This is a genomic window from Bacteroides sp. AR29, assembly GCF_900217715.1.
GTDB lineage: Bacteria > Bacteroidota > Bacteroidia > Bacteroidales > Bacteroidaceae > Bacteroides > Bacteroides uniformis.
Genome location: NZ_OBMS01000029.1, coordinates 1 through 45,417, shown reverse-complemented (window position 1 = coordinate 45,417; position 45,417 = coordinate 1). Strand labels below are relative to the sequence as shown.

Below are 45,417 nucleotides of genomic sequence, written 5' to 3'. Positions count from 1 at the left end.
CCACTTGCGGAAATAGTAGTAAACAGTTTGCCAAGGGGCGAAGTCGGAAGGCAACATTCGCCATTGACAGCCACTTTTGCTGATATAGAATATGGCGTTCAGAATTTCTCTGAGACACTTTTTTCTAGTTCTTTCTTGTGGTTCTACAATATTTTTGATAACTTGCCACTGTTTTTCAGTTAGGTTAGTTGAATAATTGCTCATAACTATTTGTTTTGCAACCATAAAGTTACGAAAATTATTTCAATTAACCAACTGATTAACAGATAAATATAAATAATTTAATCATTTCAAAACAGCTTCTAATTCTTTTTATCAACAAACACTTAGCACGATGCAACTGCGAGGTAGACGAATGCTCTTTGATGTGGAGGATTTCGGCTATTTCCTTGTGCGATTTCTCCTCAAAGACGTATAAGTTGAATACAGTACGGCATCCATCGGGAAGTTCCGCCACGAACGCCATCAGCATTTCTTCGGAAATACGGCCTCCGGTTTCGGCAATGCCTGCTTCATCCGGAATGTCGGGCAATTGTTCCTCATTCACCACCAGTTGGCTGAAACGTTGCTGTTTCCGCAGGTAGTCTATCGCCTGCGTCACCATTACCCTTGTCACCCAGGTACTCAATGCACATTCGCCACGGAAGGTGAAGTGGGTGAAAATTTTGATGAAGCCATCGTGCAATACGTCATGGGCCGCATCGACATCGCCCGTATAGCGGTAACATACCGCCAGCATCTGCTTGGAGTAGAGGGTGTATAATTCCTTTCGGGCGGAATCCTTTCCTGCCCGGCAGCCCTCAATCAGTTCTATCTCATTTTCCAATGTCAGTGCTCGTTTTACGGACGCCTCTTCGCGTCGTTTGTTAGTTAGACGCAGCATTTTTGAAAATGCTGCTGAATTAAACATAAAAAGATGTTAAAGAACGGAGATTACTTATATTTGGCTTTCAATACTTGAATCTGCTTGGCCAGCCTTTCATCCAATTCATCAAATTCATGCCAATACAGAAAACCGGGAACCATGTTGACGTAATTGATAAATTTCTTATACTGCACAAGAAACAAGGCCTGGTCCCGAAGACTGTCGTCACCATCAAAAACATGCGCCAACTCCCTGGACATGGCAGCACTCATAAGAGCATCTGTTTTCGTTGCATAGTAATCACCGACATCCCTCTGTTTCCTGCCCAACTCAAAATAAGTCTGCAATACATCCTGCAACATACGTTTGTCCGGTATATACTGCATCAATGAAGAACCTTTCAGCACATCCAGCGCATCTGTCCTATAAGAGAATTCATCCATATTATTGAAAAGCTCGCCATACTTCCACAGAGTATCTGTCGGTATCTTGGATACATCCATATCATGTTCCCTCAACAACAGACTCATGTGTATGTCAATATCCAACAAGTGCTTTATATTACGGAGCTCCTGCCTATTATATTCCAACTCTTCCGTTACCAACTGCATCGTAGCACGCACTTCCTTTTGGCGGGCATTCTCGGTAATCCGGTCATTTCCCCAGAAAGTGACAATGATGCCCGCAGCCACAATACTGAACTGACGGAAATAATCACCTATGCGCCAGCTTTTTATCTTATGGTTCAACCTGTTAAAGCTTGTCTTTCCCATATCTTTTCATTCTAAATGATACTTTTTCTCAAGCGCTTGTATTGCCTCGTCTATACGTTTTCCCACACGTTCTACATAGTCCGGCGTAAAATAGTTCCGCGCTACCCTGACAAAGTTCCGTACCGACCTGTCCGACAAGTAAATATCCCACGCCTCATATCCTCCACGATTTATCTGGTCCGTCTGTTCGTCAGTCAATGCCAAATGGAAAGGAACCATAATTTCGTCCTTCATATCGTAATAGCCATTCATAGTCGCCCTAAATCCATCCAATACCTCATAGATTCCGGTCAACTGCAACAGTAGCTCTTTATCTGAAATCTTCTGCATCAACATGGAGTTTTTAAGTATATCCAATGCATTCTGACTATAATAAAAACTGCGGATATGCCCCATAAGAAAGCGGAACTGTATCAATGAATCTTCCGGTATCGTCCGATGCTTTAAGTCATGCTCCACCAATAAGCTGGAAAGACGTTCATCCTCTCTAAACTCTGAAACGATACTCTTATAATTTTCCCGGTTACTTTTCAGTTCATCCCTAATCAGCGACATGGTGGCTTGAATATCCTTTTTCTCGGAGTTTTGAGTAACCAACTCACTACCGACAAAAGTAATCAGTACGCCAATCACCACAATGGAAGTCTGCCGGATGTAGTCTCCCACTTGCCAATCTTTGACAGTTGTTTTTACTTTATTCCATGTTATGTTTTTCATATCTTCCTACGCTATTATCCATTACTCTGAAACACATCATCCGTTATAGCCAAACGCATCATCTATCCGTCCCCAACAGACCATCTGTTTCACCCCAATACACCATCTGTTTTTTCAGGAGTCATTACTCTGCTGGTTATCAAGAGAAAGCCTCTCATAAGTCTGCCGTAATGCAGCATTCTTTATGAGAGGCTTTCCTTATTATTCTGCAATAATGCTTTCCGCCTTTGTCAACATGCTTTAAAGCTCATGTCCAATCCTTTCACAGAGTGCGTCAAAGCTCCTACGGAAATAAAATCCACACCGCATTCGGCATAGTCGCGGAGCGTATCAAACGTGATGCCGCCGGAAGATTCCGTTTCATAGCGGCCGCCTACCATCTCTACGGCCTTCTTTGTCATTGCCGGCGTAAAGTTGTCGAACATGATACGGTCTACACCGCCCAGGTCGAGCACCTGCTGCAATTCGTCGAAGTTGCGCACTTCTATTTCTATCTTGAGGTCCTTGCCTTTTTCCTTGCAATATTCCTTCGCACGGTTGATAGCCTTGTCGATTCCTCCGGCAAAGTCCACATGGTTGTCTTTCAGCAAAATCATATCGAACAAGCCGATACGGTGGTTTACACCGCCACCGATTTTCACTGCCATTTTCTCGAGGATACGCATGCCCGGAGTAGTCTTGCGGGTATCGAGTACACGGGTATTCGTACCTTTCAGTTGCTCGGCATACCTATGTGTCATGGTGGCAATGCCACTCATGCGCTGCATGATGTTCAGCATCAGACGCTCCGTTTGCAACAAAGACTGTATCTTGCCTTCCACAATCATGGCCACATCACCCGGCTTTACGGCTGTACCGTCATTAATGAACACTTCCACCTTCATGGTAGGATCGAAACGGCGGAACACCTCCTTTGCTATCTCGATACCGGCCAGGATGCCCGGTTCTTTTATCAACAGTTTGGATTTGCCCATTGCCGTAGCAGGAATGCACGAAAGGGTTGTATGGTCTCCATCGCCTATATCTTCGGCGAAAGCCAGGTCTATCAGCCTGTCAATCAATTCTTCTTCCTTATTCATCTGTTTTATCTATCCTTATTTGATGTATGACATATTTGTTCTGTACTTTTCTGAAGAAACAATTCACCCGAAAGTTTCCATTTGCGGTCATCAAGGTACCGATGACGAAACCGGACTCATCGCGCTTCCCCTGATGGTTCACATTAAAACTGCCGACCTTGTGGTTGGAGAAGAAAGCAGCCATTGTGCCCTCTGCCGTCCGCTTATCGGCGTGGGTCGACTTATTCTGAATGATTAAATCGACCTTGTCACCCAGATACTTGTTGAGCTCCTGAGAATTTCCTTCCTTGAAGGCTCCAATCACTCCCTCGGGAACATTCTGGGCCAGCAGCACAGACGTCCAAATGAAGAGACCGGTCAACAAAAAGATTACCCGTTTTTTCATTTTCACAAGTATTTATGATAGGCAAAGGTAAGCATTTGTCTCAAAATACAATAAAAAAATGCTAAATTTGTGCGCTAATCAAAACAGAACCAGTATGAAAACTACTCTGCTCGTTGTAGGACGAACTGTAGAACAACACTTTATAACAGCCATCAACGACTATGTGCAACGTACCAAGCGTTATCTCTCATTCGAGATGGAAGTCATCCCCGAACTGAAAAACACCAAGAGTCTCTCCATGGAAGTGCAGAAGGAAAAGGAAGGGGAACTGATATTGAAAGCTCTCCAGCCGGGAGATGTGGTCGTACTGCTGGACGAAGGTGGAAAAGAAATGCGCTCCATAGAGTTTGCAGACTATATGAAGCGCAAGATGAATACCGTGAACAAACGGCTGGTATTTATTATCGGAGGCCCTTACGGATTCTCCCCCAAAGTGTACGAAGCGGCACACGAGAAGATGTCCCTCTCACGCATGACCTTTTCCCATCAGATGGTGCGCCTCATCTTTGTGGAGCAACTCTACCGGGCGATGACCATACTGAACGGGGGGCCGTATCATCATGAATGATGAATTTCAGCTCCGCGACACCTGGAATCCCTTATCCGAGAGTGACATTTCTACGAACCTGGCTCTCGGATTCGGTACATTCAGCGTCAAGGTCTCACGGATGCGCAGGGCTGCCTGCGCATCCTTAGCCACCATATACAGATAACCTCCCCCACCGGCTCCCGGCAGTTTATATCCTAAGGTATAGTCTTTTATCTGACAGATGATGTCCTCTACGGCAGGAGGATTTGTTCCACTGTCCAGTGCCTTCTTCTGCATCCATGTCTTGCCTACCAGTGTTCCGAAACTCTTGAAGTCATTCCGTTGAATGGCTTCGGCCATATCCAAGGCATGTGCTTTCATCTCTTCTAATAACCCCAGGTGCAGGGAAGAGTTGAGGAACATGGAGCGTACTATTTCTGCAAGGATGCCCTTGGCTGTACGCGTAATGCCCGTATAATACAGCAGATGGCAATCGCGGTATTCCGGATGGGTAAACAAATGCTCGGGCAACCAGCGTACCAATGGCTGCTGGGCAAATCCAGCCTCCGTCTGCAACAGTTTGATACCTTGCAATACCCCACCGTATTGGTCTTGCCAACCGCCACCGGTCGTCAGCAACTGTTCCAGGGCAAGCGTACGGCGGCATATTTCGTTCTTATCCCACATCAGTCCGCAAAAGTCACTCAATGAACCCAAGACAGTAGAAGCCAAAATGGAGCTTGTGCCCAGACCGGAACCTGCAGGTATGGCAGAAAGCAATGTAATCTCTATACCTGTGCCGAAGGCTTCCAGTTGTTTTTCCAGCGAAGGATAAGCCGTTTCTGAAAAAGCCGGAACAAACCCGGCCAGCGCCAATGCTGCTTTGGGAATGGAAAAGGGGGAACCTATCATGCAATAGGATTGCAATTCCTCAAAAGTATTCACCACCTCCATGGCTCCCATATCAATGGAGCGCAACACGATGCGATGCTCCGCGCAAGGTTTGATGTACACTTGTAAAGGCGGCTGCCCGTTCAGTTCAATGGCAATATTCACCACACTCCCACCGGCAAACAAGGAGTAAGGCGGAGTGTCCGTCCATCCTCCCGCCATATCTATGCGTACGGGGCTACGCCCCCATACAATCTGGTCACTATACACATTTAGGCGAGGACTGCTCTTGCGTTCATACAAATCAGTCAGCAATCCTTCGCGCAACAAGTTGAATGCGGCCTGCTCATCTGCCTTGAAGTCCCTTCCGTCCAGCTTCTCAATCTGTGCACGCAGCATCCGGTTATGGATACGCTGCATCAGCGAGGCATCTGTCGGCAACACTCCCGGCTTGTCAATGCCGAATTTATGGAATTCACCGGCCACATCCATCAAGTCGAGTTGATAGAATACACTCTTTGCATGGTTGCGTGCCAGCACTTCCCAGTTTCCTTTGCAGAAGCTCTCCCGCTGTGCATACAGCAGACGCAAGTCGGCTTGTGCTGAAATTTCGTCGGCGGACAACCGACGACTTTCCAGCCAGACAGCCTTTCCTTCCGTCAAGCCCGGTTCGGAAACCATCCATCGAAGCACTGTCCCCATCTGCTCTTTATCTTCCACAACCGGGAAGATGGCAGCAGCCTGCAGGTCCTCTTTTCTGCCGGTGATGTCTTCCACCGACAATTCCCGTTCGACCAGCCATTCCAAAAACGACATTCCAAGGAACAGTGTCTTTTCATCCCGAATATCCCCCTTAAAAGTATCGTCAAAACCATAGGGGCGTACTGCCCAGCGCTGGTCGGCAAGCGGAACTATATCAATGCAGATACCGTCTGGAATGGTCAGCCTCCAGTCATTCTTGGGAACACCCGTGATAATCTGCCGTGCCCCCAGCCGCCAAGAAGCCCCAACAAAGCTATTTTCAATCCAAAGACTGTCGTTCTTCGGAGTAAGGGGGAGATGCACTTCTGCATTCTGCACAAAGATGGCCGGATTGGGCTTCAACTTCCGGTGCATAATCTGGCGCTGGTCGTAGACCTTATTCTGTAAGGTGACGGTTGAAGACAACAGTTCGCGGCTTGTTCCATAATGGTAGAATTCGCCTCCGGGCAAAGGCAATATGGCGACGGAGAGGCTATTCAGCTCTTCATCCTCAATACGGGGATGATTTCCTAAGGACAAGCCAAAGTCAGCATACAAGTCATAGTATTTCAAGTCGGAATATGGCGTATCCACGTCCAAAGCCCCATCTGCCTTCTGCGAACGTTTCATCAGCAAGTCAACGGCCCGGTCGCTCAATAGCCAGATGCCGATATCCATTAAAAAGAGATGTGTCTTGGAGAGGTTTTCCAATTCTTCCAGAGAGGGTTTCTGAAGCATGAAATCCAAGGATTCCGGTTGATTCCGGTCCGAGATAAACACACCATGATGTGTGGCGAGCAACGGGTCTACCCACAGTCCATAGCACACCACATCTGCATCGGGAATCTCTTGAAGCGGCTTTTCCGCACGGATATATACGTCACCACTGGCAATCAGCGTACGCAGTCTTTCGGGAGCCCGCTCCATTATCTTTTCGTAAAGTGGGAGTTGAAGGGATAATAAATTCTGTCCCAGTTTTTGTCCACGCGCCCAGCGAAACACCGGAATCGGGGTCAATATCTTGCCCGACGGTGCATATCCCGGTAAACGACGGCTTTGTCCTCCGGCATGCAGCAGAATACGCTTCTCTGCTGGAAGGCTTTTCTCTGTTGGAATGCACTTTTCTGTTGGAATACGCTCCTCCGCCAAATACTTCCTATCCCGTTCCTTCTGCCATTCTCTCAAGAGCCAGGTAGTTCCCCCACCCGAGCCAAGTTTCATTCCCACCGGGTCGGAAGTACAAAACCATTCCGTACGGTCCACATTTTCCAGTTCATAGAATGCCGACACCAGATTAGGCGGCAAAGACAATAATTTCTGCATATCAATCGCTGTATTGCTTACTATTTGACAGCAAAGTAAAATAATATTAGGCAATTGACATAGAAAGTTTCAATTTATTTCTTTGGTATCAAGCTTGTGTTCCTTTACGGAAATACGACTGAGTATATAGGCGATTCATAAAGAATGGCTTTTCCAATCAAGTTCATTTTTAAAACAGAGAAAAGAATTGATTAAGAGTTAAGAAATTGTCGAAAGAGACATTATTAAAGATTCTTAGTAAATTTCTCAGTAATAAAAGATAGAAATACACACGAACAGATACAAACAATTTATAGCATGCAATACACGATACTAACAACATGTCGTGCAAGAAGTTAATAACGTGTCCTACAAAAAACAAATATCGTGTCCGCAGGATATTAACTTCCTGCAAACACGATATTAATTCGCTTTTACACAAAACTATACGAGGCTAACTACCTGCTGCAACAACTCCGACAATTCGAAAGTAGCATTCTTAATATCCGAAATCCGGTTCTTGCCTTCTGTCGTAAGAGAAAAACGCATCTGACGTTTATCTTCCTTACCTATCAGACGGGTAATGAGCTTCTTTCCCTCGACAGAGCGAATGACCTTTGAAGTGTTGGAGGCAGACAAACCCAGTGCCTCGGCTATCTCACTGGAGGTAAGCTTAGGAGTATTGAGCAGCGTGCACAACAGCATTCCTTCATTCAGCGATAAATCATACATCTGCGTAAACTGCACCTCGAACTCGGCAATAGCCCGATAAACATCACGGATTTTACATAAAGTCTCCATATCTTGTCCTCCTATATAAATAAGTTCACATTTGCCTTGTCCGCACGTTCCATATAGGTAGCCACGCCGCCGATGGTTACTTCATCCAGAAGTTCTTCGTGCTGGATGCCCATCATATCCATAGACATCTGGCAAGCAATGAATTCCACTCCCTGCGCCAATGCCTGCGAGCGCAACGACTCCAAAGAATCCACTCCCTTGCGCTTCATCAAGAAGCGCATCATGCGGCTGCCCATGCCAAACATATTCATCTGCGACAACTTCAGTTTCAAAGAGCTGGACGGCAGCATCATGCCGAACATCTTGCCGAAGAAGTCCTTCTGCACACTGGGTTTCTGCACTTTCTTCAAGACGTTCAGTCCCCAGAAGGTGAAGAAAATGGTTACTTTCTGTCCCGTTGCCGCTGCTCCGTTTGCCAATACGAAGGTTGCCAGCGCTTTGTCCAGGTCGTCACTGAACAGAATCAGCGTCTTTCCCCTACCCCTGGCTGCGGAAACATTGGAAGCAGATGTACAAGCCGGAGCACCTTTCTCGATGACTACCGTATAGCGTCCTTTCTCGTCATGCTTCTCTATCAATTTATTTCCCGTCGTATCACACCAGGCAGAAGCATCGCGTGCAAAACCGGCATCGGTTGCCACAATCTCCACACGCTCGCCCACAGCAATGCTATCCATCGCCTTTTTCACCTGCATGATAGGTCCCGGACATTGCAAACCGCAAGCATTTATCTTCAACGTTTCCTTCTTGGACACTGATGCATCCGCAGGAACATCATCAGTAGCAGCCTCTACCGAAGAAGAAGAGCCGCCGCCTGCCGGAGCAGATGGAAACGGCAGAGGTGCTGTTGCCGTGGAGTAGGTCTTATAACCACCTATCAGATTGCGCACATTGCGATAGCCGCGCCCCATCAAGATGCGCAGGGACAGATAACCGCGCAGACCCACAGCACAGAAAAGCACTACCGGCTTGTCTGTAGGTATCTCTGCCAAATGTTCGCGCATTTCGTCCAACGGAATATTGACGGCTCCCGGAATGGTGCCGAAAGAGAATTCCTCGGGCGTACGGGTATCTATCAGCATCACTTTATCCTTCTCTTCTACCAGCTCGCGCCAAGAGATGACAGGCATAGCACCGCTGATAATGTTCGATGCTACATAGCCGCCAATAGCGATGGGGTCTTTGGCCGAGGAGAAAGGAGGCGCATACGTGTGCTCCGTCTCCATCAAATCGTAGACTGTGCCACCCCGCTTGATGAGTCCGGCTATCTGGTCGATTCGCTTGTCCACTCCCTCGTAACCGATACATTGCGCACCATAGAGTTTACCGGTTTTGGGATGGAAAGTCAGTTTCAAGGTCAAAGGCAGGGCATCCGGATAGTAACCGGCATGAGATGCCGAGTGAGTCACCGAGCTTTGATATTCCATGCCCCACTGCTTCAAGCGTTTGGCTGCAAGGCCCGTAGAGGCTACCGTCATGTCGAATACTTTGGCAATGGAGGTGCCGATAGCTCCTTCGTAGGAAACAGTATTGCCAAACACCATATTATCAGCAACGATACGTCCCTGGCGGTTGGCAGGATTTGCCAGATAATTGAGCCAGGGCTTTCCGGTCAGCGGATGAGGATATTCGATGGCATCGCCCACGGCATAGATGTCTTTTTCGGAAGTCTCCAAGTGTTCGTCTACCCAGATACCGCCCATCTCGCCCAGTTTCAAGCCGGCTTGTTGCGCCAATGCAGTGGCAGGACGCACACCGATGGAGAGTAACACCATATCGGCAGGAATGGCCTTTCCGCTTTTCAGGAATACGGTGATTCCGTTGTCCGTACGCTTGAAGTGGGTTACGCCTTCTTCCAGATAGAGGGAGACACCTTTCTGCAACAGATGCTGATGAATAGGTGCCGCCATAGAGAAGTCGATAGGCGCCATCACCTGATTACCCATTTCGACTACAGACACATGAACACCGGCATGATGCAGGTTCTCCGCCATTTCCAATCCGATGAAACCGGCACCTACCACCACGGCGCGTTTCACCTGCTTGTCCGAGATATAAGCCTTGATATGGTCGGTATCTTCTACATTGCGCAACGTGAAGATGCCTTCGGAATTAATGCCTTCCAAGGGGGGCTTCACGGGGTTAGCACCGGGAGAAAGCAAAAGTTTGTCATAGCTTTCATCGTACTCCTTGCCTTCCGCATTGCGTATGGTAACGGTCTTGTTTTTGGGATGGATGGCGATTACTTCATTCTGCACACGCACATCAATGCGGAAGCGCTTGCCGAAAGATTCGGGTGTCTGTACCAACAGCTTCTCGCGCTCTGCTATCACTCCACCTATATAATAAGGTAAACCACAATTAGCATACGAGATGTAAGGGCCTTTCTCCAATAAAAGGATTTCAGCCATTTCGTCCACTCTTCTCAGTCGGGCGGCTGCCGTGGCTCCACCTGCTACACCGCCAATGATTACATATTTCATAATTCTTCGTTTTTTAAGTTTGACGATGCAAAGAAAATAATTATTTTCAATAAAACATAATTTCCAAAGGAAAATATTATTAAAAGACTCATTTTTAATAAGAATAGGCATAAAAAAACGGATTATTACAAGTTTTTACACCTATAATAATCCGTTCAGTATGCAAGTTTTTATAAGCTTACCAACCAAGCCGAGCAAGACCGACAGCACTATACCATGAAGTAGAACGATAAGCGGCATTAGCAGCTTGAGCAGCAGCAGAAGTGGCAGTGGAAGGTATATAATGGCTAACCCCATTTGCCCGCTTCATGGAGAACATACCAACAGACATCGAATAAATCATCGGTGTTTTTTTCCAACAGACAGAAGCTGCATCATATGCTTGCTTCCATTCATCCAAGGCAACTTCATCCACAACGAGTTTTTCCATCATTTCTACGAAATCATAATAGCCTACATAATAAGACGATCCTACTTTACGCTGATCATAATCAAAGACCGATGACCGAAGAACTTCTCTATCTGCTGTCACTCCCGACAAAGCATTTGCTGTAGCAGCAGCTAAGTTCTCAAGCTCAGAAGATTTCAGCACATCTATAGCAGTGCCCATTGTCCAATTGCTATTACTTCCTATTTTTCCAGTATAAATTTCATCATAAGCAGCAAAAGTCCCAATAGCCATTTCTACCGCTGCACCTTTCTGAAATATAAATGGAAACATTCTATCATAGGCAGCACCAGGACCTGGATTCTCAGCAGGGAAACCAATATAGTAATCGCAACAATCACGCAACTCATACGCGACTTCCACCGACTGCATAAAGCAAGCATCAAACATAATAAAATCAAAATGAGGAGCGTTCTGTAATACTAACTTCAAGTCCTCAATATTCATATAATGCCCTCCTCCAGTCTTATCATTTCCTATCCAGCGAGTAGAAGGCAATGGAGTAGGTATCCATCCTTCCCCATGCGACCAATAAATCAAACCATAACTTTCCGCTTTATATAAAGAATTCCCAAACACATCATTGAATACCTCTTGCGTCTCAGCGACTCCGCACGAATTTCTATCTTCGTATTCTTTGACTATTGTTTCAACAACAGTACCACCTTTATTTTCAATTTCAATCAAACGAGGAAATCCCGTATCTATATACACCAATAAATGCATATCAGATGTATTATCAATTGAAGCCATCCCAGCTTTCAATTCCTCCAAATCCCCATCCGTAAAGCTAGCCAATGGATTTATACTATTATCCGCTGCCATATATACCAGCACAGTACGTTTCCCATCAACCGGAGGATCAGGTATCGGGTCATCACCACGACACGCCGACATGAACAAGGGGAAAACGAAGAAAAAAAGAAGATATAGTTTTGTTTTCATACTTGAAATCTTATTCCTGCGGTTTTGCAAATGTGAAAGCCTCAGGCTTCACCACCTGCAAAACCATATTCTTACTCTTCTTATACTTACCTTTTACCTTTACAGCCTCTTTTTCCAACTTTTTCCTGTTTTCAGAGAAATAAATCATGCAAGTATAGTCCGGCTTCTTCAGATTATACTCCAGATAATTCTTGAGCTGGTAAGTGTATAAATCACGCTTGGGCAAGAATCCATTCTTATCCAGCTCTACGCTGTCCAATACCTGGATGTCTGTATAATATACGATGGAGTCATTGAAAGAAGCCGCCACACCAAAAGCATATACAGCCTTTTCCTTATCTTTCATTGTAAAAGCTGAGCACAACGCAAAAACCAAAGCTACGGCACAAAGTATACGAACGTATTTCATTGAGTTATGAGTTATAAGTTATGAATTATCAATGGGGGCAAAGATATAAAAAAAACCGCACGCCTACTAAAGACGTACGGTTTTTTAATTCCTTCTATTTGTCGGAAACTGATATTTCTTATTTATCCCAAATAAGATTTGAGCAATTTACTACGATTACTTTGTCTTAATCTTCTGATTGCTTTTTCCTTAATCTGACGCACACGCTCACGGGTCAAGCCGAATTTGTCGCCGATTTCCTCTAATGTCATTTCCTGCTGTCCGATACCGAAAAACATCTGTATGATTTCTTTTTCCCTATCGGTTAACGTAGAAAGAGCTCTATCAATTTCCCTCGCAAGAGACTCGTTCACCAAAGAGCGGTCGGCCATAGGGGAGTCGTCGTTGACCAGCACATCGAGCAAGCTGTTGTCCTCTCCTTCTACAAAAGGTGCGTCCACCGAAATGTGACGGCCGGACACCTTCAGCGTATCAGAGATTTTGTCAACAGGGATTTCCAGTTCATCGGCAAGCTCTTCAGGAGACGGACGACGTTCGTTTTCCTGCTCGAACTTGGAGAAGGCCTTGCTGATTTTATTCAGCGAGCCTACCTGGTTCAACGGAAGACGTACAATACGCGACTGCTCTGCCAAAGCCTGCAGAATGGACTGACGTATCCACCATACTGCATAACTGATGAACTTGAAACCACGTGTTTCATCGAACTTTTCGGCAGCCTTGATCAGTCCTAAATTACCCTCGTTAATCAAGTCGGGCAAACTCAAACCTTGGTTTTGGTACTGCTTGGCCACAGATACAACGAAACGCAGATTGGCACGTGTCAATTTCTCCAGTGCAACACGGTCACCCTTGCGGATGCGCTGAGCGAGCTCCACTTCCTCTTCAACAGTAATGAGGTCTTCGCGACCGATTTCCTGCAAATACTTGTCAAGAGAAGCGCTCTCTCTGTTAGTGATACTTTTTGTAATTTTAAGTTGTCTCATTCTTATAATACAGATTTGGGTTGCAAAGGTACGACAAATTATTTTGTTACAATAATTTCATCCCAACTTTTTCACCTTATTTATATCTTATCCTATATAACAAAAAGGATGCCGGTATGTATTGTACCGACACCCCCTTTTTCGCTATTGTTAGCTAATATTACAATCTTCTTACCTAACTATCCCTATTTTTTATTCTTGAGTCAAATCAACGGCATACATTGCACGTTTTCCTGACGGGAACATACCGGTGATGAACAAACCTTGCTCAGGAGACTTTCTTGCCTCTTTCATCGCCTTTTCCAAATCGTCCACCGTCTTCATCGGCACTCCGTTGGCTTTCAGAATGATGAAGCCCTTGCGGATACCTGCATCGGCCATCTTGCCATTGGTAACCCCGGTAACTTCCAGACCGTAACCCAGGTTCAACTGCTTCTTCAGCTCGGAAGATACGGGCTTGAAGGCTGCACCCAAGATTTCCATTCCGGCATCCTTCACTACCTTCGTAGTGCCTTGCTCATTCTTCAGCGTGATTTCGAATTCCTTTTCCTTCTTGTCACGAACCACTGTTACCTTCACTTTGTCGCCCGGACGGTGTTTTGCCAGCATTTCCTGCAAATCCGAGAACTTGTGAATCTTCTTGCCGTTCAATGCTATGATTACATCATTTTCCTTCAAGATGCCGGCAGCGGAACCACCTTCAACAACTTCGGCCACATAGATACCCTCTTTCACACCAAGTTCGTCGGCCTTCTTCTTCAGTTCTTCGGTCCAACGTTCGTCCATCTGCAGGTCTGTGCTCAAATCACTACCCTTGATGCCAAGGAGCGCGCGCTGCACGGTACCAAACTGTTTCAAGTCGGCTACCACCTTTGTCATAATGCTGGTAGGGATGGCAAAACCATAGCCGGAATAAGCACCCGTGGGTGAGTAAAGCATGGCATTGATACCAACTAGCTCGCCTTTGGCATTCACCAACGCACCACCACTGTTACCTTGGTTGATGGCAGCATCCGTCTGAATGAAAGACTGGATGTTTGCAGCTTGTCCGTTGGAGGCAGAAGAGCCAATGGAACGGGCTTTTGCACTGACGATACCAGCTGTTACGGTAGAGTTCAGGTTGAACGGATTACCTACTGCCAATACCCATTCTCCCACCTTCAACTGGTCGGAGTCACCAACCGGAATTGTCGGGAAGTCATCCCCTTCAATCTTAATCAATGCCAAGTCCGTGCTGGGGTCAGTACCGATGATGCGTCCTTTCAGCTCACGGTCGTCATTCAGTTTCACAGTGATTTCATCAGCACCTTCCACCACGTGATTGTTCGTCACAATATATCCGTCTTTGGAGATGATGACCCCCGAACCGAAACCTACACGCGGCTGGGTCTGTATCTGGCGCTGGCGTCCACGACCGTCTCCAAAGAAGAAGTCAAAAATATCCGGCTGTTCTTGCACCGTCTGAGTCTTGCTCAACTGAGTGGCACGTATATGCACTACAGCATGGAGCGAGCTCTCCGCTGCTTGTGTCAAATCCACAGGCTGGGCATCCGTTGCATGGAAAGCTGCCGGCAGCAGATTATTCGGGTTCTGTTGGAACAACTCGCTGAATGCGGCAGGCTTTTCCTTATTCAGCATCTTATAAGTGGTCAATCCAGCCACTCCAGAGCTCAGGAGCACGATAGCCGCAACTCCAAGGATGTTTTTTGTTGTCTGTTTCATACTATTCTTCCTATTCTTTAAATTGTTAATATTCAAGTTTCGTTTAACATTACGACGTTAAAATAACGACAAAAAACGTTCAGTTATTCCGCTTGTCACTCTTTTTTGTTCTCTTTTAACAGAGGATATTTAGGGCTTAACAGCGGTTAACGGCAAAGACTGACAAATTAGCATTTATGTACGATTGCTGACTGTTAAAGAACTGACAGATAGGGCATAAAAAGACGCATCACCCGTTGCGGCCGAAACGGATGATGCATTTGGGGTAAACAGATGATGCGTTTATACCAAACAGATGATGTGTTCGGGCTGAACGCATCATCTGTTTTTAGAGGGCAGATAGTACCTTAATAATTCAAGTAATCAATGTCCATGTGGTAGTCCCACTGCGGGAAGTAGAGGTTACCTCCCTCCCACTCCACCTCGCCACGCTGGAAGTCGACGGTCTCGCTGCGGGGATACTGCTTTTCGGGCTGTAGCGGCATGCCGTAATCAGTGTTCACAATCATGCGCCAAGAGTCTATACCACCCAGGAAGAAATATTCTTCGTCGGCATTGCGAGCAAAGGCAGGAATGCCGAATGACTGGTCGGCAGGCACCCAACCCACACCCTCAAAATAGACTTCTGCCCAATCGTGCAGATTCCATGCACGGGGATGCATCATGAAGCCGCTCTGGAAATGTGCGGGAATTCCACTGATGCGGCAAAGCGTAATGAACAGCAGGCTGACTTGGCCACAGTCTCCGTGACGGTTGTCCAACACATATTCCGGGATATTCTCAATGGTGGAATATTCGCGTGCAGAAGCCCACGGGAAGTTGTCATTCACCCAACGGAAGATACGTTTGGCTTTCAAGTAGGGGTTGGTTTCACCGGCTGTCAATTTGGCAGCAAGTTCGCGCAAGCGTGGGGAAAAGACGATATGCTTCTCACGCTCGGCAGTATATTCCTTATAAAGGGCGGTCGTCGTATCATAGGGCTGCACGTCTTCCGGCTTCAGATTATGCCATTCGCCGTTGGCGGTAAACTCAAAGGTTTCGGAGAATACGGTCGGTTCGCCTTCGACAGCACGTTTCTCCATGTACAATGTACTGTGACGGCACTCGGGCGACGAAAAGGTGTATTGCGGTTCACTGGCCGAAATGAACTCGACATCCTGCTGCCGAGCCTGGTCCTGACGGGGATAGGGCAACCAGCAACGGATGATTTTCCCGGCAGGCACGGCATTGGTATCCACGGTCAACGTGTAGGTGACGCGCATGCGCTTCGGCGCAACAATGGCCTTGCCCTCCTTCTTCACAGCAGAAATGATTTCGGGCAGGTTCTCCATATTCACTTTCTCGCTGCCACTCGGCGAAGAACCTTCCTTGGCTATCTTGATGTCATAGCAAGTGGAGTCCACACGAAACAGATTAGGTCCGGCATTACGGAAATAGCGTTTCTCTCCATCCAGCATCATGCACTCCAAAGCTTTGGAAGCTTCCCACTGGCGCATCTGCTCATCGGTCACGTCGGGAATATACTTGCGGATATAGTCCTTCACCTGGGATTCCGTCATACAGAAATCCGTAAGCAGACGTTGGTGCAGGTCGTCCTCCCAATTATAGGGCTTGCTCTCGGACTTCGTGCTGCATGCAGAAGCTATCACAAACAGAGCGACGGTATACAATAGCTTTCTCATAACTTCACCACTCCAATACCCGGCAAATCGGGCAACGTTATCTTACCTTTCACAACCTCCATACCCTTGAAACGGTCGTTCGCAATCAGCAGACTACCGTCTAAGTCGGCAAAGTCCACTGCCGGAGAGAATTGAGAGGCAGCGGTAATGGCACAAGAGGTCTCGGTCATACAGCCTACCATCACTTTCATGTCCAATGCACGTGCCAAAGTCACCATCTTCCAGGCTTCGCGCATACCGGTACACTTCATCAGCTTGATGTTGATGCCCGTAAAGGCGCCCTTCAAGCCTGCCACATCCTTCAGACGCTGAATGGACTCATCGGCAAATATGGGTAACGGGCTTTGCTGGGCGACCCATGCGATATCGTCCAATTGTTCCTTGGGCATCGGTTGCTCTATCATGACAATTCCTTTTTCGTGCAGCCAATGTATCATATCGAGCGCATGATGTTTGTCTTTCCAGCCCTGGTTGGCATCAATGGCAATCGGAAGGTCTGTCACCGAACGGATGGTCTCTATCATTTCTTTGTCGTTCTCCCGCCCCAGCTTCACTTTAAGGATATTGAACCGGTCGGCACACTCTTTCGTCTTTTCACGCACCACGTCGGCCGTATCAATGCCGATGGTGAAAGTTGTAGAGGGAGTCTTTTCCTTGTCCAAACCCCATATCTTATACCAAGGGGCTTGCAACAGTTTGCCCACAAGGTCGTGCAAGGCGATGTCCACAGCAGTTTTAGCAGCGGAATCCCCTGCCGAGAGGCTGTCTATATAAGCCAGTATATCTTCCAGCTGAAAGGGGTCTGAGAATTGGCCGATGACATCCTGCACCTTCTTCAGAAAAGCCAATACACTGTCCATCGTGCCCAGTTCGTGTTGCAGGTACGGGGGCATGGAGGCTTCACCATAACCGATAATGCCATCATATTCTATCTCGACCTGAACGTCGGGAGTGGTAGTACGCGAGTAGGTGGCCACTGTAAAGACATGGCGCAATTTCAGTTCATAGGGGAAGAAACGCAGTTTCATTTTGGGGGTTACACCTGCCCTACTGTTCACGTTGAACAAGGAAGGAGCGTCATTTCCTCCGGCAAATACATGATTGATTGCCATGCCTGAGCCGAGTGCGGCAAAAGCGGCGGTTTTCAGGAAATCTCTTCTGTTTGACATAATTGTGTGTGTATTAAATGTGCCAATATGCTAATGTGCCAATATGCCAATGGGCTGCGCTATATATATACTACGTCATGTTTGCACCGTCACGCCGAGGTCATTGGCATATTGGCACATTAGCACATTATTACATTGAATAAAATGGATTCGTTTCCGTTGTATTGAGCAACGCCTCCTTGTTTATATAAGGTAACACGCGCGTAGCGAACAACAGTCTACCGAGGTTGTATTCATCGAACAGCTCGTCGTCGGGGCTGAAGCTATTGACGCGCACATCGCCTTGCGAATGGATGAAACGCTTGTTGCCGATATACATGCCGACATGTACCACACGTTCCTTGCGTTCCGGCGTCGCCTTGCGCCCGAAGAAAATCAAATCGCCCGGCTGGAGGTTACTGAAATCAGGAGCGATATCGATATGCTCGCCCACGTATGCCTGCTGGGAAGCATCCCGCGGAATGATGATGTCGTGCATGAAAAGAACGGTGCGCATGAAGCCGCTACAATCCACCCCTTTGGAGGAAGTGCCAGCCCAAAGATAAGGGATGCCCATCATGCTATGCGCCGTGGCTATAATGCTGGCGGCATCCTGCTTCAAGGTGGCACGCCATTTCTTCTCAGGCATGGAGATGGATTTGGAGATATATCCCTGACGGCCGTCGGGATAAGCCACCTTATAAAAGGCACCTTTTGTCCCCTCCCACTTCAGGCGGTTTCCTGCAGCAACATCAGAGACGGTCTGCGATGCCTGGCTGGGCTGTGAGTAGACAAAGCCATAATGCGAAGTCACCACTATTTTCTCTGCATTGTTCCAAGCGGTCAGCTCTTCCCGCGTGACGGGATGTATGCCTACTCGGTGTACCCATGCAATGTAGTTGTCCGGTGTCTGGATACGGTACCAGCCGTCGCGCTGCAACACCCGCACCGGCATACCCATCAAGCCTTGCGTCATCATTTCTGAAGAGAAATCCGGGGCTACCCGAAGATTGCACACAGACACATTGACAATGCCATACGTCTTGCCTTCAAGTCCGGCCTCATCCGGAAGCACTTGCAGACAATCCATCACCGCATATCCTTTCTTTGCCAAACCATCCAGCAAAGCCGTCTTTGCCTCTGCCGAAGTGGTGACACCACGCAACATCACATTCTTTCCGGAGAAAGAGTAATCCACATCGAACAAAGCCACGCGCTTGTCCGGTGCAAGCTTTTGTTTCAAACTGTCAGCGAGTTGCGCCACTTCTGCAGGTATTGTACGGTCACCCACTTCCGAAGCGACAGCAAAAAGCGGGATTAACAGAAATAAAGAAAAAAGAGAGGATAACTTTTTCATTGGCCAAAAGGATTTGGGGGTTATTACTAATAGCAAAGCTACGAATTTATTCCGAAATAGATACATGTTTTTAAGATAATTAAGGGTAAAGAATGAAGAATGAAGGATTCATCCGTACTGCATCCGCACACTGCACAACAAATTCTTCATCCTTCATTCTTCATTCTTCATTAATATTCCGTATCTTTGTACCCTATAAAGCAGTTGGTCGGTCTGTCGCTTGCGCCTCGTGCGTATGAGGAAAGTCCGGGCAACACAGAGCGTCCCACTTCCTAACAGAAAGCTGTCCGTGAGGGTAGAGTAACGTAGAAGAAAATAACCGCCGTCGCCCTTGGGCTACGGTAAGGGTGAGAAGGTGGGGTAAGAGCCTACCAGTCTTGTGGCGACACAAGGGCTGTGCGTCTTGGGAGTTGTAAGGTCATGTAAACCGACGTTATGAGAGTTGCTCGCTCCATGTCGGAGGGTAGACCGCTAAAGCTTGTATGGTGACATGCGGCTCAGATAAATGACAGACACTTCTTTAATGGAGAATGGATAATGAAGAATGGATAATTCCTAATTAGGCTTTTTCAGAAACAGAAGAACAGAACCCGGCTTACAGACTGACTGCTTTTTTATTGACAATGGATAATCGAGATAATAGCATGAACAAGCGTATTGCTGCCCTTTGGAAATTCCTCACCTACGACATCTGGCGTATTACGGAAGATGAAGTCACGCGAACGACCTTTTCCGTATACAATATCATCAAGACGATTTATCTTTGCATCAACCGCTTCACCAAAGACCGGATAGTAAACAAAGCCTCGGCGCTGACTTACAGTACGTTGCTTGCCATCGTGCCTATTCTTGCCATTTTGTTTGCCATAGCCCGCGGTTTCGGATTCGATAATCTGATGGAAAGCCAGATTGTCAACGGTTTCGGCGGTCCTACGGAAACCACGGAAGTCATCCTGCAATTCGTGAATTCGTATTTGTCTCAGACCAAGAGTGGAATATTCATCGGAGTGGGTCTGATTATGTTGCTGTGGACAGTCCTGAATCTAATCAACAATATGGAAATCACCTTCAACCGCATCTGGCAGGTGAAAAAGGCGCGCAGCATGTACCGCAAAATAACGGATTACTTCTCTATGCTTCTGCTGATGCCCATTCTGCTGGTGGTGTCCGGTGGTCTTTCCATCTTCATGAGTACGATGGTGAAGAACCTCGAAGACTTTACCCTGCTGGCTCCCGTCGGCAAGTTTATGGTGCGCCTCATCCCCTTCGTGCTGACCTGGTTCATGTTTACAGCACTGTACGTCTTTATGCCGAATACAAAGGTCAAGCTGAAACACGCACTCATATCCGGTATTCTGGCAGGTACGGCACACCAGGCATTCCAATTCCTTTACATCAGCAGCCAGTTGTGGGTTTCCCGTTACAATGCCATCTATGGTAGTTTTGCCGCCCTTCCGATGTTTCTGCTATGGTTGCAGGTATCCTGGACCATCTGCCTATTCGGTGCCGAACTGACCTACGCCGGACAGAATATCCGGAACTTCAGCTTCGACAAGGATGCGCGCAATATCAGCCGGCGCTACCGCGATTTTATCTCCATCCTGATAATGTCTCTCATAGCCAAGCGCTTTGAACAAGACGTCCAGCCCTATACAGCCGAAGAGATATCCGAAGAGTGCCAGATTCCCATCCGGCTGACACACGAAACCCTTTATGAATTGCAGGAAATCAACCTCCTACATGAAGTGGTGACCGATGAAAAGAGTGAAGACATCGCTTACCAGCCTTCCATGGATATCAACAAAATGAATGTGGCCCTCCTACTGGACAAACTGGACACGCACGGCTCAGAAGATTTCAAAATTGATAAGGAAAATGAATTCAACAACCAATGGGGAGCATTGCTGAAGGCACGGGAGGAATACTACAAGAATGCAAGCAAGGTGCTGCTGAAGGATTTGTAAGCACGCGGAAGTCTTTCCGGAAACTCCGTATCTGCTTTCTTTTTGATTATTTTTTAGACGCGGATGACGCGGATTGGAATATTAAAAAAATCCGCGTCATCTGCGTCATCTGTGTCTAAAAAGTAAATCACCGATATTTCTCAGGCTCCACGGCACGAGTCATATCATAGGCACGGTCACTCTGACGGGATGCCACTAATTGCAGGAAATCGTCCATAGTGCCGTTACCTTATTTATATTGTATCATGCGGCTGATGTACTTACCAATGATATCGAACTCCAGATTCACCACACTGCCCACTTTGAAAGCATGGAAATTGGTATGCTCAAAGGTGTAAGGAATAATGGCCACCTGGAAAGTATCGTCGGTGGGATTGCACACGGTCAGGCTGACACCATTGACCGTTACCGAGCCTTTGTCTACCGTGATGTAGCCGCGCTTTGCCATCTCCTTGTCAAAAGCATACCGGAAAGTAAAGTAATAGCTTCCTTCCGCATCCTTTATATCGATGCAAGTGGCAGTCTGGTCCACATGTCCTTGAACGATATGGCCATCCAGCCGGCCGTTCATCATCATACTACGCTCCACATTCACTTCATCTCCCACCTGCAACAAGCCAAGATTGGAACGGTCCAGCGTTTCCTTCATGGCCGTCACGGTATAGGTATCATCTGTCAGACTGACTACCGTCAGGCAAACACCATTGTGAGACACACTCTGGTCTATTTTTAATTCACTGACGAATGAACACTTGAAAGTAAAATGTACATTCTCCTGGTCTTTGACCATCGCCACCAATGTGGCACATTCTTCTACTATTCCGGAAAACATGGTTCTATATACTTTTAGGTTATACACGATTTATTATTAATATGCGCAAAGATACAAAAAGCCCTTCGTATAGGTACAAAAAAAGGAAGCTTTTCACAAAGCCTCCTTTTTCAGTTTTCAATAGGTATTAGTTTTTTTTTAAGGTAAAAAGATTGTTTTCAGGATAACGATGCAAATATAGGCGCTTTTCGTGATACTAACCAAATTAAAAAACATGTCTTATAACATCTTTTTGAAAAAAACATTTAAGTTTATTATCATTTCAAAGCACTTTTCTACACCTGCAATCGTTTTCAATGGACAAATATAAGGCTATTTTCCATGAAACACTGAAATTATCCTAAAATTTTGTTTATTTCTTATCATTTAAGTAGTGTTCATCTGTCCGCCCGCTATGTTTTAACACTTTTGCGTCGATAAAGAACACTATTTCTTCGGCAATATTCGTGATATGGTCACCGGAACGCTCCAACTTGCGGAACACGCTCACCAGGTTCAGACAAGAGAGTGCACTCTCCGGATGCCGGCTGATGTAGTCGGCAAGAATGGCAGTAGCCTCAGCATTGATTTCGTCCAGCATATTGTCCTTGGCAAACACAGCGGTAGCCAATTCCTGGCTCTCCTCCTGAAGTGCCTGCTTGGCAAGCTCGAGCATGGAGAGCACCTGGGCTATCATCTCTTCAAGACGGAGTTGCTTGACCAACTCAGTATCCAATGCCGGTTCATGGCAGTTGAGGGCAAAGCGGGCAATGCCCTCTGCAAAGTCGCCCAGACGCTCCAGGTTCGTATTGATTTTGAGCATGGCAAGCACAAAGCGCAGGTCGATGGCAACGGGGTTGTAAAGGGCAATGATGTCCTCCACGTCGCTGTCTATTTTCAGTTCGAAAGCATTGACGCGACGTTCGCGCACCAATACCTGCTGAGCTAGCTCCCGGTCCAGCGTAAGCACGGCATCACCTGCACGGTCGAGCTGATTATATACCAGGGTCCACATTTCGTCTATTTCCTTTTTCAGCAAGACGAGTTCAGATTCGATAAACTTCACCATAATGTTTCTATTTTAAGATTACTTTTGTACAACTTATTTTTGCTTGTATGGAACAATCCGCTACCCGAAGCGTCCCGTGATGTAGTTCTGCGTTTCCACCTTGTCGGGATTCGTAAATATCTTCCGGGTATCTCCAAACTCCACCATCCGCCCCATATAGAAGAAAGCCGTATTATCACTGACACGCGCTGCCTGCTGCATGTTGTGGGTAACGATGACGATGGTGTACTGCTTCTTCAACTCGTGGATAAGCTCTTCCACCTTGGCAGTGGAGATGGGGTCGAGGGCGGATGCCGGCTCGTCCATCAGCAGGACCGAAGGAGACACCGCCATGGCACGGGCTATGCAGAGACGTTGCTGCTGACCGCCGGAGAGGGCGTAGGCAGAGACTTTCAGCTTGTCCTTCACCTCGTCCCAAAGGGCGGCGCCTTTCAGGGTTTCTTCCACCCGCTGACGGATGAAAGCGTTATCGGTGATGCCATTTACACGGAGTCCGTAGGCAACGTTCTCGAAGATGCTTTTTGGGAAAGGATTGGGGCGCTGGAACACCATGCCCACGTTCTTGCGGAGTTCATCCACTTGCACTCCTTTTCCATAGATGTCTTGTCCGTCAATGCGTATCTCGCCGGTCAGACGGGTGTCGGGAATCAAATCATTCATGCGGTTTAGCAGGCGCAGGAAGGTAGACTTTCCACAGCCCGAGGGACCGATGAAGGCTATCACAGACTTCTCCTCAATGTCCATGCTGATGCCTTTCAGGGCATGGAAATCGCCATACCAGAAGTTCACGTCACGGGTTTCTATCTTGTTCTTCATACCTATTGTATATGTTTTCAATTCGTCTTAATCTTCTTCTCAAAGTATTTCCGCAGGGCGTTTGCCAACAGATTCACCAGGAGGATAATCAGTATCAGCACCAATGCTGTGCCATAAGCAATGGGAAGCTGCGCTTCCATATCGGTGCCGCTGGTAGAGATGACGTAGAGGTGATAAGGAAGCGCCATGCACTGGTCGAAGATACTTGTAGGCAGCTGTGGCAGGAAGTAGGCGGCACAGGTGAAAAGGATGGGTGCCGTCTCGCCCGAAACACGCCCCAGCGCCAGAATCAGTCCAGTAATGATATTGGGCATCCCCATCGGCAGGATGACATGCCAGATGGTCTGAAGCTTGGTAGCTCCCAACGCGCGGCTTCCCTCGCGCATGCTGTCGGGGATGGCTTTCAACGCTTCTTCCGTGGTGCGGATAACCAAAGGCAGACTTAGCAGACCCAGCGTCAACGAACCTGCCAGAATGCTGTCTCCAAAATCCATATAGTTGACAAACAGCGCCATGCCAAACAGACCGAACACGATGGAAGGGATGCCGCTCAGATTATTCGTCATCATCCGTATGAAGCGTACCACCCAGCCTTTCGGCACATACTCATTCATATAAATACCGCTCATCACTCCCACCGGAAAGGCAAATAAAGCACTGCCCGCCATCAAGCAGAACGTACCTACAATGGCAGGAAGGATTCCACCGGCAGTCATACCGTTGGTAGGAGCCGTAGTGAGGAACTCCCAATCGATAACTCCTATACCTTTATATATAATGAAGCCGAGGATTGCAAAAAGAATCCCCACCACACTTAGGCTCAACAGACGGAACAAGCCGAATGCCACGTTTTGCGAAAGATGCTTTCTATTGACCATATCTACCTTCTTTTATTTTCGTCTTGGCGAAACTGCTTCCACCGTGAAGTTTATCAATAAACTGATGAAGAACAGCACGACACCCAGCAGGAACAATGCTTCGTAGTGAGCTCCGCCGGCAGGCGCTTCGCCTAGTTCGGCGGCAATCGTTGCCGGAATGGTGCGCAGCGGTTCCAGGATGGTATGGGGAATGACGGCGGCGTTGCCCGTCACCATCAGCACAGCCATCGTCTCGCCCACCGCACGGCCGATGCCCAACACCACTCCGGAGGTGATGCCCGAAATGGAGTAAGGAATCACCACCTTATATATAGTCTGCCATTGCGACGCTCCCAGCGCCAGACTGGCTTCGCGCATGGCACGAGGGCAATTTCTCATCGCATCTTCCGTCACCGTAATGATGGTGGGCAACGCCATAATGGCAAGCACAATGCTGCCCGCCAGCCCGCTCTCGCCTACCGGCAAGTTGAACACCTGCTGCAAAAACGGCACAATGACAATCAAGCCGAAAAAGCCGTAGACCACCGACGGTATGCCACTCAGCAACTCAATGATGGGCTTCAGCAGATTCCTTACCCGGGAATTGGCTACCTCCGACATATAGATTGCCACCGACAGACCAAACGGCAATGCAAAGAGGATGGCAAACAGACTGACCCACAGCGTCCCCGTAATGAGCGGCAAAAAGCCGAACTGCGCAGCAGGTGTTGCCGTGGGAAACCATTCGGCACCGGCAAAGACGTCCTTCACCGAAATGGTGTTGTCTTTCAGCAGATGCACCGAATCCGGACGGACAATGAACTGCTGCGGTACAAAGGCTATAATGCCAGGCGTACGCTCCACCAGCTCCGTAATGCAGGCACCTGCATTTTCGTAGGAAGCGCCCAACTGCTCTTCCGTATAATACAGTGTGATGTCCTCCAAACGGAAAAGGCGGATAGGAAGGTCCTCCCCTCCCACTTCGTTCCAGTTTGTCAGCTCTTCATCAAAGACATTCTTTATCTGTGCCGGAGTCAGTTCGCCCACCCGGTTCTCCTTATTCAAGGCCAATACATACCCTTCTTCTATCACCTTGCTGCTGAACAAGCCTAGCGCTTCGGAAAAGAGGAACACGACGATAAGTACGATGGTAAGGCTCGTCACAAAGCCGCTACAAGCCAGTATACCTTCTACAATCTTCTCAAAAATCTTTTTCATGTTGCCTATTGATTTCTGTATGCAAAGGAACGGGCCGGATGTTAAGGCAGTGTGACTAACGTTTGAAAGAAATGTTTCAAAGGTGTTACAAAACTATTACAACGACTCAAAGCACATTCCATGTAACACATTTGTAATATCCATTGCCTTAATTTGCATCATGTGTTTACCCTATTTGCACCATGTGTTTATGAAGACAAGAAAATTACTCCTACTCCTCGCCCTGGCAGCTGCCACCACTGGCATGCAGGCGCAACGCATCAAAGGCAGCGACACCGTGCTCCCCATAGCGCAGCAGACCGCCGAACGCTTTATGACCCTAAACCCCTCTGCCCGTGTCACCGTGACCGGCGGCGGAACCGGTGTCGGTATTTCAGCCCTGCTGGACCAGACCACGGACATCGCCATGGCTTCCCGCGCCATCAAGTTCAGCGAAAAGATGAAGGCCAAAGCCGCCGGAGAAGACTTGGCAGAAGTTCCCATCGCCTACGATGCCCTTGCCGTAGTGGTCCACCCCTCCAACCCAGTGAAACAACTGACCCGCCAACAACTGGAAGATATCTTCCGGGGCAAAGTCACCAACTGGCAGCAAGTGGGCGGAGACGACCGCAAAATCGTAGTCTACTCCCGCGAGACTTCCTCCGGTACCTACGAGTTCTTCAAGGAAAGCGTACTGAAAAACAAGAACTACATGAGCAGCAGTCTCTCCATGCCTGCCACGGGAGCCATTATCCAATCCGTCAGCCAAACTCGCGGAGCCATCGGATATGTGGGTCTAGCCTATGTATCACCGCGTATCAAGACACTCGCCGTTTCATACGACGGGCAGCATTATGCCGCTCCCACGCTGGAGAATGCCATCAATAAGACTTATCCGATAGTACGCCCGCTATACTATTATTATAACCGGAAAAACGCTTCGGTCATAGCCCCTCTGCTCGATTTCATTTTGTCTGCCGCAGGACAGAAAATCATCAAAGAGAGCGGATATATCCCGGTACATAACGAATAAATCTTCATTCTTCATTCTTCATTCTTCATTTTTTTACCCTATCTTTGTCCCCACGATACGAAAATAGTAACATTATGGCAGAAATAAAGAGCGAAGAAACAAGCGAAAAAAAGAGCTTGAACTTCATTGAGCAAATAGTAGAAAACGATTTGAAAGAGGGTAAAAACGGGGGAAAAGTACAGACACGCTTCCCGCCCGAACCAAACGGTTACCTCCACATCGGACACGCCAAGGCCATCTGCCTTGATTTCGGTATTGCCGCCGCACACGGCGGTGTCTGCAACCTGCGTTTCGATGACACCAACCCCACCAAAGAAGATGTGGAATATGTAGAAGCCATCAAGGAAGACATCCAGTGGCTGGGCTACAAATGGGGTAACGAATATTACGCTTCCGACTATTTCCAGCAATTGTGGGACTTCGCTATCCGCCTCATCAAGGAGGGCAAGGCATACATCGACGAACAGACTTCCGAGCAGATTGCCGCCCAGAAAGGAACTCCCACCCAGCCCGGTGTGGAAAGTCCCTACCGCAACCGTCCTATCGAAGAAACACTGGATTTGTTCCAGAAGATGAACAGCGGCGAGATTGAGGAAGGTGCCATGGTGCTCCGCGCCAAGATAGACATGGCAAGCCCCAACATGCACTTCCGCGACCCTATCATCTACCGTGTAGTGAAGCATCCGCACCATCGCACGGGCACCACTTGGAAGGCTTATCCGATGTACGACTTTGCCCACGGGCAAAGCGACTTCTTCGAAGGCGTGACGCACTCTCTCTGCACACTGGAGTTTGTGCCCCACCGTCCACTCTACGACCTCTTCGTGGACTGGGTGAAGGAAGGCAAAGACCTCGACGATAACCGCCCCCATCAGTATGAGTTCAACAAACTGAACCTCAGCTATACGCTGATGAGCAAGCGCAACCTGCTGACTCTGGTCAAGGAAGGTCTGGTAAACGGTTGGGACGACCCCCGTATGCCGACCATCTGCGGTTTCCGCCGTCGCGGTTACTCTCCGGAGTCCATCCATAAGTTCATCGACAAGATTGGCTATACCACATACGACGCCCTTAATGAATTCGCCCTGCTGGAAAGCGCCGTGCGCGAGGACCTGAACGACCGCGCCACCCGCGTATCCGCCGTACTGAACCCCGTGAAGCTCATCATCACCAACTATCCCGAAGGACAAGTGGAAGAGATGGAAGCCGTCAACAACCCCGAACATCCCGAAGAAGGCAACCACGTCATCGAATTCAGCCGCGAACTTTGGATGGAGCGCGACGACTTCATGGAAGATGCTCCGAAGAAATATTTCCGCATGACACCGGGACAAGAGGTACGTCTGAAGAACGCGTACATCGTGAAGTGCACCGGCTGCAAGAAGAACGACGCCGGTGAAATCACCGAAGTATATTGCGAATACGACCCCGATACCAAGAGCGGTCTACCCGGAGCCAACCGTAAGGTGAAAGGCACCATCCATTGGGTAAGTTGTGCCCACTGCCTCGAAGCAGAAGTGCGCCTCTACGACCGTCTGTGGAAAGTGGAGAACCCGCGCGACGAGCTTGCCGCCATCCGCGAAGCGAAGAACTGCGACGCACTGACAGCCATGAAAGAAATGATCAACCCCGACTCCCTGAATGTGCTGCCCTGCTGCTACATCGAGAAGTACGCTGCCGGCATGCAGCCCCTCTCCTACCTGCAGTTCCAACGTATCGGTTATTTTAATGTTGACAAAGATTCTACGCCAGAAAAAATGGTATTCAACCGTACTGTAGGTCTAAAAGACGTTTGGGGTAAAATCAATAAATAAGAATATGAGTAAAAAAAACCTGCTGTCCGGAAGAGACAAAGAACTGCAAGAAATGGCAGAACAATATGAAGCTGCCAAAGCAGAGAACAGAACCATCTATCTGGACGCAGACGACTTAGCCGACCTCGCAGACTGGTATGCCGTGCATCATAAATATGCCATGGCTACCGAGGTCGTAGAGTATGGCTTGGGAATACATCCGAATAATACGGCTCTGCTGGTGGAACAGGCATACTTGTTCCTCGACACCCAGCATAAAGAGCAAGCCAAAGATATATTGGAACGGATTGCCGAAGAATCTTCCGAAGTGAAAGTGCTGAAAGCCAACCTACTGTTGGGCGAAGGCAAAGAAGAAGAAGCGGAAGCGATACTCGACAGCATAGACGATAAGGACGACCTGGCCAATATCGTTGATGTATCCTATATGTACATCGACATGGGATTCCCGGAAAAAGCATTGACATGGCTGACGCGCGGACTCGAAAAATATGCCGAAGAAGAAGCCTACCTTGCCGTCACCGGCGATTGTTACTATGCCCAGGGACTGTTTGAAAAAGCCACCTTCTTCTTCAATAAGCTGATTGACAAGAATCCGTATTCGGCTCCTTACTGGTTTGGACTGGCCCGTTGCTACTTTGACCAGCAGATGTTCGACAAAGCAATCGAAGCATGCGACTATGCCACGGTGGCCGATGACGAGTTTGCCGATGCCTACCTGATGAAAGGACATTCCTTCTTCCAATTGGGAAATGAGGAAAGTGCCATGGAGAACTACCTGCAGGCCGAAAAATTCCATCTTGTCTCCCACGGTTTCATCAACACCTTCATCGGTCTGAACAAAGCCTCCAAAGGAGAATGGAAAGAAGGATACGACTATCTGGAAAAAGCCATAACGGCCGAAGACAGCCATGACTTCGCCTTGCCTTCTCTTTATGCCAATGCAGCCCTATGCCTGCACAAGATGGGAAAGAAACGCAAAGCACACCAGTATTGTAAAAAAGCATACGACCTGGCACCCGAAGAGATAGACCCGTATCTGATTGAGGGGCGCATCTACATGGAAGAAGGTGAGTATGAGAAAGGTGTGAAGAGATGGGCCAAAGCCTTAGAGTATGCCCCCTATGCGGATACCTGGCACGAAATAGGCATGTGTAGCATGGAAATAGGACAACTGAGCTATGCCAAGCTGGCCTTTGAACATGTCAAAGAGATGGAGCCGGACTTTGAAGGTATCAACGAAAGGCTGACCTCTCTGTATATGCTGCTCAAAGACAAAGAGAACTTCATGAAGTACAACCAGCTGTGCGAACATCCGTTCAGGCTGGAAGAGCTGGACAAATTGCAACAGATACTACAAGAAGATAATCAGGAAGAGCTGGCCCTAGTAATGAAGAATATTTTCAATGCATTACAATAACAGTAATTATATACCACTAATCTAGCAAATGGAATCAGTAGCCTTTATCCAATGGTGTCTCGACCACCTCAATTACTGGACCATCACTTTATTGATGGCCATTGAAAGTTCGTTTATTCCCTTCCCTTCGGAAGTTGTAGTCCCTCCTGCCGCTTGGAAAGCCGCCAACAATGACAACATGAATATATATCTGGTGGTATTGTTTGCAACCATAGGGGCAAATATCGGAGCCTTGATAAACTACTATCTGGCAAAATGGCTGGGACGCCCCATCATTTACAAGTTTGCCAACAGCCGTTTCGGGCACATGTGCCTCATCGACGAAGCCAAAGTGCAGCATGCGGAGGAATACTTTGACAAGCATGGAGCCGTATCAACCTTTGTCGGCCGCCTGATACCTGCTGTTCGCCAGTTGATATCCATCCCTGCCGGTCTGGCACGCATGAAGCTGGGAACTTTCTTGCTGTACACCACCTTGGGTGCAGGCCTTTGGAATTCCATCCTGGCTTTTATCGGCTATTACTTGTCCACAGTACCCGGCATTGAGAACGAGGAACAGCTGCTTGCCAAAGTAACGGAATACAGCCATGAGATAGGTTATGTATTTATCGGCATCGGCGTACTCATCGTGGCATTCTTCATCTATAAAGGCATGAAGAAGAAATAAAAAAGAAAACGGTATGATAATAAAAAAGCGGTGGACAGCATGATAAATTCTGTCCACCGCTTTTTATTGCTTATCCCAAATCCAAACTTTCTACTTTACAGCTGCAATAGCTTTATCATAGTCAGGTTCTTGCGTAATTTCAGGTACCAATTCCGTATAGGCAATCTTACCATCTTTGCCGATAACCACTACCGAACGCGCCAGTAGACCTGCAAGCGGTCCGTCGGCCATGCGTACCCCGTAGTTTTCATCAAAATCGGAAAAACGGAAATCAGACAAAGGAATCACATTCTCAATACCCTCCGTTGTACAGAAACGTGCATGTGCAAAAGGCAAGTCCTTGGAGATTGCCAACACCACGGTATCGGGCAGGCCGGCAGCCAGTTTGTTGAACTTACGTACAGAAGTAGCGCACACACCAGTGTCAAGGCTGGGGAAAATATTCAAAATAACATTCTTCCCGTTCAGTTCCTTCAAAGAGAATGAAGACAAATCTGTTTTTACCAATTCGAAATCGGGGGCAACAGAGCCCACCTTTATAAATTCACCGATAACCTTTACCGGTTGTCCTTTAAATTTTGTTGTAGCCATAGTTTTATCAAATTATATGTATACATAACAAATTACATACAGAAAAAGTTCACCCGAAACTTTTTTCCGGATAAACTGTTATTCTACAGACGAATTAATGATAATCACTTAAAAAATTAAATTCACATGAAAACTATTTTTGACGAACTTCAGCAGGAAGTAAAGAATTGGTGGATTTCACTCATTCTTGGTATTCTTTATGTAATAGTGGCTATAAGCCTGATGTTCTCCCCTCTCAGCGGGTATGCGGTATTGAGCATTCTGTTCAGCGTCTCCATGTTGTTCAGCGGTCTGCTGGAAATATCCTTTGCAGTAAGTAACCGTAGAAGGGTATCCAGTTGGGGATGGTATCTGGCTGGAGGCATCATCGACATGATTCTGGGATTCTACCTGATAGCCTACCCGATGCTCAGCATGGAAGTCATTCCATTCATCATCGCCTTCTGGCTGATGTTCCGCGGCTTCTCATCCGTAGGCTATGCCATGGACCTCAAAAGATACGGAACAAGAGACTGGGGATGGTATGTTGCTTTCGGTATTCTTGCCGTCATCTGCTCGCTCATCATCTTGTGGCAACCGGCAGTAGGCGCCCTTTACGCCGTGTACATGATTTCGTTTGCATTCCTGATTATAGGTTTCTTCCGTATCATGCTGTCATTTGAGCTGAAAAACCTGCACAAGCGTGGGAAAGAGTAGAAGGAAAAGAAAGAGAAAGAAGTATCGGCCGAATAAGTAGCCCACACGAAGCGTGTCAAAAGGAATCCCACCTTTGACACCTTCGTTTAGCCGAATTGCTCAATAACGTCTCAGGAAACGGAACATCGTAGTCCGTGACACTCCCATCTGTCGGGCAAGCTCGGCACACGACTCTCCTCTTTGGTGCTCCCTTACAAGCTTCCTCTTGTTCGCATAGAGTATCTTCATTTTGGGTGTGTCTCCTTTCTTCCTGCCCAGATGTTTTCCCTCCTTCCTCCGTCGTTCCAGGGCTTCTTTGGTGCGCATGGAAATCAGATTACGCTCTATCTCGGCCATCAGTCCAAAAGCAAATCCCAGCACTTTGCTGTTGATGTCATTCTGGAACACATACCCCTCTTTGGTACTGTACAGCACCACTCCCCTTTTGATGCAGGAGTTAAGAATGGTCATTATCTCCAGCAGTGTCCGGCTAAGCCGTGAAATCTCCGTTATAATCAAGGAGTCTCCCGGTTTCATCCGGTCCAACAAGCCCGCCAGTTTACGCTCTTTGCTACTCACTTTTCCGCTGACCGTCTCCATGTACCATCTGTCGATACTCAAACCATTCTTCTCCGCGAAGCGTATAATTTCCTCGCGCTGATTCTCTAAAAACTGTTTTTCTGTACTTACTCTTAAATAAGCTACTACTGCCATAATTGATAAACGTTTATTGGTTATTATTCACCACCAAAGAACGGTTATTCAAGTAAGAGTGGCAACACACAACTATGACTCTCTATCACAGAGGATCACATTATGGACATCCCCCGAAGTCAGGGAAGACTTCTCGGTAACTATCTCAAATATGCCTATAAACAAAGAAAACAGCCCCACTGAAGCTGTTTTCTGAAATTAGTTCATAAAAAATTGATACTATGTAGTTTCATAGTATACTCTCCTTCATTTCATTCACTATGTATCTCACATCCTCATCCGTCACATAAGGACCACTCGGCAAGCAAAGACCACGTTTGAACAAGTCCTCACTGACACCATTCACATAGGCAGGATTAGCCGCATAAACCGGCTGGAGATGCATGGGCTTCCATAAGGGACGGCTCTCGATACCGGCTTTATCCAAGCAAACACGCATGGCCTCTACATTACGGTTAGGCTCACAAGAAGTATGGGCACTCACTGACTCATGCGTAACACCGGCGGCACCACCTACGGCGCCTTTTACTGTCTCACGGTAGGCATCCTCCTCACCTCTCACATGCAGATTCCCGTCAAGCAGTACCGTGTTCAGCCAATAATTGCTGTCATAACGTCCGGAAGGATTCTCATGAAGCGTGATTCCCTCCACATCGGCCAACAACTTACGATACAGACCGCACAGATGCTTATGGTGCGCTATATGCTCATCCACCACCGTCATCTGACCGCGGCCGATTCCCGCACAAATGTTACTCATCCTATAATTATAGCCTATACGCTCATGCTGGTAGTAGGGATAGGACTCACGGGCCTGGGTAGCATAGAACATTATCTCACGTTTGGACTCTTCATCAGGGCAAATCAAAGCACCGCCACCGCTGGTGGTTATCATCTTGTTGCCATTGAAAGAAAGCACACCATATTTGCCAAAAGTTCCAAGAACTTGCCCGTCAAACTTGCTTCCAAAGCCTTCGGCGGCATCCTCTATGACCGGAATATCATATTTATCTGCCACCGACATGATTTGGTCTATCTTGTAGGGCATCCCATACAAAGCCACCGGAACAATCGCTTTGGGCTTTCGGCCGGTCTTGTCGATACGGTCCCTGATAGCCTGCTCCAGAAGAACCGGGTCCATGTTCCATGTATCAGCCTCAGAATCCACGAATACCGGAGTAGCACCGAGGTAGGTCACCGGATGGGAAGAGGCACAAAAGGTAAAGCTTTGTACTATCACTTCGTCACCCTGACCAACTCCGCAAGCGAGCAGGGCCAGGTGTACCGCTGCTGTACCTGCACTCAAGGCCACTACCTTTTTATCCTGTCTCACGAAGCGTTCCAAATCCTGCTCGAAGGCATTCACATTAGGACCGAGGGGTACTACCCAGTTGGTATCGAAGGCTTCCTGTATGAAGCCCATCTCCTTGCCGCTCATGTGAGCGAGGCAAAGATATATTCTCTTATCCATAAAATTATAAATGAATTCTTTTCAAAGAAGTACAATGAATATTATGAAGATATATCTCTTTTTACATAATGTGGAATTAGCAAAAAATCAAGGATTTTACAGAGCTTTTTCCAAAACCGTTTCATATCTAAAACTATATAATTTCTTCTCTTTTAGCAAGGGCTACTTTCTCAAGATGTCCTGGACATAATATCTGGGACTCAGTCAATCGAATTATTCGTGCTTTCGATTTATCTGCCTCCTTCTTATTACCATTGGGAAGATTAGTTACAACATTATATCCCGGTATATATGAATCCCCAGAAAAAACATAGCTCCCTATGAGATAAGTAATGCAAGTTGGACTGTGCCCTGGCGTTTCTATTACCTTTGCATTTATCCCATCTAATAAGGTAATGGAATCTTCTTCACAAACAACTTTAATATTCTTTCCTGAATATATTATTGGTTTATCATAGTATTTAGATAGATTCAGTTTTGCGGAAGCCAAAGCCTCTACACCTGCTTCGTTAGTATAGATTATTGCACCAGGAAATATCCGTATCAAAGCAGGTAATCCATAAATATGATCATAGTGAATATGTGTCAACAGAATACCCTTCAGCACTTTGCCGTCACCCGCAGTCTCCATAATTTGTTCAATATCCCCAGGATCGACAATCCAGAATTCAGTTCTGCTAACTTCAAGAATATATGTTCTTGATTCTAAAACAGTATTGATAATGGATTTTACGATTAGCATTATATTAAGGATATTGAGCAAAATCAATATACATCACAATTAACACCCGATACATATTGAATCACCGACTATCAGTACAATCTTCTATAATTAAAAATATATTATCAATAAATTGATAACCATTTCCTCCATGCTGGAAAATTGTTGAACATATCCGTAAAATTATCAGGATTTTTAAACCCTTCCCAATTTCTATATTTTTTAGGCAGACCTCTTTGTGCAACAAATGAATTATAATTCAAGCACTTACCTTTATTCAAGGAAGTAATATCAGCCATTTCATCGACACTCAGTTCAAAGTCTAAAATCGAAATATTTTCTTTCAAATGAACTACATTCCAAGTTTTAGGAATCACAATAATCCCCCTTTGAATAAGCCAGCGCAGGACTACTTGAACGGTGCTCTTACCATGTTTTTTTGCGATTGCCAAAATCAAAGGATGTTCAATAATCTCCAGTCTTGGTTCTACTGAACGGAAATGGCTAAATGTCGACATAGATTCAACTGCAATTCCCCTATCCTGACAATATTTTATTAACTCAATCTGAGCGTTTAACGGACTAATTTCTATTTGATTCACAGCAGGAACAACATCCGAAATCTCACTCAAAGCTTCAATATGTGGCTGCAGAAAATTGGAAACCCCAATAGCCCTGATTCTTCCCTCTTTATAGAATTTCTCAAGAACCTTCCACATATCCATGAATATTTTCCAAGGATTATGAATCAAGAACAAGTCTATATATTCCGTATCAAGGTTATCAAAAGATTTTTGAACAGCTTGTTCAATACTGACATTATTCCTTCGATTAAGAATTCTATGAATTCCATACTTATATCCTCCACAGTAAAGCGCATCAATATTCACTTTTGTAGTAATAAACACATCTTCACGCTTGATACCATGTTTTTTGAAAATCCGAGCAATATCAGCCTCGTTATAATATCTCCAAGCTGTATCAAACTGTCTGTAACCCATGTCATAGGCTTTTATCAGAGTATCCTCCAGCTTATCCTTCGGTATAAGAAATGTTCCTAGACCAATTTGTGGCATTTCAATACCATTATTCAATTTTATATATTGCATATCCATATAATTATTAGTTCATATACTATTTCCACGCTTGCATTTTATACCATAAACCACATCCAGATGCAATTTGAGTTATATCTTCTCCTGGAGGAATATTACCTTCCAACAACTCTATCCCATTTTGAGTTATAGCTAAATCCCATCCAACGTATCTTGCATCAGGTTCATAATAAACAATTTTTTTTATAATTGAGATACATTCATCAAAATGCGGAATAATAAAACCATCAAATTTAATATGAGAATAAGGATGAACCTCATATCTTGCACAATTCATGCCATAAGCATCACCTTTCAAAATGCTTTTTTCAGAATCTATCACACAAACCATACCACCATCATGATAATTATCAGTTAATGCAACCCCATTGCCCATACGCAATAATGCGGCTAGTATGTGTAATTGTTTTTCCCGATCTAATACGGTAACAATACGAATCGTATTCAATGAACCTGGCGCTAAGTTCTTTAGTTTCTCACAATTTGTTATAATTTCCTCTATTATAAATTGTTCCCCAGTAATAATCTTTTGCTCCAAAATATCTAGTACATATTTATAGTTATCAGAAGAAGTACATATTCTAAATACACCATGCCCTCCGTAATCTTTTAAAGGTTTAGCAATAACATCTCTATATTGAATTATAAATTTCACAATTTCATCCCAGCTCTTATTTACTGTTGTTAACCATCCCCTATTTATATATTTCCGAAATCGTTGATTAAATTTAGCTTTATCAAGAAACAATTCATACACTTCTGGAGTACTAAAAGCATATCTCAGAACATCATTTCTGCGCAATGATATATATGCTTTTCGTTCAGCTATTGATTTATTCCAAAATGTAAAAGTACAATAGTCATTAAAATCATTACCATAAAAAATATACCAATATAATAAATCAACAAATACACTGAATCTACTTTTTGAAGGACATTGTTTTATGACAAATGCACTATTATCCCAACTATTTCGACAATAATTCAATACTGTTGATATACGATATAATTTCAACTTCCTTACTATTGCATTCATATGCCAATTTTTCTTAGTATTCCACCAATTCAGAAACAACAATATTATCCACATTAAACTCCATACTTGCCCAAGCAAGTCCTACCCCAAATCCACAAGCCAAGCAATGGTTCTTTTTGTTACATAATGCTTCTGCAGTACGGGTAACCATGGTCAAAGGAATGGAGGCACTTGTCACATTGCCGAAATCTTCCAAGCAATAAGGCACTTTCCCTATAGGTATCTTCACCGATTTGCGAATCTTCTCGTCAATGAATTTATTTGCTTGATGTAAATAGAGATAATCTATTTCATCCACATTGATATGATAAGCCTCTATAAGTTCTTTCAACGAATGAGGCGGTGTCTTGATAGCAAACGCAAACACATCCATACCATTGACTATCATATCAGTTCCCCTGCGGACAATGCCCGGTTCTATTTCCTTTTCAACAACCGCTTCAACAGTTGTCGGATATCGCATTCCTCCATACTTTGTCCACACAGCCTGATAGCCAGAACCATCCACTCCAAATACAAAATTAAAAGGTTTGCCGAATGAAGCATCATATTCAAATGCTGTTACCGTGGCAGCGTCGCCAAACAAAGGTTTAACTGTCCTATCTTTAGAATTTCGGTTGATGGAATTTGTCTCAGCTGCAACCAACAAACCTTTTTTAAAAGAGCCATGTGACATTAAAGAGCCTATCACACTAATCCCATAAATCCATCCTGAGCACCCCAAAGGTAAGTCCATTACGTAACAATCGTTACGTAATCCCAGACGGTTTTGAAGGATACATGCTGTTTGTGGAGCAATAAAATCACGAGATGTACATACATAAATCAAGCAATCCACTTCTGAAATCTTCCAACTCAAATCGGTCAATATCCGATGAACAGCAACTACTGTAAGATCAGATGCTGTCGTTCCTAATTGTACCACTCGTCGCCTTTCGATGCCAGTCGAGGCCATAACTTTTTTTGCTTCACTTTCATCCTTGAAAATAGGAAGTGACAAATTCTCTTCTACCCGTGATGGGACACAAGCTGCCATTCCTGCTATTCTCACATTTCTGATTATCAATTGTGACATAAAGCTAATCGTTGTTTTTTTCCCGATGAAGTCATTGGAATTTTATCAATCCATTCAAACTTCACCGGCATTTTATAATTCTCAATTTTGTTTCCCAACAATGTATCGATTTCTTCTAAAGATTTGGTAGTTCCCTCCCTTAGTACATATACTTTAGGCACCTCACCAACCAATCCTCTTGGATCTTTCATTGCAACACAAATACAGTCCGATACACCTCCCAAGGCTATAATTGCATCCTCTATTTCAATAGGACTCACTTTCTTACCACCGACATTAATCATCTCTTTTTTGCGACTCACCAAATAGAAATTTTCATTTTCCGATTTATATGCATAATCACCTGTGCGGAAATATTCTCCCCAAAAAGAATCTACAGTATCACCGTCCACCAGATAAGATTTCATCACCATATTCCCCTTTATGCACAATTCACCGGATTCTCCTGTCGGAAGTTCCAGACCTTCATCACTGAAGATTTTCACATCCACCTCCTTTGTTACAGGCTTTCCGATAGTAACTAAATCGTCAGCATATTCATGAAATTCCATAAAGAGTGAACGGGATGCTTCTGTCAATCCGTAATGCATACAAATACGAGTGTTTGGAAACATTTCCATCAGTAACCGCTTGTTCTCCACACTCATTGCCGCACTACCAATTTCAATATAACTCATCTGACTTGCAAACTTTCCAAAAACATTTCCACTCAATTTCTTGATATACTCCCATACAGCAGGTACCATGCCTATCCCTGTCACATGATATTGTTCCATCGTGTTAAACAATAACTTTAGATTAGCAAAACTACCCAATAAGATAAATGTTGCTCCTAACAACATATTACAACGTAATCTACCCAAACCAAACGAATGGCAAATAGGTAAGCCCAATACCTCTACATCATCGGCTGTATTCCCGATATATTGATTAATATTATTGGCAGAGCCACTAATATTGGCATGTGACAAAAGCACACCTTTTGGTTTTCCGGTAGTACCGGTTGTGAACATAATATCAGCTATATCTTGAGCAGAAAGCAGTCCGATGTCGGCAGGTTTTCCCACCAAAGAAACCTCAGAATACCCAATACCTCCCTTAAGACCAAAGATTCTTTTCGGACGAACCGTTTCAATGATATATTTTTTTCTTTCCTCATTCGAGGTCGGGTCAACTATCACATTAACCAGTCCCAACAGATGAGCAGCAAAATATAAATATACAAATTCAACATCTTTCAAAGCAGAAAGTAAAATACAGTCACCTTTCTCCAATCCCGATGATTGAAGACAAGCTGCCGCACCAAGTATGTTTTTCCACAGCAATGCATAACTTACCGAAACGCCCTTTGCTATGATAGCCGTTTTATCCGCACTCTGCACCGAATACCGATAAATAGCTTGCAGTAATTGACTATGTGCTAAACTACACATTCTTCAACTCAATAACTTTATTTACAATACTTCCTACCGTGTTTAGCTCAAAAAGGTCTTCTACTGGAAAATCCACATTTAATTCATTTTCAATAGTCGTAAGAATAGCCACGTTACCCATCGAGTCCCATTGTTCAATATCACCGGCAGCCATTTCCATAGTAATCACTGATTCTTCAACATTCAGCGTTCTAGCAATTACTGATATTATTTCACATTTTATATCCATTTTTATTCTTAGCTTTAAATTGACACTCCACCATCCAACACCATCGAATGACCAGTCAGCCACGAGGAGGCATCGGACAATAAATACACCACACCATATGCAATGTCCTCAGGTACTCCATAACGTTTCAGAGGATAACGTTTCATATCCTCCTGTAATTGCTCTTCGCTGACTGTACCTCTATGAATTAAAGGAGTATCTACCATCCCTGGACAAATACTATTTACACGTACTTTTCTCGATGCAAACTCTTTGGCACAAAATTTCATTATGGAATTCAAGGCAGCCTTCGATGCACCGTAAATACAGTTACCACCGCTGAATACCTCTGTTCCACCTAATGAAGCCAATATCACAACAGCTCCCTCTTTATTAATTTGCTTCTTTTTATAAAGAACGCGCATTAATTCAATAGGAGCATAAAAATTGGTCTCAAAAATATCATCAAACTTATCACGGCTCGAAAACTGGAACGGCAATGTTAGTCCTTTACCCGAACAAAGCACCAGTCCATCTATCTTACCAGCTTCAGATATCAGATTTTCCACTTGTTCCACCACCTGCAAATCAGCTACCACAACCCTGTGTACCTGCCCGTTCTTCACATCCAAATCAGCATACGTAGCATTGAGACGTTCTTCATTGCGTGCCGTTATAATAAGGTTAGCCCCCATCTTGGCACATTCTGTGGCAGTAGCTTTTCCTATACCGGATGAAGCCCCCGTAACAAGTATTGTTTTTCCCTCTAAAGAAAAAGGATTATAATTCAACATAACTTTTAAAGTTCTTGTAATTCAGAAATCACTAAATTTTCATCTGTATGAAAAAGAATCGTCCCCCATGAAAGTCCTACTCCAAAACCACAGCCTACCAAAGTAACTGCTTTTCCACATAGCTGTTCCCTCAATTCTGTCACAACAGTAAGTGGAATGGATGCTGATGAAGTGTTGCCAAACCGTCTCAAGCTATAAGGAACTTTTTCGTCCGTCAATTTCAACTTTTTCTTGATAGTTTCGAGCATCTTTATGTTTGCCTGATGAAACAATACATAATCCACTCCATCCATGGTAATACCACACTCTGCAAATACCTTTTTAATGGATTTAGGAGCAGTGGTAATCCCGAATGCAAATACATCCATGCCGTTCATTCTCGTTTGACAAGCATGACGCTTACGTCCATCCTCGCAATCCTGCAACTCTAACGAAGCTGGCGTTATAGGATTACGGGCCCCACCACCAGGACGGATTATCGCATCATATCCAGTTCCATCACTTCCCAAATCAATAGTGATAGGTTCTGCCTTTTCATCATATTCGAGAGCAGTAGCAGTACCTGCATATCCAAAAAGTTGGTCGTGTTCTTCCGGAACTTGTTTACGCGCATCACCAGCTAATACTATAGCACGTTTTATTCTGCCACAAGTCATTAACGAGAGCGCAACTGACATTGCATATACCCATCCCGAACATCCAAGATTAATGTCAAAACAGAGACAGTTTTTCTTTAATCCTAACTTTCCATGCAACACACATGCTGTTGCTGGCAATATATAATCCGGAGTTTGAGTTACAAGCATCAGTAAATCAATGTCTTCGTTTTCCCAGTTCAAATCCCACATAAGCTTTTTTGCCGCTGCTTCACATAAATCCGAAGAAGTAAATTCATTAGAAAAACGTTTTTCCCTCACTCCAACAGACTCAATGTAAGCTTCGTCATCATATTTATCTGTTGTAGATACAGTCTTTACAATGTTTCTTGGAACACCAGCTGCAATACCTGCTATACGGATATTATTTATATGAATGATAGCCATATTCTTTTTATCAACAAGCTTATTAAAGTTTACTTGCCACAGTGTTATAAATATCCGCTATTGTTTCCGAGTTTTTAATGTCATCTCCTTTTAGAGTCACATCATATTCCTCATCCACCATGGCAATCACGCTAAGAGCAACTAATGAAGACCACTCCTCAATCTCTCTAAAGCGAGTTTCCGGAGTAAATACACTTTCTTCTGTTTCATCAAACTGAGCAGCAAAATTGCTCACAAATTCTTTCATTTCCATAAACTGTTTTTTAGTCATTACTTATCTTTACACCTATAGCTTTAATACTTTCGCCGGTACTCCTAAATACACATTTCCTTCTTTAGGTTTAGTCATAAGCACACTTCCGGCAGCAAGTTTTGTATCATTTTTTATTTTTAGTTGTTGCAATACAATGGAACCCACTCCAAAGAAGTTACAGTCGCCCATCACCACTTCACCGGATATTCTGACAGAAGGCATTAATACATTGTAATCTCCTATCTTTACATCATGTCCTAAGACAACAGCCCCATTGAATATATTAAAGTCTCCAATTATTACATCACAAGATACGACACAACCGCCTTGTATAATGTTCCCTTTCCCTATTTTGAAGGTTTCAACATCTTTTATGACAATATTAGGGGCTATAATATTGGGAAACTGAATATTTGTATTGCTTATTAAAGAAGAGAGTTTACGAAGTACTTTATTGTTAGCAATTGCAAAAACCACACTCAAAGACTTATTCCATGAATTGAGGGTATCCATTCCTCCTAACACTTTACCATAATGCGATATTTGAGTTTCACATTCTACTCCATCATCAAAAAAGCCTATCAAATTCCACTGAGGCTTCACCTCATTTATCCAATAAATTAAGCAAGCAATCTCTTTACCGAAACCGCCTGCACCATATATAGCGATATCATTCATGATTAATCAACTTAATTATATCCATCAAATGGAATTGTAGTAGCTTGACCTTCTTTGGAAATACTATCCTTCATAAATACTTTCTTAATTGTTAGAAAAAAAATTTTTACATCAAGTTTGAAAGAGCAATGGTCTACATACCACACGTCCAATTCAAATTTCCTCGTCCAAGAGATAGCATTGCGTCCATTCACTTGCGCCCAACCAGTAATGCCCGGACAGACCTCGTGACGACGAGCTTGTTCTTTACTATAAAGCGATAAATATTGAGGCAATAAAGGCCGTGGTCCTATCAAAGCCATATCCCCTTTCAGTACATTAATCAGTTGTGGCAATTCATCAATACTTGTAGAACGAACAAACCGCCCTACCTTAGTCAAACGTTGTGCATCTGGTAGTAAATTACCCTCCGCATCCCGCTCATCCGTCATACTTTTGAACTTTATCACACGGAATATCTTTCCATCCTTTCCCGGGCGCTCCTGAGTAAAGAATGCTCCTGCACCTTTATTGGCAAAATACAACCCAATAGTAATAAGTAATAAAATGGGCCAGATAACAACCAATACAATAAAGACCAGAATAAAATCAATCACTCTTTTCAAACCATGTTTATACATACTCTCAAAAATGCTTCATTATAGCCTTATAGCTCTTATCTACAGTATAATTCTCACACAAAAATCTATACCCTTTTTCTCCCATCTCTTTCATCCGTTTATCATCCTCTATCATAAACTCCACCATCTTCATAAAGGTATCTATATTCCCATTCTCTGTCCACAGACCGAAACCACTTTCTTCAGCTATCCGTCCAATGTCCGTATTCACATCCGTAGCTATCAATACCGGCATCCTACATTCCAAATACGAAAGCAAGCGCGATGGAAAATTGGGTATGGTAAAACGCTTGTCCAGGAATATCAAGCCTACATCACACAGATTCACCAACTCATCATATTTTACTTTCGGCAATGCAGCAAGAAGACAAGCGTTTTGGGGCAAGTGCGTATCAAACCATAATTTAACCCTCATATACTCTGTACCACTACCTACAATTACAAAATACGAGTCATCCCGCTTTTTATTCTCCTCAATCACTTTCAATAAAAAATCTATCCCCTGAGGCTTTCCCAAATTACCCCCATAGATGAAAATCCTTTTTGATGCAGGAATATTCAATTCTTTCAGCAGTTCACTCTCTTTCCTATCTCCTTTCAACCTTTCCTGTAACTTCACACTGTTCGGACAGATTTCCACCTTTGCCGCATCAATGGCAGGATTATGCTTCAACACATACTCACAGTTGGCAGGTGACATACAACCGATAAAGTCTGACAATTCATAAAGTTTTTCTTCCTTACTCCTGAACATCCTATAAAGAAAACTTTTCTTGGAGAACATACCCAAATCCACCGCATTCTGCGGAAAAATATCCTTCAGCATCAGATAGGTTTTAGCATTCCAGCGTTTTTTCAAGGTCTGGATTACCTTATTGAAGGTGATGGGAGGAGTGGAATAAAGAATAAGGTCGAACTTCACATCCCACCAGTATTTATTAATAGCATGTAGATACTGGCTTTCCAACAACAAAGTAGCAATCCCTTTCTCCACAATATTCGTTTTCTGGATATTAAGTGTCTTTACCTTCAATATTCTTGCACCGCCGTTCTCCATGACTCCGGTAGGCTGATGGAATCTCCGCTCATAAGGGGATACTATATACATGGCATGCCCGTTCCTTATAAATTCACGCATCAGGTCTGTATAAATGCCACGCTCTTCCAAACCATTGATACGGGATATTGTCAAAAAAAGAATGTTCATCCCAGCAGTCAGAATTTTCTCCAGACCATCTTGTTCACCACCCCCGTATAGCTCTGAATCAACTTCACAACCTTGGCCGATACATTCTCATCCGTATAATCGGGCACCGGCAGACCGTGATCCCCATTCCTATTCATCTCCACGGTAGTATCTACAGCCTGAAGCAAGGATTTCCCATCAATACCGGCAAGGACAAAGATACCCTTGTCAAGAGCCTCGGGACGCTCCGTACTCGTACGGATGCATACAGCAGGGAAAGGATGCCCCACCGAAGTGAAGAAACTGCTCTCCTCAGGCAGGGTACCGCTGTCACTCACAACGGCATAGGCGTTCATCTGCAGGCAGTTGTAGTCGTGGAAACCGAGAGGTTCATGCTGAATCACACGTCTGTCAAGTGCAAAGCCGCTTGATTCCAGACGTTTCCTGCTACGGGGATGACAACTGTAAAGTATGGGCATGTCATATTTCTCGGCCATAGCGTTAACCGCGTTGAAAAGGGACAGGAAGTTCTTCTCCGTGTCAATGTTCTCTTCCCGATGCGCGGAAAGCAGGATGTATTTACCTTTCTGGAGATGCAATCTCTGGTGAATATCGCTGGACTCTATTTCGGACAAATTCTCATGCAGGACTTCCGCCATGGGCGAACCGGTTACGTATGTACGTTCTTTCGCCACGCCCGAAGCGTTCAGGTATCTGCGGGCATGCTCCGAATAGCAGAGGTTCACATCGGAAATGACGTCCACAATACGGCGGTTGGTCTCCTCAGGCAGGCACTCGTCAAAGCAGCGGTTGCCTGCCTCCATATGGAAGATGGGGATATGCAGACGTTTCGCGCCTATCACGCTCAGGCAGGAGTTCGTGTCTCCCAACACCAGCAC

44 protein-coding genes, 1 other RNA gene and 1 pseudogene are annotated in these 45,417 nt (G+C 45.4%); 8 read left to right on the top strand and 38 right to left on the bottom strand.

Annotated features, from left to right (window positions below):
• The 6 genes from CSD97_RS16760 to CSD97_RS16735 form a co-directional block, all read right to left on the bottom strand.
• Nucleotides 1-225, bottom strand: a 225-nt coding sequence (locus CSD97_RS16760) for a transposase (RefSeq protein WP_244284047.1), incomplete at its 3' end; no start/stop codon positions are given.
• A 34-nt stretch (nucleotides 226-259) separates the two neighbouring features.
• A complete protein-coding gene (locus CSD97_RS16755) occupies nucleotides 260-883 on the bottom strand; it encodes a sigma-70 family RNA polymerase sigma factor (protein WP_098032754.1) in 624 nt (207 codons plus the stop codon).
• A 50-nt stretch (nucleotides 884-933) separates the two neighbouring features.
• Nucleotides 934-1,638, bottom strand: a complete 705-nt coding sequence (locus CSD97_RS16750) for a hypothetical protein (RefSeq protein WP_098032753.1) — start codon at nucleotides 1,636-1,638, stop codon at nucleotides 934-936.
• 6 nt (nucleotides 1,639-1,644) lie between these two features.
• Entirely contained in the window at nucleotides 1,645-2,355 is a 711-nt protein-coding gene (locus CSD97_RS16745; RefSeq protein ID WP_005832272.1) for a hypothetical protein, read from the bottom strand.
• A gap of 230 nt (nucleotides 2,356-2,585) precedes the next feature.
• Nucleotides 2,586-3,434: a carboxylating nicotinate-nucleotide diphosphorylase gene (gene nadC / locus CSD97_RS16740; protein WP_005832274.1), complete on the bottom strand. Its 849-nt coding sequence runs from the start codon at nucleotides 3,432-3,434 to the stop codon at nucleotides 2,586-2,588.
• A complete protein-coding gene (locus CSD97_RS16735; protein ID WP_005832276.1) occupies nucleotides 3,427-3,819 on the bottom strand; it encodes a DUF4783 domain-containing protein in 393 nt (130 codons plus the stop codon). Before CSD97_RS16735 ends, nadC begins: the two co-directional genes overlap by 8 nt.
• A 94-nt stretch (nucleotides 3,820-3,913) precedes the next feature.
• Here CSD97_RS16735 and rlmH point away from each other — a divergent pair, with 94 nt between their 5' ends.
• Nucleotides 3,914-4,387 carry a 23S rRNA (pseudouridine(1915)-N(3))-methyltransferase RlmH gene (gene rlmH / locus CSD97_RS16730; protein WP_005831223.1) on the top strand — a complete coding sequence of 158 codons (474 nt, stop codon included), beginning with the start codon at nucleotides 3,914-3,916 and terminating at the stop codon, nucleotides 4,385-4,387.
• A gap of 6 nt (nucleotides 4,388-4,393) precedes the next feature.
• Here the strand turns inward: rlmH and CSD97_RS16725 are convergent, their stop codons facing one another.
• From CSD97_RS16725 to CSD97_RS16680, 10 genes are all read right to left on the bottom strand, one after another.
• Nucleotides 4,394-7,327 (bottom strand): bifunctional fucokinase/fucose-1-phosphate guanylyltransferase, encoded by a 2,934-nt coding sequence (locus tag CSD97_RS16725; RefSeq protein WP_258979661.1) that lies wholly within the window; start codon nucleotides 7,325-7,327, stop codon nucleotides 4,394-4,396.
• 399 nt (nucleotides 7,328-7,726) lie between these two features.
• Nucleotides 7,727-8,083: a MarR family transcriptional regulator gene (locus CSD97_RS16720; protein WP_005832281.1), complete on the bottom strand. Its 357-nt coding sequence runs from the start codon at nucleotides 8,081-8,083 to the stop codon at nucleotides 7,727-7,729.
• Between the two features lie 11 nt (nucleotides 8,084-8,094).
• On the bottom strand, nucleotides 8,095-10,566 hold the full coding sequence (locus CSD97_RS16715) for an FAD-dependent oxidoreductase (protein WP_034529610.1): 2,472 nt from the start codon (nucleotides 10,564-10,566) through the stop codon (nucleotides 8,095-8,097).
• Nucleotides 10,567-10,744: 178 nt separating this feature from the next.
• Nucleotides 10,745-11,959, bottom strand: a complete 1,215-nt coding sequence (locus tag CSD97_RS16710) for a clostripain-related cysteine peptidase (protein ID WP_009038256.1) — start codon at nucleotides 11,957-11,959, stop codon at nucleotides 10,745-10,747.
• Nucleotides 11,960-11,969: 10 nt separating this feature from the next.
• Nucleotides 11,970-12,368 (bottom strand): hypothetical protein, encoded by a 399-nt coding sequence (locus tag CSD97_RS16705; RefSeq protein ID WP_009038255.1) that lies wholly within the window; start codon nucleotides 12,366-12,368, stop codon nucleotides 11,970-11,972.
• Between the two features lie 122 nt (nucleotides 12,369-12,490).
• Complete coding sequence (locus tag CSD97_RS16700; protein ID WP_002561589.1) at nucleotides 12,491-13,351, bottom strand: RNA polymerase sigma factor RpoD/SigA; 861 nt, start codon at nucleotides 13,349-13,351, stop codon at nucleotides 12,491-12,493.
• Nucleotides 13,352-13,543: 192 nt separating this feature from the next.
• Nucleotides 13,544-15,073: a Do family serine endopeptidase gene (locus CSD97_RS16695; protein WP_005831283.1), complete on the bottom strand. Its 1,530-nt coding sequence runs from the start codon at nucleotides 15,071-15,073 to the stop codon at nucleotides 13,544-13,546.
• A 347-nt stretch (nucleotides 15,074-15,420) separates the two neighbouring features.
• A complete protein-coding gene (locus CSD97_RS16690; protein WP_009038254.1) occupies nucleotides 15,421-16,755 on the bottom strand; it encodes a transglutaminase domain-containing protein in 1,335 nt (444 codons plus the stop codon).
• Nucleotides 16,752-17,924: a dipeptide epimerase gene (locus CSD97_RS16685; protein ID WP_009038253.1), complete on the bottom strand. Its 1,173-nt coding sequence runs from the start codon at nucleotides 17,922-17,924 to the stop codon at nucleotides 16,752-16,754. The genes CSD97_RS16690 and CSD97_RS16685 overlap by 4 nt, the downstream gene beginning before the upstream one ends.
• Before the next feature lie 130 nt (nucleotides 17,925-18,054).
• A complete protein-coding gene (locus CSD97_RS16680; protein WP_098032751.1) occupies nucleotides 18,055-19,260 on the bottom strand; it encodes an NlpC/P60 family protein in 1,206 nt (401 codons plus the stop codon).
• A 200-nt stretch (nucleotides 19,261-19,460) separates the two neighbouring features.
• Between CSD97_RS16680 and rnpB the strand changes: the two genes are divergently transcribed.
• An RNA gene (gene rnpB, locus CSD97_RS16675) (RNase P RNA component class A) lies at nucleotides 19,461-19,874 on the top strand.
• 30 nt (nucleotides 19,875-19,904) lie between these two features.
• Nucleotides 19,905-21,224 (top strand): YihY/virulence factor BrkB family protein, encoded by a 1,320-nt coding sequence (locus CSD97_RS16670; protein ID WP_008664813.1) that lies wholly within the window; start codon nucleotides 19,905-19,907, stop codon nucleotides 21,222-21,224.
• Between the two features lie 136 nt (nucleotides 21,225-21,360).
• Here CSD97_RS16670 and CSD97_RS18775 read toward each other — a convergent pair.
• The 6 genes and pseudogenes from CSD97_RS18775 to pstC form a co-directional block, all read right to left on the bottom strand.
• Nucleotides 21,361-21,441: pseudogene (locus CSD97_RS18775) on the bottom strand (NAD(P)H nitroreductase); the annotation flags it as partial.
• A 12-nt stretch (nucleotides 21,442-21,453) separates the two neighbouring features.
• Nucleotides 21,454-22,056, bottom strand: coding sequence for a riboflavin synthase (locus tag CSD97_RS16665; RefSeq protein ID WP_005832292.1), 603 nt, complete (start codon nucleotides 22,054-22,056; stop codon nucleotides 21,454-21,456).
• A 352-nt stretch (nucleotides 22,057-22,408) separates the two neighbouring features.
• Nucleotides 22,409-23,104 (bottom strand): phosphate signaling complex protein PhoU, encoded by a 696-nt coding sequence (gene phoU / locus CSD97_RS16660; protein WP_035448804.1) that lies wholly within the window; start codon nucleotides 23,102-23,104, stop codon nucleotides 22,409-22,411.
• 60 nt (nucleotides 23,105-23,164) lie between these two features.
• On the bottom strand, nucleotides 23,165-23,920 hold the full coding sequence (gene pstB / locus CSD97_RS16655) for a phosphate ABC transporter ATP-binding protein PstB (protein ID WP_055288615.1): 756 nt from the start codon (nucleotides 23,918-23,920) through the stop codon (nucleotides 23,165-23,167).
• 17 nt (nucleotides 23,921-23,937) lie between these two features.
• Complete coding sequence (gene pstA, locus CSD97_RS16650) at nucleotides 23,938-24,798, bottom strand: phosphate ABC transporter permease PstA (RefSeq protein ID WP_022401248.1); 861 nt, start codon at nucleotides 24,796-24,798, stop codon at nucleotides 23,938-23,940.
• Nucleotides 24,799-24,810: 12 nt separating this feature from the next.
• Nucleotides 24,811-25,995 (bottom strand): phosphate ABC transporter permease subunit PstC, encoded by a 1,185-nt coding sequence (gene pstC, locus CSD97_RS16645; RefSeq protein WP_044467405.1) that lies wholly within the window; start codon nucleotides 25,993-25,995, stop codon nucleotides 24,811-24,813.
• A 190-nt stretch (nucleotides 25,996-26,185) separates the two neighbouring features.
• Here pstC and CSD97_RS16640 point away from each other — a divergent pair, with 190 nt between their 5' ends.
• The 4 genes from CSD97_RS16640 (at nucleotide 26,186) to CSD97_RS16625 (ending at nucleotide 30,905) form a co-directional block, all read left to right on the top strand.
• Nucleotides 26,186-27,007 (top strand): PstS family phosphate ABC transporter substrate-binding protein, encoded by an 822-nt coding sequence (locus CSD97_RS16640; protein WP_009038248.1) that lies wholly within the window; start codon nucleotides 26,186-26,188, stop codon nucleotides 27,005-27,007.
• Nucleotides 27,008-27,081: 74 nt separating this feature from the next.
• Nucleotides 27,082-28,821, top strand: a complete 1,740-nt coding sequence (locus CSD97_RS16635; protein ID WP_005832304.1) for a glutamine--tRNA ligase/YqeY domain fusion protein — start codon at nucleotides 27,082-27,084, stop codon at nucleotides 28,819-28,821.
• 4 nt (nucleotides 28,822-28,825) lie between these two features.
• Nucleotides 28,826-30,238: a tetratricopeptide repeat protein gene (locus tag CSD97_RS16630; RefSeq protein WP_055288592.1), complete on the top strand. Its 1,413-nt coding sequence runs from the start codon at nucleotides 28,826-28,828 to the stop codon at nucleotides 30,236-30,238.
• Nucleotides 30,239-30,266: 28 nt separating this feature from the next.
• Nucleotides 30,267-30,905: a DedA family protein gene (locus tag CSD97_RS16625; protein WP_005831315.1), complete on the top strand. Its 639-nt coding sequence runs from the start codon at nucleotides 30,267-30,269 to the stop codon at nucleotides 30,903-30,905.
• 90 nt (nucleotides 30,906-30,995) lie between these two features.
• On the opposite strand, the gene tpx is transcribed toward CSD97_RS16625, so the two are convergent.
• Complete coding sequence (gene tpx / locus CSD97_RS16620; RefSeq protein WP_005831317.1) at nucleotides 30,996-31,496, bottom strand: thiol peroxidase; 501 nt, start codon at nucleotides 31,494-31,496, stop codon at nucleotides 30,996-30,998.
• A gap of 126 nt (nucleotides 31,497-31,622) precedes the next feature.
• Between tpx and CSD97_RS16615 the strand changes: the two genes are divergently transcribed.
• Nucleotides 31,623-32,192 (top strand): DUF308 domain-containing protein, encoded by a 570-nt coding sequence (locus tag CSD97_RS16615; protein ID WP_098032750.1) that lies wholly within the window; start codon nucleotides 31,623-31,625, stop codon nucleotides 32,190-32,192.
• A 99-nt stretch (nucleotides 32,193-32,291) separates the two neighbouring features.
• Here the strand turns inward: CSD97_RS16615 and CSD97_RS16610 are convergent, their stop codons facing one another.
• The 15 genes from CSD97_RS16610 to CSD97_RS16540 form a co-directional block, all read right to left on the bottom strand.
• Complete coding sequence (locus CSD97_RS16610) at nucleotides 32,292-32,885, bottom strand: master DNA invertase Mpi family serine-type recombinase (RefSeq protein WP_005831322.1); 594 nt, start codon at nucleotides 32,883-32,885, stop codon at nucleotides 32,292-32,294.
• Between the two features lie 229 nt (nucleotides 32,886-33,114).
• On the bottom strand, nucleotides 33,115-34,356 hold the full coding sequence (locus CSD97_RS16605; RefSeq protein WP_098032749.1) for an aminotransferase class I/II-fold pyridoxal phosphate-dependent enzyme: 1,242 nt from the start codon (nucleotides 34,354-34,356) through the stop codon (nucleotides 33,115-33,117).
• 133 nt (nucleotides 34,357-34,489) lie between these two features.
• Complete coding sequence (locus CSD97_RS16600; protein WP_098032748.1) at nucleotides 34,490-35,098, bottom strand: MBL fold metallo-hydrolase; 609 nt, start codon at nucleotides 35,096-35,098, stop codon at nucleotides 34,490-34,492.
• Nucleotides 35,099-35,202: 104 nt separating this feature from the next.
• On the bottom strand, nucleotides 35,203-36,192 hold the full coding sequence (locus tag CSD97_RS16595) for an aldo/keto reductase (RefSeq protein WP_310591133.1): 990 nt from the start codon (nucleotides 36,190-36,192) through the stop codon (nucleotides 35,203-35,205).
• A gap of 19 nt (nucleotides 36,193-36,211) precedes the next feature.
• Nucleotides 36,212-37,228 carry a sugar-transfer associated ATP-grasp domain-containing protein gene (locus CSD97_RS16590; protein WP_173675121.1) on the bottom strand — a complete coding sequence of 339 codons (1,017 nt, stop codon included), beginning with the start codon at nucleotides 37,226-37,228 and terminating at the stop codon, nucleotides 36,212-36,214.
• A gap of 13 nt (nucleotides 37,229-37,241) precedes the next feature.
• Nucleotides 37,242-38,303, bottom strand: coding sequence for a ketoacyl-ACP synthase III (locus tag CSD97_RS16585; protein ID WP_098032747.1), 1,062 nt, complete (start codon nucleotides 38,301-38,303; stop codon nucleotides 37,242-37,244).
• Complete coding sequence (locus CSD97_RS16580) at nucleotides 38,291-39,736, bottom strand: class I adenylate-forming enzyme family protein (protein ID WP_098032746.1); 1,446 nt, start codon at nucleotides 39,734-39,736, stop codon at nucleotides 38,291-38,293. Before CSD97_RS16580 ends, CSD97_RS16585 begins: the two co-directional genes overlap by 13 nt.
• Complete coding sequence (locus CSD97_RS16575; RefSeq protein ID WP_098032745.1) at nucleotides 39,729-39,965, bottom strand: acyl carrier protein; 237 nt, start codon at nucleotides 39,963-39,965, stop codon at nucleotides 39,729-39,731. The genes CSD97_RS16580 and CSD97_RS16575 overlap by 8 nt, the downstream gene beginning before the upstream one ends.
• A gap of 14 nt (nucleotides 39,966-39,979) precedes the next feature.
• A complete protein-coding gene (locus tag CSD97_RS16570) occupies nucleotides 39,980-40,738 on the bottom strand; it encodes an SDR family oxidoreductase (protein ID WP_098032744.1) in 759 nt (252 codons plus the stop codon).
• Between the two features lie 5 nt (nucleotides 40,739-40,743).
• On the bottom strand, nucleotides 40,744-41,781 hold the full coding sequence (locus CSD97_RS16565) for a ketoacyl-ACP synthase III (protein WP_098032743.1): 1,038 nt from the start codon (nucleotides 41,779-41,781) through the stop codon (nucleotides 40,744-40,746).
• 22 nt (nucleotides 41,782-41,803) lie between these two features.
• On the bottom strand, nucleotides 41,804-42,034 hold the full coding sequence (locus CSD97_RS16560; RefSeq protein ID WP_098032755.1) for an acyl carrier protein: 231 nt from the start codon (nucleotides 42,032-42,034) through the stop codon (nucleotides 41,804-41,806).
• A 33-nt stretch (nucleotides 42,035-42,067) separates the two neighbouring features.
• The gene (locus tag CSD97_RS16555; protein ID WP_098032742.1) at nucleotides 42,068-42,712 is read right to left on the bottom strand and encodes an acetyltransferase; all 645 of its coding nucleotides are present in this window, start codon (nucleotides 42,710-42,712) and stop codon (nucleotides 42,068-42,070) included.
• An 11-nt stretch (nucleotides 42,713-42,723) separates the two neighbouring features.
• The gene (locus CSD97_RS16550) at nucleotides 42,724-43,332 is read right to left on the bottom strand and encodes a sugar transferase (protein ID WP_098032741.1); all 609 of its coding nucleotides are present in this window, start codon (nucleotides 43,330-43,332) and stop codon (nucleotides 42,724-42,726) included.
• 4 nt (nucleotides 43,333-43,336) lie between these two features.
• Complete coding sequence (locus CSD97_RS16545; RefSeq protein WP_098032740.1) at nucleotides 43,337-44,539, bottom strand: glycosyltransferase family 4 protein; 1,203 nt, start codon at nucleotides 44,537-44,539, stop codon at nucleotides 43,337-43,339.
• 8 nt (nucleotides 44,540-44,547) lie between these two features.
• Nucleotides 44,548-45,417, bottom strand: an 870-nt coding sequence (locus CSD97_RS16540; protein WP_098032739.1) for a UDP-N-acetyl glucosamine 2-epimerase, incomplete at its 5' end; no start/stop codon positions are given.

Excerpts from the sequence above, each read along its gene's own strand:
- pstC (WP_044467405.1), bottom strand. The coding sequence starts at position 25,995 with ATGAAAAAGATTTTTGAGAAGATTGTAGAAGGTATACTGGCTTGTAGC.
- CSD97_RS16605 (WP_098032749.1), bottom strand. The coding sequence starts at position 34,356 with ATGGATAAGAGAATATATCTTTGCCTCGCTCACATGAGCGGCAAGGAG.
- CSD97_RS16695 (WP_005831283.1), bottom strand. The coding sequence starts at position 15,073 with ATGAAACAGACAACAAAAAACATCCTTGGAGTTGCGGCTATCGTGCTC.
- CSD97_RS16750 (WP_098032753.1), bottom strand. The coding sequence starts at position 1,638 with ATGGGAAAGACAAGCTTTAACAGGTTGAACCATAAGATAAAAAGCTGG.
- CSD97_RS16580 (WP_098032746.1), bottom strand. The coding sequence starts at position 39,736 with ATGTGTAGTTTAGCACATAGTCAATTACTGCAAGCTATTTATCGGTAT.
- CSD97_RS16735 (WP_005832276.1), bottom strand. The coding sequence starts at position 3,819 with ATGAAAAAACGGGTAATCTTTTTGTTGACCGGTCTCTTCATTTGGACG.
- CSD97_RS16565 (WP_098032743.1), bottom strand. The coding sequence starts at position 41,781 with ATGGCTATCATTCATATAAATAATATCCGTATAGCAGGTATTGCAGCT.
- CSD97_RS16705 (WP_009038255.1), bottom strand. The coding sequence starts at position 12,368 with ATGAAATACGTTCGTATACTTTGTGCCGTAGCTTTGGTTTTTGCGTTG.
- CSD97_RS16710 (WP_009038256.1), bottom strand. The coding sequence starts at position 11,959 with ATGAAAACAAAACTATATCTTCTTTTTTTCTTCGTTTTCCCCTTGTTC.
- CSD97_RS16630 (WP_055288592.1), top strand. The coding sequence starts at position 28,826 with ATGAGTAAAAAAAACCTGCTGTCCGGAAGAGACAAAGAACTGCAAGAA.
- CSD97_RS16570 (WP_098032744.1), bottom strand. The coding sequence starts at position 40,738 with ATGTTGAATTATAATCCTTTTTCTTTAGAGGGAAAAACAATACTTGTT.
- CSD97_RS16615 (WP_098032750.1), top strand. The coding sequence starts at position 31,623 with ATGAAAACTATTTTTGACGAACTTCAGCAGGAAGTAAAGAATTGGTGG.
- CSD97_RS16690 (WP_009038254.1), bottom strand. The coding sequence starts at position 16,755 with ATGAGAAAGCTATTGTATACCGTCGCTCTGTTTGTGATAGCTTCTGCA.
- CSD97_RS16585 (WP_098032747.1), bottom strand. The coding sequence starts at position 38,303 with ATGTCACAATTGATAATCAGAAATGTGAGAATAGCAGGAATGGCAGCT.
- pstA (WP_022401248.1), bottom strand. The coding sequence starts at position 24,798 with ATGGTCAATAGAAAGCATCTTTCGCAAAACGTGGCATTCGGCTTGTTC.
- CSD97_RS16745 (WP_005832272.1), bottom strand. The coding sequence starts at position 2,355 with ATGAAAAACATAACATGGAATAAAGTAAAAACAACTGTCAAAGATTGG.
- CSD97_RS16590 (WP_173675121.1), bottom strand. The coding sequence starts at position 37,228 with ATGAATGCAATAGTAAGGAAGTTGAAATTATATCGTATATCAACAGTA.
- CSD97_RS16755 (WP_098032754.1), bottom strand. The coding sequence starts at position 883 with ATGCTGCGTCTAACTAACAAACGACGCGAAGAGGCGTCCGTAAAACGA.
- CSD97_RS16595 (WP_310591133.1), bottom strand. The coding sequence starts at position 36,192 with ATGGATATGCAATATATAAAATTGAATAATGGTATTGAAATGCCACAA.
- CSD97_RS16720 (WP_005832281.1), bottom strand. The coding sequence starts at position 8,083 with ATGGAGACTTTATGTAAAATCCGTGATGTTTATCGGGCTATTGCCGAG.
- pstB (WP_055288615.1), bottom strand. The coding sequence starts at position 23,920 with ATGAAGAACAAGATAGAAACCCGTGACGTGAACTTCTGGTATGGCGAT.
- rlmH (WP_005831223.1), top strand. The coding sequence starts at position 3,914 with ATGAAAACTACTCTGCTCGTTGTAGGACGAACTGTAGAACAACACTTT.
- CSD97_RS16670 (WP_008664813.1), top strand. The coding sequence starts at position 19,905 with ATGAACAAGCGTATTGCTGCCCTTTGGAAATTCCTCACCTACGACATC.
- CSD97_RS16575 (WP_098032745.1), bottom strand. The coding sequence starts at position 39,965 with ATGGATATAAAATGTGAAATAATATCAGTAATTGCTAGAACGCTGAAT.
- CSD97_RS16600 (WP_098032748.1), bottom strand. The coding sequence starts at position 35,098 with ATGCTAATCGTAAAATCCATTATCAATACTGTTTTAGAATCAAGAACA.
- CSD97_RS16680 (WP_098032751.1), bottom strand. The coding sequence starts at position 19,260 with ATGAAAAAGTTATCCTCTCTTTTTTCTTTATTTCTGTTAATCCCGCTT.
- CSD97_RS16700 (WP_002561589.1), bottom strand. The coding sequence starts at position 13,351 with ATGAGACAACTTAAAATTACAAAAAGTATCACTAACAGAGAGAGCGCT.
- CSD97_RS16635 (WP_005832304.1), top strand. The coding sequence starts at position 27,082 with ATGGCAGAAATAAAGAGCGAAGAAACAAGCGAAAAAAAGAGCTTGAAC.
- CSD97_RS16550 (WP_098032741.1), bottom strand. The coding sequence starts at position 43,332 with ATGTATAAACATGGTTTGAAAAGAGTGATTGATTTTATTCTGGTCTTT.
- nadC (WP_005832274.1), bottom strand. The coding sequence starts at position 3,434 with ATGAATAAGGAAGAAGAATTGATTGACAGGCTGATAGACCTGGCTTTC.
- CSD97_RS16555 (WP_098032742.1), bottom strand. The coding sequence starts at position 42,712 with ATGAATGATATCGCTATATATGGTGCAGGCGGTTTCGGTAAAGAGATT.
- CSD97_RS16640 (WP_009038248.1), top strand. The coding sequence starts at position 26,186 with ATGAAGACAAGAAAATTACTCCTACTCCTCGCCCTGGCAGCTGCCACC.
- CSD97_RS16610 (WP_005831322.1), bottom strand. The coding sequence starts at position 32,885 with ATGGCAGTAGTAGCTTATTTAAGAGTAAGTACAGAAAAACAGTTTTTA.
- CSD97_RS16545 (WP_098032740.1), bottom strand. The coding sequence starts at position 44,539 with ATGAACATTCTTTTTTTGACAATATCCCGTATCAATGGTTTGGAAGAG.
- phoU (WP_035448804.1), bottom strand. The coding sequence starts at position 23,104 with ATGGTGAAGTTTATCGAATCTGAACTCGTCTTGCTGAAAAAGGAAATA.
- CSD97_RS16715 (WP_034529610.1), bottom strand. The coding sequence starts at position 10,566 with ATGAAATATGTAATCATTGGCGGTGTAGCAGGTGGAGCCACGGCAGCC.
- tpx (WP_005831317.1), bottom strand. The coding sequence starts at position 31,496 with ATGGCTACAACAAAATTTAAAGGACAACCGGTAAAGGTTATCGGTGAA.
- CSD97_RS16625 (WP_005831315.1), top strand. The coding sequence starts at position 30,267 with ATGGAATCAGTAGCCTTTATCCAATGGTGTCTCGACCACCTCAATTAC.
- CSD97_RS16665 (WP_005832292.1), bottom strand. The coding sequence starts at position 22,056 with ATGTTTTCCGGAATAGTAGAAGAATGTGCCACATTGGTGGCGATGGTC.
- CSD97_RS16560 (WP_098032755.1), bottom strand. The coding sequence starts at position 42,034 with ATGGAAATGAAAGAATTTGTGAGCAATTTTGCTGCTCAGTTTGATGAA.
- CSD97_RS16685 (WP_009038253.1), bottom strand. The coding sequence starts at position 17,924 with ATGTCAAACAGAAGAGATTTCCTGAAAACCGCCGCTTTTGCCGCACTC.